Origin of the sequence: Prevotella pallens ATCC 700821 (assembly GCF_000220255.1) — a bacterium.
GTDB classification, from domain to species: Bacteria; Bacteroidota; Bacteroidia; order Bacteroidales; family Bacteroidaceae; genus Prevotella; species Prevotella pallens.
The window spans coordinates 1,820,936-1,878,606 of the sequence record NZ_GL982513.1 but is presented as its reverse complement, the minus strand read 5'-3'; the positions used below and the strand labels follow the sequence as shown (position 1 = coordinate 1,878,606).

At 39.3% G+C, this 57,671-nt stretch carries 44 protein-coding genes and 1 riboswitch (1 of these 45 cut by a window edge); of the genes, 29 read left to right on the top strand and 15 right to left on the bottom strand.

The genetic code is table 11. The features are described from left to right. From HMPREF9144_RS07340 to topA, 4 genes are all read right to left on the bottom strand, one after another. Window positions 1-261, bottom strand: the 5' portion of a protein-coding gene (locus tag HMPREF9144_RS07340; protein WP_006045296.1) for a GFO_1088 family ECF-type sigma factor. It extends 249 nt beyond the left edge of the window; only the first 261 of its 510 coding nucleotides appear in the window; the start codon lies at window positions 259-261; its stop codon lies beyond the left edge, outside the window. A gap of 155 nt (window positions 262-416) precedes the next feature. Then, complete coding sequence (gene speA, locus HMPREF9144_RS07335; RefSeq protein ID WP_006045295.1) at window positions 417-2,309, bottom strand: biosynthetic arginine decarboxylase; 1,893 nt, start codon at window positions 2,307-2,309, stop codon at window positions 417-419. Between the two features lie 80 nt (window positions 2,310-2,389). Further along, window positions 2,390-2,980: a shikimate kinase gene (locus tag HMPREF9144_RS07330; protein WP_006045294.1), complete on the bottom strand. Its 591-nt coding sequence runs from the start codon at window positions 2,978-2,980 to the stop codon at window positions 2,390-2,392. 48 nt (window positions 2,981-3,028) lie between these two features. Then, entirely contained in the window at window positions 3,029-5,374 is a 2,346-nt protein-coding gene (topA, locus tag HMPREF9144_RS07325) for a type I DNA topoisomerase (protein WP_050795211.1), read from the bottom strand. Window positions 5,375-5,843: 469 nt separating this feature from the next. Here topA and HMPREF9144_RS07320 point away from each other — a divergent pair, with 469 nt between their 5' ends. Next, entirely contained in the window at window positions 5,844-7,496 is a 1,653-nt protein-coding gene (locus HMPREF9144_RS07320) for a hypothetical protein (protein ID WP_006045292.1), read from the top strand. A gap of 18 nt (window positions 7,497-7,514) precedes the next feature. Here HMPREF9144_RS07320 and HMPREF9144_RS07315 read toward each other — a convergent pair whose 3' ends face one another. Then, the gene (locus HMPREF9144_RS07315) at window positions 7,515-8,177 is read right to left on the bottom strand and encodes a SprT-like domain-containing protein (protein ID WP_006045291.1); all 663 of its coding nucleotides are present in this window, start codon (window positions 8,175-8,177) and stop codon (window positions 7,515-7,517) included. Beyond that, window positions 8,177-9,598 (bottom strand): ATP-dependent DNA helicase, encoded by a 1,422-nt coding sequence (locus tag HMPREF9144_RS07310; RefSeq protein ID WP_006045290.1) that lies wholly within the window; start codon window positions 9,596-9,598, stop codon window positions 8,177-8,179. Before HMPREF9144_RS07310 ends, HMPREF9144_RS07315 begins: the two co-directional genes overlap by 1 nt. Window positions 9,599-9,904: 306 nt before the next feature. On the opposite strand from HMPREF9144_RS07310, the gene HMPREF9144_RS07305 reads away from it, so the two are divergent. Together HMPREF9144_RS07305 and rsmD are read left to right on the top strand one after the other, a co-directional pair. Next, window positions 9,905-10,717, top strand: coding sequence for a DUF3822 family protein (locus tag HMPREF9144_RS07305; protein WP_006045289.1), 813 nt, complete (start codon window positions 9,905-9,907; stop codon window positions 10,715-10,717). Window positions 10,718-10,762: 45 nt separating this feature from the next. Beyond that, window positions 10,763-11,293, top strand: coding sequence for a 16S rRNA (guanine(966)-N(2))-methyltransferase RsmD (rsmD, locus tag HMPREF9144_RS07300; protein ID WP_006045288.1), 531 nt, complete (start codon window positions 10,763-10,765; stop codon window positions 11,291-11,293). Window positions 11,294-11,781: 488 nt separating this feature from the next. Here rsmD and HMPREF9144_RS07295 read toward each other — a convergent pair whose 3' ends face one another. Together HMPREF9144_RS07295 and HMPREF9144_RS07290 are read right to left on the bottom strand one after the other, a co-directional pair. Continuing rightward, the gene (locus tag HMPREF9144_RS07295) at window positions 11,782-12,339 is read right to left on the bottom strand and encodes a hypothetical protein (protein WP_006045286.1); all 558 of its coding nucleotides are present in this window, start codon (window positions 12,337-12,339) and stop codon (window positions 11,782-11,784) included. A 192-nt stretch (window positions 12,340-12,531) separates the two neighbouring features. After that, complete coding sequence (locus tag HMPREF9144_RS07290) at window positions 12,532-12,924, bottom strand: hypothetical protein (protein ID WP_006045285.1); 393 nt, start codon at window positions 12,922-12,924, stop codon at window positions 12,532-12,534. 259 nt (window positions 12,925-13,183) lie between these two features. On the opposite strand from HMPREF9144_RS07290, the gene HMPREF9144_RS07285 reads away from it, so the two are divergent. From HMPREF9144_RS07285 to HMPREF9144_RS07260, 6 genes are all read left to right on the top strand, one after another. Beyond that, entirely contained in the window at window positions 13,184-14,668 is a 1,485-nt protein-coding gene (locus HMPREF9144_RS07285) for a phosphohexomutase domain-containing protein (protein ID WP_006045284.1), read from the top strand. A gap of 8 nt (window positions 14,669-14,676) precedes the next feature. Beyond that, window positions 14,677-15,249 (top strand): GNAT family N-acetyltransferase, encoded by a 573-nt coding sequence (locus HMPREF9144_RS07280; protein ID WP_006045283.1) that lies wholly within the window; start codon window positions 14,677-14,679, stop codon window positions 15,247-15,249. A gap of 36 nt (window positions 15,250-15,285) precedes the next feature. Next, window positions 15,286-17,319 carry a TonB-dependent receptor gene (locus tag HMPREF9144_RS07275; protein ID WP_006045282.1) on the top strand — a complete coding sequence of 678 codons (2,034 nt, stop codon included), beginning with the start codon at window positions 15,286-15,288 and terminating at the stop codon, window positions 17,317-17,319. 15 nt (window positions 17,320-17,334) lie between these two features. After that, entirely contained in the window at window positions 17,335-18,453 is a 1,119-nt protein-coding gene (locus HMPREF9144_RS07270; RefSeq protein ID WP_006045281.1) for a YncE family protein, read from the top strand. A 13-nt stretch (window positions 18,454-18,466) separates the two neighbouring features. Continuing rightward, window positions 18,467-19,459, top strand: a complete 993-nt coding sequence (locus HMPREF9144_RS07265) for a hypothetical protein (protein WP_006045280.1) — start codon at window positions 18,467-18,469, stop codon at window positions 19,457-19,459. Window positions 19,460-20,110: 651 nt separating this feature from the next. After that, window positions 20,111-20,800 carry a DUF4890 domain-containing protein gene (locus HMPREF9144_RS07260; RefSeq protein ID WP_006045279.1) on the top strand — a complete coding sequence of 230 codons (690 nt, stop codon included), beginning with the start codon at window positions 20,111-20,113 and terminating at the stop codon, window positions 20,798-20,800. Window positions 20,801-21,122: 322 nt separating this feature from the next. Here the strand turns inward: HMPREF9144_RS07260 and HMPREF9144_RS07255 are convergent, their stop codons facing one another. Both HMPREF9144_RS07255 and rpsO read right to left on the bottom strand, forming a co-directional pair. Next, complete coding sequence (locus tag HMPREF9144_RS07255) at window positions 21,123-21,632, bottom strand: Dps family protein (RefSeq protein ID WP_006045278.1); 510 nt, start codon at window positions 21,630-21,632, stop codon at window positions 21,123-21,125. Between the two features lie 351 nt (window positions 21,633-21,983). After that, window positions 21,984-22,259 carry a 30S ribosomal protein S15 gene (gene rpsO, locus HMPREF9144_RS07250; RefSeq protein WP_006045277.1) on the bottom strand — a complete coding sequence of 92 codons (276 nt, stop codon included), beginning with the start codon at window positions 22,257-22,259 and terminating at the stop codon, window positions 21,984-21,986. A gap of 206 nt (window positions 22,260-22,465) precedes the next feature. Here rpsO and typA point away from each other — a divergent pair, with 206 nt between their 5' ends. Next, window positions 22,466-24,268 (top strand): translational GTPase TypA, encoded by a 1,803-nt coding sequence (gene typA / locus HMPREF9144_RS07245; protein ID WP_006045276.1) that lies wholly within the window; start codon window positions 22,466-22,468, stop codon window positions 24,266-24,268. A 111-nt stretch (window positions 24,269-24,379) separates the two neighbouring features. Further along, the gene (locus tag HMPREF9144_RS07240; protein WP_006045275.1) at window positions 24,380-25,069 is read left to right on the top strand and encodes a porin family protein; all 690 of its coding nucleotides are present in this window, start codon (window positions 24,380-24,382) and stop codon (window positions 25,067-25,069) included. A gap of 719 nt (window positions 25,070-25,788) precedes the next feature. Here HMPREF9144_RS07240 and HMPREF9144_RS07235 read toward each other — a convergent pair. Beyond that, the gene (locus tag HMPREF9144_RS07235) at window positions 25,789-27,450 is read right to left on the bottom strand and encodes an AMP-binding protein (RefSeq protein WP_006045274.1); all 1,662 of its coding nucleotides are present in this window, start codon (window positions 27,448-27,450) and stop codon (window positions 25,789-25,791) included. A gap of 125 nt (window positions 27,451-27,575) precedes the next feature. After that, complete coding sequence (locus HMPREF9144_RS07230) at window positions 27,576-28,823, bottom strand: ABC transporter permease (protein ID WP_040595642.1); 1,248 nt, start codon at window positions 28,821-28,823, stop codon at window positions 27,576-27,578. Between the two features lie 183 nt (window positions 28,824-29,006). Here HMPREF9144_RS07230 and HMPREF9144_RS07225 point away from each other — a divergent pair, with 183 nt between their 5' ends. The 12 genes from HMPREF9144_RS07225 to HMPREF9144_RS07165 all read left to right on the top strand — a co-directional run bounded on the left by HMPREF9144_RS07225 (window position 29,007) and on the right by HMPREF9144_RS07165 (window position 43,916). Then, the gene (locus HMPREF9144_RS07225) at window positions 29,007-29,489 is read left to right on the top strand and encodes a DUF4494 domain-containing protein (RefSeq protein WP_006045272.1); all 483 of its coding nucleotides are present in this window, start codon (window positions 29,007-29,009) and stop codon (window positions 29,487-29,489) included. Between the two features lie 35 nt (window positions 29,490-29,524). After that, window positions 29,525-30,196 (top strand): YggS family pyridoxal phosphate-dependent enzyme, encoded by a 672-nt coding sequence (locus HMPREF9144_RS07220; RefSeq protein WP_006045271.1) that lies wholly within the window; start codon window positions 29,525-29,527, stop codon window positions 30,194-30,196. Window positions 30,197-30,250: 54 nt separating this feature from the next. Further along, window positions 30,251-31,831 (top strand): NAD(P)/FAD-dependent oxidoreductase, encoded by a 1,581-nt coding sequence (locus tag HMPREF9144_RS07215; RefSeq protein ID WP_006045270.1) that lies wholly within the window; start codon window positions 30,251-30,253, stop codon window positions 31,829-31,831. 15 nt (window positions 31,832-31,846) lie between these two features. Continuing rightward, on the top strand, window positions 31,847-32,401 hold the full coding sequence (locus tag HMPREF9144_RS07210) for a DNA-3-methyladenine glycosylase I (RefSeq protein WP_006045269.1): 555 nt from the start codon (window positions 31,847-31,849) through the stop codon (window positions 32,399-32,401). A 623-nt stretch (window positions 32,402-33,024) separates the two neighbouring features. Continuing rightward, a complete protein-coding gene (locus tag HMPREF9144_RS07205) occupies window positions 33,025-34,557 on the top strand; it encodes a glycosyltransferase family 2 protein (protein WP_006045267.1) in 1,533 nt (510 codons plus the stop codon). Between the two features lie 41 nt (window positions 34,558-34,598). Continuing rightward, window positions 34,599-35,453, top strand: a complete 855-nt coding sequence (locus tag HMPREF9144_RS07200; protein WP_040595417.1) for a DUF4922 domain-containing protein — start codon at window positions 34,599-34,601, stop codon at window positions 35,451-35,453. Window positions 35,454-35,465: 12 nt separating this feature from the next. Beyond that, window positions 35,466-36,797: a SpoIID/LytB domain-containing protein gene (locus HMPREF9144_RS07195; protein ID WP_006045265.1), complete on the top strand. Its 1,332-nt coding sequence runs from the start codon at window positions 35,466-35,468 to the stop codon at window positions 36,795-36,797. An 88-nt stretch (window positions 36,798-36,885) separates the two neighbouring features. Further along, a complete protein-coding gene (locus tag HMPREF9144_RS07190) occupies window positions 36,886-38,163 on the top strand; it encodes an MFS transporter (protein ID WP_006045264.1) in 1,278 nt (425 codons plus the stop codon). Between the two features lie 106 nt (window positions 38,164-38,269). Further along, window positions 38,270-39,520, top strand: coding sequence for a nucleotide sugar dehydrogenase (locus tag HMPREF9144_RS07185; protein ID WP_006045263.1), 1,251 nt, complete (start codon window positions 38,270-38,272; stop codon window positions 39,518-39,520). 556 nt (window positions 39,521-40,076) lie between these two features. Beyond that, window positions 40,077-40,175: riboswitch (TPP riboswitch) on the top strand. Between the two features lie 19 nt (window positions 40,176-40,194). Beyond that, the gene (locus tag HMPREF9144_RS07175; RefSeq protein ID WP_006045262.1) at window positions 40,195-42,552 is read left to right on the top strand and encodes a TonB-dependent receptor; all 2,358 of its coding nucleotides are present in this window, start codon (window positions 40,195-40,197) and stop codon (window positions 42,550-42,552) included. Window positions 42,553-42,620: 68 nt separating this feature from the next. Then, a complete protein-coding gene (pnuC, locus tag HMPREF9144_RS07170; protein WP_006045261.1) occupies window positions 42,621-43,241 on the top strand; it encodes a nicotinamide riboside transporter PnuC in 621 nt (206 codons plus the stop codon). Between the two features lie 12 nt (window positions 43,242-43,253). Continuing rightward, window positions 43,254-43,916: a thiamine diphosphokinase gene (locus HMPREF9144_RS07165; protein WP_006045260.1), complete on the top strand. Its 663-nt coding sequence runs from the start codon at window positions 43,254-43,256 to the stop codon at window positions 43,914-43,916. A 12-nt stretch (window positions 43,917-43,928) separates the two neighbouring features. Here the strand turns inward: HMPREF9144_RS07165 and dnaA are convergent, their stop codons facing one another. Continuing rightward, entirely contained in the window at window positions 43,929-45,335 is a 1,407-nt protein-coding gene (gene dnaA, locus HMPREF9144_RS07160; protein WP_006045259.1) for a chromosomal replication initiator protein DnaA, read from the bottom strand. 956 nt (window positions 45,336-46,291) lie between these two features. Next, the gene (locus HMPREF9144_RS07155) at window positions 46,292-48,805 is read right to left on the bottom strand and encodes a YfhO family protein (RefSeq protein ID WP_006045258.1); all 2,514 of its coding nucleotides are present in this window, start codon (window positions 48,803-48,805) and stop codon (window positions 46,292-46,294) included. Between the two features lie 96 nt (window positions 48,806-48,901). On the opposite strand from HMPREF9144_RS07155, the gene HMPREF9144_RS07150 reads away from it, so the two are divergent. From HMPREF9144_RS07150 to HMPREF9144_RS07140, 3 genes are all read left to right on the top strand, one after another. Then, entirely contained in the window at window positions 48,902-49,600 is a 699-nt protein-coding gene (locus HMPREF9144_RS07150) for a 5'-methylthioadenosine/adenosylhomocysteine nucleosidase (protein ID WP_006045257.1), read from the top strand. A gap of 14 nt (window positions 49,601-49,614) precedes the next feature. Further along, window positions 49,615-50,103 carry an S-ribosylhomocysteine lyase gene (locus tag HMPREF9144_RS07145; RefSeq protein ID WP_006045256.1) on the top strand — a complete coding sequence of 163 codons (489 nt, stop codon included), beginning with the start codon at window positions 49,615-49,617 and terminating at the stop codon, window positions 50,101-50,103. A 183-nt stretch (window positions 50,104-50,286) separates the two neighbouring features. Continuing rightward, complete coding sequence (locus HMPREF9144_RS07140) at window positions 50,287-51,771, top strand: BspA family leucine-rich repeat surface protein (RefSeq protein ID WP_006045255.1); 1,485 nt, start codon at window positions 50,287-50,289, stop codon at window positions 51,769-51,771. 735 nt (window positions 51,772-52,506) lie between these two features. Here HMPREF9144_RS07140 and HMPREF9144_RS07135 read toward each other — a convergent pair. Beyond that, the gene (locus HMPREF9144_RS07135; protein ID WP_006045254.1) at window positions 52,507-54,411 is read right to left on the bottom strand and encodes a DEAD/DEAH box helicase; all 1,905 of its coding nucleotides are present in this window, start codon (window positions 54,409-54,411) and stop codon (window positions 52,507-52,509) included. Between the two features lie 315 nt (window positions 54,412-54,726). On the opposite strand from HMPREF9144_RS07135, the gene HMPREF9144_RS07130 reads away from it, so the two are divergent. The 3 genes from HMPREF9144_RS07130 to HMPREF9144_RS07120 are packed head-to-tail and all read left to right on the top strand — an operon-like array spanning window position 54,727 to window position 57,500. Further along, window positions 54,727-55,686 carry a type I phosphomannose isomerase catalytic subunit gene (locus HMPREF9144_RS07130; protein WP_040595415.1) on the top strand — a complete coding sequence of 320 codons (960 nt, stop codon included), beginning with the start codon at window positions 54,727-54,729 and terminating at the stop codon, window positions 55,684-55,686. A 60-nt stretch (window positions 55,687-55,746) separates the two neighbouring features. Further along, a complete protein-coding gene (locus HMPREF9144_RS07125) occupies window positions 55,747-56,346 on the top strand; it encodes a thymidine kinase (RefSeq protein WP_006045252.1) in 600 nt (199 codons plus the stop codon). A gap of 44 nt (window positions 56,347-56,390) precedes the next feature. Next, window positions 56,391-57,500, top strand: a complete 1,110-nt coding sequence (locus tag HMPREF9144_RS07120; RefSeq protein ID WP_006045251.1) for an AI-2E family transporter — start codon at window positions 56,391-56,393, stop codon at window positions 57,498-57,500. The last annotated feature ends 171 nt before the right edge of the window (window positions 57,501-57,671 follow it).

The window sequence follows — 57,671 nt, the reverse complement described above, 5'->3', positions numbered from 1 at the left end:
GTTGGGTTGTTCTTCTTCCAAAGAGCCATTTTGGTTGTCTCGCTTCTTCATTCTGTCAAGCGAAAGGTTTCTGCATATTCGTAAGCTATAGGCCTCTATGGAATCAATGGTGCCCCATTCGTATCGTTTGTTCCAAACTTTTATCAGTGTGTCTTGTACTATATCCTCGGCTTCTTCCTTATTGAGGGTTATGCGGAGGGCCAATCTGAAGAGTTGATTCTTCAATGGCAAGACATCGTTTCGGAAGCTAACTTTTTCCATACTCTCTATTACAACGACGAATAAGTGTGGGGTGAAGTTACAGAATACTATGCAAAAGTACTATATTTTAACCTTTGTTAGTTATCTGAATAAATAAACATACAAGAAAGAACAATAATTAACATATAAAAATAAAATACCTATTTGGAGCAATTTTACTCCAAATAGGTATAACCATACAGTCCACTTCGATAATTGTTGAGGAATTCTTTTCCTTCTTCGAGTGATATTTTTCCTTGCTTAACGCTTTTTGTAACCCATATTTCGAGCTGTCTAACAAGCTTCTTTGGATTGTATTGCACATATTCGAGCACCTCTTCCACTGTTTCTCCATCTATAATTTGGTCGATGTGATAACTTCCATCTTTCACGGAAAGGTGCACCGCATTGGTATCTCCAAACAAATTATGAAGGTCGCCGAGTATTTCTTGATATGCACCAACGAGGAAAACGCCTAAATAATAAGGCTCGCCACGTCGCAAAGTGTGTACAGGTAGCACGTGGCTGGTGCGTCCCTCGCTCACGAAATTGGCTATTTTACCATCACTATCGCATGTAATGTCTTGCAAAGTGGCTTTTCGTGTGGGACGTTCGTTTAGTCGTTGTATCGGTATAACGGGAAAAAGTTGGTCAATAGCCCAACTGTCGGGAAGTGATTGGAAGAGAGAGAAATTGCAGAAATATTTATCTGCCAGTAGTTTATCTAAGTTTCTCAGTTCGTCTGGCACGTGTTTCATTCCCTTTGATAGTGTATTTATTTCGTGGCAGACACTCCAATACATTGCTTCAATTTCTGCGCGAGTTTTCAAATCGACCATTCCATGAGAGAATAGTTCTAACGATTCTTCTCGAATCTGTTCTGCATCGTGCCAATCTTCAAGCATATTGCGCGAGTTTAGATTATCCCAAATCTTGTAGAGTTCTCGTACTAACTGATGATCTGTTTCCTTTGCCTCGAACTCTTCCGACATTTCTGGTAGCGAAGCTGTCTCCAATACATTTATAATAAGCATAGAGTGGTGTGCAGCAACATTACGTCCGCTTTCGGTAATAATGTTTGGGTGTGGTATTCCGTGCTTATTTGCTGCATCTACAAAGGTAGAAACACAGTCGTTTACGTACTCTTGAATGCTATAATTCACAGAACTCTCACTGTTAGAAGAGCGTGTTCCATCGTAATCTACGCCCAATCCACCTCCACAGTCAACAAAATCTACATTGTATCCCATCTTTCTTAGATTGGCATAATACTGTGCTGCTTCGGTGAGAGCAGTCTGGATACGTCGTATCTTCGTAATTTGCGAACCAATATGGAAGTGTATCAATCGTAAGCAATCGTGCAATCCTTTTTCATCGAGCTTCTCCAATGCTTGTAGAAGTTCTGATGCTGTTAAACCAAATTTAGATGCATCGCCTCCACTTTCTGCCCATTTGCCAGAGCCTGTAGATGCTAATTTGATACGAATACCAATATTAGGCATAACGTTAAGTTTCTTAGCAGCTTTTGCTATGATATCTATTTCGTTAAGTTTCTCTACTACAATAAAGATGCGTTTACCCATCTTTTGTGCTAAGAGTGCAAGTTCTATATAGCTTTGATCTTTGTATCCGTTGCAGATGATGAGCGAATCACTTTGACATTGGACAGCTATTACAGCATGTAGTTCAGGCTTTGAGCCAGCTTCTAAGCCCAAATTGAATTTACGTCCGTGCGAAATAATCTCTTCAACTACTGGTTGCATCTGATTAACTTTAATAGGATAGATTATGAAATTCTCTCCTTCGTAGTTATATTCCTGCTTTGCAATTTCGAAACACGACGATATTTTCTCTATACGATTATCTAGAATGTCTGGGAAACGCAACAGAACGGGCGGCGTTACATCACGTAGTACAAGCTCGTCCATAATCTCGCACAAATCTAACTGGTTATTATCCTTGCACGGAGTAACGTAAACATGTCCAGCCTCATTGATTCCAAAGTAAGAAGCACCCCAACCTTTAATGTTATAGAGTTCCTTTGAATCTTCAATCGTCCATTTTTTCATACCTATTTGTTGTGTTTTTAGAGAACTTTTTTACCGATACTATTCGGCTAGATACAGCTCTCAATAATGAAATAGTATTCTTATTTATTATTCTTTTCTATTGTGGGTAAAGCCTTTCGGCTCATTTCTATTATTGAAATAAGTTGTTTTGCCATTGCATTTATTTTCTTACGATTGTCCATTAAATGCACTTTTATAATGTGTTTAGCCTGTTTGTAGTAGATGTCTCGTTCTTCTATTTGTTTCTTTACAAAGACTTTTACTTCGTATTCCGTCTTATCTTTCAACAATGGCCGAACGTTTCTGCTAATATTAAGATGCTGGCATATAATGTCGGCAGTTGCATTCATATATATCGTTTCGCCTTGTTTGTTAAGGTATTCCATATTATCGAAGAAGCAAGGGGTTCCTCCTCCGCAAGCAATAATAACGTTTTCAAACTCGGCAACCTCATGTAACATATTTCGTTCAATAATTCTAAATCCCTCTTCACCCCGTTCTTCAAATATCTGGGATATAGTTTTGTGCATTCGTGTCTCTATATACCAGTCTAAATCGTAGAATTTGAAATTGAGAATTTTAGACAAAGCCCAACCAAGCGTGGTTTTTCCAGCGCCCATATAACCTATTATTATAATTCGGTTTGGAGTATTTTGTAGGCTCTCGGTCATTCTTTTTGTGTCTCTGCCTACCCTAATAAGGGAGGCAGATGATTTTATTTATTTGCGTTTACGCTTTGTTTTGGGTTCGGGTGCATTCTTTATAATGTCTTGACATTCCTCATACGTAAGTTCAGAGGCTTTGTCGTGCATTGTTTTCGGAATACGATAGTTCTTTCCATCGTATGCTATGTATGGACCATAGCGACCGTTCATTATTTCTAATTTAGGGTCTTCGTCAAACTGTTTAAGGTGTCTTTGTGCATCTTGGAGACGTTTTGTTTCTATTAAACGTATGGCAGTGTCTAATGAAACCGTCAAAGGGTCTTCCTCTTTGGGCAGTGATACATACTTTTTATTGTGCATTATGTATGGACCAAAACGCCCTGCACCAATCACAACATTAGTTCCTTCAAACTGTCCTACAGTGCGTGGCAACTTAAACAGTTCCAATGCATCGGCGAGCGTAAGTGTTTCCATACTCTTATCCGCTGGAATCTGCGCGAAACGTGGCTTGTCCGTATCATCGGCAGTACCAATTTGTACAACAGGGCCGAAGCGTCCAATCTTTACAAATACGGGCTTATTGGTCTTAGGGTCTACTCCCAATTCGCGTTCACCAGCCTTATGTTCTGACCGTGCATTCATTACAGATTCCACTTCGGGCTCGAAATGCTTATAGAAATCTTTCATTGCAGTGTTCCATTTCGCCTTCCCTTCAGAAATTTTATCGAACTCTTGCTCTACTTTAGCTGTGAAATTATAATCCATAATGTCAGGGAAGTTCTCCATGAGAAAGTCGTTTACTACAATGCCAATATCGGTTGGAATAAGTTTACCCTTATCTGCACCAGCCATTTCCTTCTTGTTCTTTGAGGTAATCTTTAGTGCCTGCAATGTGTCTACGATGTATGTGCGTTCTTCCCCTTTCTTTTCTCCCTTCTGAACGTACTCGCGTTGCTGAATGGTAGATATGGTTGGAGCGTATGTTGATGGACGACCAATGCCCAACTCTTCGAGTTTATGTACCAAACTTGCTTCTGTATAGCGACTTGGTCCCATTGAGTAACGTTCGGTAGAAACAATGCTACGTCGTTCCAAAATCTGGCCGTTGTTCATTGCTGGCAATGCATGCGTTGTGTCTTCCCCTTCATTCTCATCATCGGTAGACTCTCGATAAACTTTTAAAAAGCCATCGAATGTAATAACTTCTCCCATCGCAACAAACTGTAAATCGGCTGTCTCGTGTCCTTCTGCGTTGAGAATACTAATAGCAACAGTAGTTTTGTCTATTTTTGCATCTGCCATTTGCGATGCTGCTGTGCGCTTCCAAATAAGGTCGTAAAGACGTTTTTCCTGACTTGTTCCGTCTATACTGTGTGCACTCATATCGGTTGGACGGATAGCTTCGTGTGCTTCTTGTGCACCTTTGCTGCTGGTATGATACTTCCGCACCTGGCTATATTCTGAACCATAGTGTTTCTCTATCTCTGTTTTAGCTGTATTGATGGCAAGTGATGAGAGATTTACACTGTCGGTACGCATATATGTAATACGTCCTGCTTCGTACAACCGTTGTGCCACCATCATAGTTTGACTTACAGTAAAACCAAGTTTACGTGCGGCTTCTTGTTGTAATGTAGATGTTGTGAATGGGGGGGCAGGAGTGCGTTTCAGCGGTTTCTTAGCTATAGAAGATATCCGGAATGATGCAGTTTTGCATTGTTCTAGAAACTCCAATGCTTCTTCGTGTGTAGAAAAACGTTTGTTTAGCTCTGCCTTTACTTCGTTTTTGGTACCATCTTCGCTTGTAGCAGCGAAAATAGCATTTATTCTGTAATAAGGTTCAGACTTGAAATCTTGTATCTCACGCTCACGTTCTACTATCAATCGTACGGCGACACTTTGCACGCGTCCTGCGCTTAGAGCTGGTTTTACTTTGCGCCACAACACCGGAGACAGGCGGAAACCTACCAAACGGTCCAAGACACGGCGTGCTTGCTGTGCGTTTACAAGGTTCATATCCAAATGACGGGGATTCTGAATGGCGGCAAGAATGGCTGGTTTCGTAATTTCGTGGAACACAATGCGACTTGTTTTTGCTTCGTCGAGACCTAAAACTTCGCAAAGGTGCCAACTTATGGCTTCTCCTTCGCGGTCTTCATCGGATGCCAACCAAACCTTTTTGGCGGCTTTTGCGTTCTTTTTAAGTTCTGAAACAACCTTCTTCTTCTCTTCCGGAATTTCGTAATTAGCTTCTAAAGTGTCCAAATCCACACTCAGCTCTTTCTTTTTCAAATCACGAATATGTCCGTACGACGACATAACTTTAAAGTCTTCACCTAAGAACTTCTCTATTGTCTTCGCCTTTGCAGGGCTTTCCACTATAACTAAGTTTTCTTGCATATCAGCATAAGTAACATTATTCAAGGGCGCAAAAGTAAGCAAACTTTTTCCATACACCTTATATAATAGGCTATTTTTAGTTTTTTTAATATTAGTGCTTGTAGGAATATTATGTATTCTATGTTTCTAACTTTTTAAAAGAGCTTGTTTCACACAATCAAACAGGCTCTTTTGCATTGCCAAATAGGCTCTTTTGCAAGGCAAAACGATAGCTTTTTGTAGTATGTTGAGTATTAAATAGTTATCCGAACAATATTTTTGCTGTTTTTAAAACGCTATGATGCCTTAAGTGTGCGTTAGATAATCGCAAATATTAAAGTCGTGCTTGTTCTGTAGTTTTAACGCTTTAGCTAAACTCCTCCCCCTGTTCCGTCTATCAATATATAAATTCGTACCATCATAAAGTTTCTTAAAATGCAGGCCTTTATTCTTCAAATTTCTTATCTTTGTCTCAAAAATAAATGTACTTATGAAGAAAAATATTTTCCTTTTTCTATTTTTTTACTGTATGGCAACCAGTCTTTATGCGCAGCAACGACTGTCTTTGCCCGATGTAGATGCCATAGGTTACGACGCAAATGGCAGTTGGATAGACCTTTATAAAAAAGTTGGCACCGACCGTTATGCTCAAAGACGTCTGCAAATAGATCGAAAAGAAATAAGTATAAGTAAAGCTTCCGTAGCTTATCAGATGGTCTGGGATTTATATTCTTGCAATGATACACTAAGTAGAAACGATATTGAAAAGGCGAGAGAGCGTTTCGTTGATGTAGATAATCTGCGTCCCATAGCTCTCGAAAGCTATGTTTGCAAGACGTTCGATATCAAAGAAGACGGCAACTGGAAGCGCAATGAAGAAAAATCGAATTATGTTTTAAAGTTCTTACGATCCGACCTTGCGTTTATTCAACAGCTGCGTTATACCAAAGCTGATAGGTATGCATACCGCGTAATAACTACTTCTTCGTGTGTTCCAGACTCGGTTACAACCTGGCGTGGGGAATCTCAACCATTGAGTCCGCTTGTTTTAGAACTAAAAGGTGGGAAGACGGTTTTGCTATTCGCTTATAGATCATTCAATTATTTGTTGCTTCCAACGATTAAAGGCGACCAGTTCGTGAAATTATCTCGTGACTGTCAACCTGCAGAACTAACAGAAGCAGGAAATAAATACGATGCTGCTGCACCCTACGACTTCATGAATATTGTTCTTAAATACTTCCTGAACGTTAAGAAAACGGACGAAGGTAGGTGCCAATTGGTGAACGCTTTCGGCGAAAATATGCTGAAACAAGATTACGACAGCATTATTTGTGGAGAGCGTTTTATTATTGCGCATACAAAGAAAGGGGTTGATGTGTACAATCTTTACCTTCAAAAGCTCGACTTGGGAAACGTTTTGGTTGCGTATGAAATACCTAATTGTATGATTGGTTGCATAAATGTGCTGAACGAAAAGGGTGCTTTTTACTACGATGAAATGGGGAAAAAAATGAAAAATCCTTGGAAAATACAGTTGAGAGTTTGTGGCACTGTACCTCATTGGACATATAGTTTGCTAAAGAAACGTGGGCAATACCAGCTGAAATACTACACTGCCGGACCTGGTGTAACGTGCGAAGAAGACAAGCGTTACGTGCTTTCAGACTGCCAACCTACCGATTCCATTTCCTTTCTTGATGGTAAAAAAGAGTACAGATGCAATGGAAACAGTTGGTTTCTGGGAGCTCTCGATGTACGTCCAGAATGGATAAGAGTAGGGAGAAATGGCAAATTTGGTATTCTTGCTTACGATTATAAACAGCCAAACGATGTGGAACCTAAGGAAGGTATAGTAAAATATGGTGATTGGGAAAGACCATTGGAGACTTATCCTGTGCGGACTCTAAAGGGCGAAACAATTCTTCCGATGGTCTACGACTCTATTATGATGCACAACGATGGATATATTTATTTCTACAAAGATGGCAAAGTGGGCATCTATTCGTACAACGACACACCTGTTTACGATGAGTTGGAACAGAGCACTCGATACTTTTACCACATAGTGAAGGACGGCGTTAGTGGCTGGCTCGACCTTAAAACCAACAAAGAGCATTATTATTCAAAGTCTAAGGAGTAGGCTATAACATGCGGGTGGCTATGGTTCTGTCCACCCACTTTTGTCTCTTATTAATGTCATTTGTGCAGTAAGGCGAGCAAATTCTTCTGCCGATACTGCGTGGGCACGCAAGCTTCGTACTCTCGAAAAGTTACGAAAGTAAGGGTCTTGCGTAACATACCAGCCGTAGTTGCTTATCTTCGACACTCTTTTCATCTGACTTTCCAAGTTTGCTATCGCTGTTCGTGCAACGGAGCTAAGCAGATGCGAACCGTCGTTCAGTTCTATTGCTAGCACAAGAAAGGTTTCTGTCGGGTCGTCTAGGCGTGGCGCATAGTCCATCATACGCTTGCTTATGGTAATGTTTCGATGGTGTTTGCGGTTTATTTCCTCCATTCTTTGGCGAAACAAAGTGCCGTGTGCCGATGTATCTTTCAGGTTTTTATAGGCTATTTCGTAGTGAATCATTTCGTGTATAAGCGTGTCTTCTATGAGCGATTGTGGAGTATCGTAATAGTTAGATATCGAAATAGTGAAGCTACGATGTGTTTTTCCCCATACTCTTTGTATGCGATAGCTCATAGAGCCTAATCTTTGTTTAGCGTTGGACACACGCAGGTTTGGTATTGGAAGTGTGTTTCCAAATATTTCTTCATTGTATTTGTTGAAGGCTGCTTTAAGATAAGCTATTGTTATATCCATTATTCTGCAATTTGTTTTTTGTTCCAATTCACTAAATAAAGGTGTTCAGTGGCACGTGTGAAAGCTGTGTATAACCAGTGAATATAGTCGGTTGTAAGCATTTCGTCGGTCATATAGCCTTGGTCGAGATAGATATGTGCCCACTGTCCGCCCTGCGCTTTGTGGCATGTAACGGCATATCCGAACTTTATTTGCATAGCATTAAAATATTGGTCTTCACGCAATTGCTTCATACGGTCTGCTTTTCGTGGTATATCGGTATAATCTTCCATAACACTTTGAAATAGTTTTGTGTTCTGCTCCTGTGTTAGTGCTGGTGCTTCTGCAACGAGCGTGTCGAGCACGACCACCGTGTCTAATTCTGTTTTATTATAATCTGGGAACTCTAAAGAGACGTCGGCAAAACGAAAACCATACAGCTCGCGAATGTTGCGCACACGCCGCACCACGGCATGGTCGCCGTTTGCAATGAACGAAAGATCGGTGCTGCGGTCTTTTTCCAGGTATTTGTTCTTTACCACCATAACCAAATCGCCAGTGGTAAGTTCGTCTTCACAACCAAGAATGGTATTGCGAATGCCTTGATTAAAAATGTTTGCTCGTTTGTTAGAGCGTGTTATCACCATTGTTTCGTCGGTTCCAACAGTAGCATAGCTTGATGCGATACTCTCAATAAGTTCATCGCCAGAGACAATGGAGATGTCGGCAAATCCCTCTAAACGTATTTTGGGTAATTGGGTAGCTGTGTTCCGAGAAATCATTTGGCGAATGGTGGTGGCATTCCACAATATTCCTGAATGCTGACTTTGGCGTAACACTTCGTTCAGATCGCATTCGTAGACATGTAAGCCATATCCTTGCAGTACATCGAAACGTAGTGCTGGACTTTCTTGTTCGCCTACTGGAGGTAGCTGTGCCTTATCGCCAATGAGCAACAGGCGACAATTGCCACCACTATTATAGATGTATTGTACTAAATCGTCGAGCAAACAACCACTGCCAAACATAGTGTTGTTTTGCGAAGTACTAATCATAGAGGCCTCGTCTACCATAAACAGCATATTGCGAAACATATTGTTGTTAAGTTGAAACTGACCATCGGTGCCATTAAAAGCTTTTTCGCGATAGATTTTACGATGTATGGTAGAGGCGGTTAGTCCAGCATTGAGCGAGAAAACCTTTGCAGCTCGTCCCGTAGGTGCTAACAACGACACTTTGATGCGTAGCCGAGTAACAGCTCGAACAATGGCTCCAGCAAGCGAAGTTTTACCAGTTCCAGCACTTCCACGTAGTATCATAACTGCATTATCTCTTCTATCGGTCATAAATTGAGCGAAGGTTTGCAAAGCATTTCGTTGATCGTGTGTAGGCTCAAAGCCAAAGTCTTGCAATATTTGGTAAATCAATTCGTCTTGTATCATCTATTAGCACATTTTATTATGGCGGTACAAAGTTAGTTATTTTTATCTTATTGCAATTTCTTTCCATAGTATTTTACAATTTATATTATGGTGTTACTATTATTAAATCAGCCATTTGTTATATTATTTGTATACTGGTGATACTATTATTTTTAGATGAAATAAATGTGAATCATTGTTGAAATGTTGAACAACCATAGTGAAAAGGAACGAAAGGAAGCAAGCGTACCAGCAATAATCTACATTTATTGAGCGAAAAGCTACGTAATTGGAAAAAAATGCGTAAGTTTGCAGCACTTATAAACTATGGCTCAGATAGATAATAACATTCCCGATAGATGCATACGCCTAACTCTCCGTATAGGTGAGGGGAATATGTTGTTTGCCGTTGGCGACCCACAAACCGATGGCAATATAGTGTTCGAACCCTATAATGTGAACAATAATATTGCTGTAGCTGCTAATTTGCGAGAAGCCTTTAAGAAGTCGGAACTTTTACAGAGTGGCTATAAACGTGCTTTGGTTGTGATAGATGCTCCCACGATGCTTGTTCCGTTAGACGAATATAGGGAACAAGATGCAGAAACACTCTACAAACACACCTTTAAATGGCAACGTAGCGAAGATATCCTAACGAGCGCAATGCCAAAACTAAATGCTGTGGCTGTGTTTGCAGTGAACAAAGACTTGATGATGGTGATTGAAAATCATTTCGACGATATACAAATTCAGCCACAAATGCAAGCAGTATGGACACATTTATATAAGTACGCATTTGCAGGTATACGCCAAAAGCTTTTTGCATACTTTCATAATAAGCGTATGGAGGTAATTAGATTTCAGCGTAACAGATTTGAATTTTGCAATTCTTATGAGGCAAATAATACACAAAACATACTTTACTATTTGCTTTACGTATGGAAGTTAATGGGAATGGATAGAGGAGATAGCGAACTTTATATGGCAGGCGATATTCCCAATATCGACAAGTTGTGTGCCGAATTGAAACAATTTGTTAGTAAATACCACGTTTTGGAACTTGCAAGCGACTTTAATAATGCTGCAATTGCAACACATAAAGATATACCATACGACCTAAAGGCATTGTATTTAGACTGAAACAAATATAAAGTTTAAGCTAAAAGAAAATAAGAACGAAACGCTATGCGCATAATAACAGGACAGTTCAAAGGCAGACACTTCGATATTCCACGTACCTTTAAGGCACGCCCTACTACCGATTTTGCCAAAGAAAACATATTTAATGTATTGAATGGGTATATCGATTTTGATGATATTACGGCACTTGACCTATTTTCTGGCACGGGAAGCATAAGCTTAGAACTTATATCGCGAGGCTGTAAAGAAGTGATAAGTGTAGAGAAAGACCGCGACCACGCACGCTTCATAGCGGAATGTATGAAGAAGATAAAAGTAGAAAACCACATACTTATACGTGGAGATGTATTTCGCTTTCTTAAAACATGTAATCAAAAGTTTAACCTTATCTTTGCCGATCCTCCATACGCATTACCAGAACTAGAAACCATTCCCAATCTTATATTCGAGCATAACTTGCTTTCGCCAGACGGAATATTTGTGTTTGAGCATGGTAAAAGTAACGATTTCTCAAATAACCCACACTTCATAGAGCATCGAAACTATGGTAGTGTAAACTTCTCTATATTTAAGTAAGTGCCTGTAATTCCTCGAATAGGCATATAGCAATATAAAGCTATTTTGTTGAGCATACTATTCTGCCAGTGCAAACTCAATGGCTTCTTTAATAGCATAGAAATCTCTGTTCTTCTTAGGTAAGAAATTAATCAGTTTTTTTAATTCCGATTCTCCACAAGACTCGTATAGGGCACACTAATGTTTATACAGGGGCATAAGAAGTTTTTTCGTTTAAAAGTACCTTTAAGTCCATAGATATTTCCTGCGTAGTATGAGATATAATCCTACATAGGAAATGTTCTTTTTCTATAGTATTCCAACTTCTTTTCTTATTGTTTTATCCCGCAAAAACCATTCTTTTGCCCCATAATATCTTATCTTTTATCTCTTGTAATAAGTTGGTTAATAGCCAATTATTCATTCGGTTGATTATCTGTACACCTATAAAGGGTCTCTAAAAACATGTACGCATAAGGATTTTACAAGTATGAAGTAATGTCGTTAGCCTATGAATATTGCCAAAATCCAACTATTATTTCGTTTGTTTTGCGATGCTTATACAAGTACATTGCACCATATCCGAGAACGTAATCGCCCGAAATCACTCCATCAGGATAGTAGTCTTCGTCTATTTGAAGGAAGAAATCGAATCCATCTTCTTTTAATTTTTCAAAGTAATAGTCCTCATCTTGTATAAGTTGTGGGTGCTTACCGCTTGTAATAAAGCCATACTCGTTGTCCTGAACCTCCTCAAATTTCGTAAGAGAACATTTACGAACTCCTTCTAAAGTGTAGTCGTCATTGTCGCTTTCCTCTGAAAACGAGTGTACAAATACCTTTAGCGAGCAGTTTGGATAGATATTATTATCCACCATTGTGTCGTAACTTTCAGGCACAAAGATAGATAAGTATTCGTTTGAAGCACTTGGATTCTGAACCATCAGAAAGAATTTATAGTGTTTAAAACTATCTATATTTTTCAGAAGACAAGCAGGAATATTTCCTCCAATCCTACCTATTTCGTTACACGATGCATCCGAAGAGATATTCGCGATCTTATTCATAGCTTGTTATATTTAGAATTTTAATATTTGTTCGTAACCATTTTTCAACAAAAATACTTGTTGGTTAGGCCGTAAAACAACAAAAATAAATCAGCCAAATAGGGGCGGTGCATCTGTCTATCGTTTGTTAAGAAATTCCCTTATAGCCTGTTTCGTACCATATTTTTGGCAATAGAGAAATGCTTAACCACTTTATTCAGACTGCGCAAACTCAATAGCCTCTTTGATAGCATAGAACTCTTTGTTCTCTTTAGGTAAGGAATCAATCAGCTTCTTGAATTCCATTTCACCTAAAATGCACCTGTAATCGTCTAACATAATGTCCAATTCACCTTTAAATCTCGTTTTTTGCTGAGGACTTCCTTGTAGGTAAAACAAGTTGATATGCCTTTTAGCTTCATCAGCATTTGTATGCAACAGCAGTTCAAAAGCCTTTGCCTCAAACGAAGAATCGTTGATGATCAACAGCAAAGATTCAGACAGTGCAGCCTTATCAGTCTTGTTTGTCTCAATGTTCAATAAGCAATTTTGCAGCTTCTTCCTACTCTCAAAATACTGTCTTATAGCCAATCTTAGTTCTTCCATTGCTTCTATATATTACCATTATTTATTATTCTATTTTTAAGAAACCTGCTGCAAAGATACCATTTCTTTCGTAATATCAAATAAGGCAAGTTTACTAATTTAGCAAACTTATTCTAATAGTCTTAAAAGATAAGTTGCTAAGAATTAAATAATCAGGAAAAAATCAGTACCTTTGCCATCGAAATGCGCAAACAAAATAGAACTGCGTGCACTTCTCAACACTTTTATTTATAAATAAGAACTATTTAAGATAAGACAAATGGACTGGAAGAAACTGCAGAACGGCTCGGATATTAGAGGCGTAGCACTCGAAGGGATAGAAGGCGAAAGCGTAAATCTTACCAACGAAGTAACAACTGCTTTGGCACAAGCATTCGTTGCTTGGTTGGGCGAAAAGAATGGAAAGACGGCTCAAGCAATAGCTGTCGGTAGCGATTCACGTCTTTCTAGTCCAACACTCAGACAAGCCTTTGCCGATGGCGCAGCCGCTGCTGGTGCAACAGTGCTTAATTTTGGTATGGCTTCTACGCCAGCAATGTTCATGGCAATAGTAGATGAGCAGCTTCATGCAGATGGTGCCGTTATGGTAACAGCAAGCCATTTGCCTTGGAACAGAAACGGATTGAAGTTCTTTACAGCCAAAGGTGGATTGGAAAAAGCAGACATTGCACGCATCTTAGAGCTTGCACCACAGTTCATGGGTGCCGAAAAGAAAGGCAATGGAGAGGTAAAAGCCGTTGATTTTATGGCTACTTACTGCGATATACTTGCCAATTATATCCGTCGTGGCGTGAATAATGGCGACCAACCATTGCAAGGTATGCACATCATAGTAGATGCAGGCAATGGCGCTGGTGGCTTTTTTGCTAACAAAGTGTTGAAGTCTTTGGGAGCCGATACCACAGGAAGTCAGTTCCTTGAACCTGATGGCAATTTCCCAAACCATATCCCTAACCCAGAAAACAAAGAGGCAATGGCTTCTATTTGCAAAGCCGTTGTAGAACATAAAGCCGATTTAGGAATTATTTTCGATACTGATGTAGACCGCTCTGCAATTGTAGATAGAACAGGAAAATCAATCAACCGCAATGCACTTATCGCATTGATATCAGCCGTAATATTACGCGAACACCCTGGAAGCACTATCGTTACCGACTCAGTAACGTCAGACGGCTTGGCAAAGTTTATTGCCGACCGCAACGGTAAGCATCATCGCTTCCGTCGTGGATACAAGAATGTCATTAATGAATCGCTCCGTTTGAATGCGAACGGTGAAGAATCGTGGCTCGCAATAGAGACTTCTGGACACGCCGCACTACGCGAAAACTACTTCTTAGACGATGGAGCGTATCTTGTAGCAAAGCTAATTGTTGAGGCAGCGTGCCTGCGCAAGGAAGGAAAAGAGCTTCAAGACCTTATTGCAGACCTACAACAACCTGTTGAAAGTAAGGAAATACGCTTTAAAATTGATACCAACGACTTCAAAGCATACGGCGAACAGGTGTTGGAACATATCAAGACAGCAGTTGAAAAAGATTCTGATTGGCAGTTGGTATCGCCCAACTATGAAGGTGTACGCATCGCTTGTACAGGCGAAGAAGAACAAGGTTGGTTCTTGCTTCGCCAGTCTTTACACGACCCAGTGTTGCCTTTGAATATCGAATCGAACGTTGAAGGTGGTGTCAATCGCATCACCGAGCGAGTTCTTAGCTTGCTTTCCGACTTTAAAGCATTAAAGCAATAACATAAAAAATGAAGGTAAGAGTAGTTTCGGCACGCCTTGAGCAGTCAGCAATCATAGCAGAAATGATAATGGAAGCTATGAATTATGAGTGCTGTCAATGGTTTGCAGGACCACAACATACTTTAGACGACTTCTTCAATCTGATGAAAAAGCTCGTCGAACGTACCGATTCTCAATATTCTTACCTTAATACTCTTGTTGCCATCACGCCCGACAATAAAGTTGTAGGCGTATGTGTTAGCTACGATGGAAGTTTGTTACGCATACTTCGTAAGGCATTTATAGAAGGTGCAAAGGCAGCTTTCGGACGTGATTTCTCCGATATGCCTGACGAAACAGAGGCAGGCGAACTTTATATCGACTCGCTTTGTGTGAGTAAAGAGCATCGTGGTAAAGGCATAGCCAAGCTGTTGCTACGTGCAACTATAGAAAAAGGTAAACGCATGAACCTACCTACAGGACTGTTGGTAGATACAAATAACCCTAAAGCAGAAGCTCTTTACAACGCAGTAGGCTTTGTTTATAAAGACGATAACCAATGGGGTGGCCACTCTATGCGCCACATGGTATATACATTATAATGAGTATGAAGTAACAGAAGAATTAAAATTGTAGTTATGAGATTATTGTCATTAACTTTACTTCTAGCCCTTGGAGTGGGCGCAAAAGCAGAAACAACACCATCAGATTCTATTCAAACAATCAAAGGAGTAGAAATAACAGCACGCTTAACACAGCGTGAAATCGTTCCAGCACAAAGCTTAAAGAATGCAGACCTGCAACGACTCAATAGTCAGTCTATAGCCGATGCTTTGCGATTCTTCTCAGGTATTCAGCTAAAAGATTATGGTGGAGTAGGTGGTATAAAGACAGTGGATATCCGTAGTATGGGTACGCACCACTTAGGAATATTCTATGACGGTATAGAACTTGGCAATGCGCAGAATGGACAGATAGATCTTGGACAGTTTTCGCTTGACAATATCGATGAAATATCTCTTTACAACGGACAGAAAAGTGCTATCTTTCAACCTGCGTCCGACTTCGGTAATGCTGGTAGTGTGTATATTCGAACACGCAAACCTCGCTTCACTGATGGCAAGAGTTATAATGTAAAGTTGAAAGCAAAGTATGGTTCGAGCGATTTGGTGCGCCTTTCTGCTTTGTGGGAACAACGTCTTTCGTCTGCTGTCTCTACTTCGCTGAATGCCGAACATCTTACTTCCAGTGGTAAATACAAGTTCAATTATCGCCGTGTAACGCCAAGTGGTGTTGTTGCCTACGACACAACAGCTGTCCGACAGAATGGTGATATACGAGCAGACCGTATAGATTTCAACGTAAATGGTATCTTACAGCGTGGTTATTGGAATACAAAAGTTTATTTCTACAATAGCCAACGTGGCATTCCTGGCGCTATTGTGAATAACGTTTGGCGTAGAGGTGAGCGACAAAGCGACCTCAACTTCTTTGTGCAGAATCGTTTTCAAAAGGATATTACCGACCGTTTCTCAACACAATGGTTGGCTAAATACGCCTTTTACCGCACGCATTACGTAAACAAAGACACTACACAGCTGCCTGCCGATAATCGTTTTTGGCAACAAGAGTTCTATCTTTCAACTTCTAATGCTTACGAAATTCTACCCAATTGGAGTATTTCTGCAAGCTACGACTTTCGTTGGAACAAGCTAAATGCAGACACTTATCGTTTTGTTTTCCCTACACGTTTTTCTAATATGATAAGTCTTGCTACTGCTTTCGAAGCTCGTTTTATACGCATACAAGGGTCTGTGCTTGCTTCGTTTATACACGATAAACTCCACCCAACTACTCGTTTAATGCCAGGAATGAAAGCTACCGACAATATAACAAAGTTTACTCCAGCTCTCTTTATCGACTTTCCAATAATTGATAAAGCAACTAACGGAGCTTCTACAAAGCTTTCTGTACGAACATTTGCTAAGCGTAGCTTCCGTATGCCTACATTCAACGATCTTTATTACACTGATTTGGGAAACTCGAACCTAAAGCCAGAGAGCGCAACGCAGTACGATTTAGGAGTTGTTTTCAACAAGCAATATAATGGGCACTTGCTTAAGAACGTGCAGTTTCAGGCTGATGGCTACTATAATACTATTCACGATAAGATAATAGCATATCCAAAGGGACAACAATTCCGCTGGACAATGCTCAATTTAGGACGTGTTCATATTACGGGGATTGATGTAATGGGAGCAATAGCATTGCAACCTATTAACGATTTAGTAGTTACGGCACGCCTACAATACACTTATCAGGACGCACGCGATGTTACTAATGCATCTGATGTGTTCTATAAAGACCAAATTCCTTATATTCCGTACAACAGTGGCTCTGCTATTGTGAACCTTGCTTACCACAATTGGACTCTCAACTACAGTTTTATATATTCGGGCAAACGCTATAACCAGCAAGAAAATATACCCAACAATTATATGCAACCGTGGTATACAAGCGATGTAAGTTTGCAATACGACTTTAAAGCTTTTGGTACAAAGTGCAGAGCAATGCTGGAAGTAAACAATATACTTAACCAAAAGTACGATGTTATTCTCAATTATCCAATGCCAGGCATTAACGGTCTTGTTGGTTTACAAGTAGAATTATAATATAACAAACATACAATGATGAAGTTAAGATACGTTTTTTATAGCCTATTAATAGTTGTTTTGGCTGTTTCTTGTCGTGAAGACGATACCATTATCTATCCTTCTGAACATAGCATTGGTGAAGTAACGCACACCAAATACGCAGGACTTTACGTTTTGAACGAAGGTAATATGGGTTCAAATAAGGCTACATTAGACTTCTTGGACTTAGAATTAGGAAAGTATTATCGCAATATTTATCCTTCGCGGAATCCAAATCAGATAAAAGAATTAGGCGATGTGGGCAACGATGTCAAGATTTATGGCAACAGTTTGTGGCTTGTAATAAACCAATCTAATAAAGTTGAGGTTGCCAATGCACGTACAGCTGTAAGTAGAGGACACGTAGATATTCCAAACTGTCGCTATGTTGCATTTCAAGGGCGGTATGCTTACGTTAGTTCTTACGTAGGAAAGATAAGCGAAAAAAGTGTTTTGGGCGCTGTTTATAAGGTAGACACTGCCTCGTTGCAGATTGTTGATAAATGCACGGTGGGCTATCAGCCCGAAGAACTTGTAGTGCAAGATGGCAAAATATATGTTGCCAATAGTGGAGGCTACAATGGAATGTCGTCGTTAGGATACGACCGTACTGTGAGCATTATTGATTTAAACACCTTTACCGTAACTAAGACCATTGATGTTGGTATAAATCTGTTCCGTCTTCGTAGCGATAAATATGGCAAATTATGGGTTTCATCGCGTGGCGACTACAATCAGATTTCATCAAACCTTTATGTTGTAGACAACGATAGGGTAGAAGATGCATTAAATATGCCTGTAGATGGCTTCGATATCATAGGCGATTCGCTTGTAACTTACACTACTCAGAATATGAAACCAGTGTTTAAAGTTGTAGATATACGAACTCGCAAAGTGGTGAATAGTAACTTCCTGAAAATTCCAGAACAGTTCCCAATAAAGACTGCATACGGAATAATAATACACCCAATTACTGGCGATATATATGTTATGGACGCAACCAACTATGTTTCGAGTGGTAAACTTTATTGTTTCGATAAAAATGGAAATTACAAATGGCATACCTTAACAGGCGATATTCCTGGACACGCATGCTTTTTAATAAACAATTAAATATAGAAATTGTATGAAGAAAATCTACTTATTTTTGGCTTTTATGTCAATGTCGGCACTTGCTTGTGCTCAAAAATCCCCTTACATTAAGGCGGTAGACGAGTATGTTCCTGCACCAGGACAATTTATAAACACTTTGCCTGAACTTTCAGAGAAAGATACTCCCGAAACTGCTGCCGAAGCATGTACAAAGAATCTTGCTAATCAAAAGCAAAGTGGACTAATTACATTAGGCGCTTATGGTGGTTACATTACTTTCCACTTCGACCACCCAATTATAAACGTAGAAAATGCACCCGACTTTGTTGTTTATGGAAATTCTTTCCCAGGTTGGTCGGAACCCGGAATTGTTATGGTTATGAAAGATGAAAACGGCAACGGAAAACCAGACGACACATGGTATGAACTATCTGGAAGTGCCGATGTAGACAGCGTAGGTAAGGTTAAGTATAACTACGAAATTACGTATACGCCAAATTCAATGAAGGATATTCACTGGACCGACAATCAAGGCGGTGCTGGCGACGTTAAACGAAATAGCTACCATCAACAGGAATATTATCCGCTCTGGATAAAAGAACCACTTACGTTTAAGGGAACACTGTTGCCAAAGACTAGCTATAAAGAAGGAAACTTGCTGAAAGTGAACGTATGGCGCTATGGATATGTAGACAATTTGCCTAACAACGGAACCGATGGACTTTACATAGAAAATGCAGTAGACGCCGATAGAAAGCCAGTGAAGTTAGATAAAATAGACTTTGTGCGTGTTTATACAGCCGTTAACGATTGGGGAGAATTTGTAGGAGAGTTTTCAACCGAAGTATCTGGCGCAGAAGATTTACACCCCGATGCAACAGCTATAGAGGCACCGCTTAACTCGAACGAAGAAACAACAGTTGTAGCTATTTACACCATCGAGGGTAAGAAAGTAACAGAAATGCAACACGGGCTAAACATTGTGAAGTTAGCAAACGGAAAAGTTCGAAAAGTATTAGTAAAGTAAGCAAGGCATAAACATTTCATAACGTAAACAGAAGACGGCAAGTGCTAATGCAGAATAGCAACTTGCCGTTTTTTATAATCTTATTTTTACGCACACAAATGTGTTTCCTCTTATCTATAGTCGCAAAGGAAACCATAAAATCAATGCATTTAGTATAGCAAAACCATAGCAGTGTAGCCATACAAACCTTAGTGTTAGAAATGGCGAAGCACACATTCGTAACACCCTCTTCAGAGTCTCGTTCTATTCTCTCTATAGTCTCACATCAATTTAATCGTAGTCAAATGGTTTTACTTACACGTAAGTAAAACTTTATTTACACGTAAGTAGAACTTTATTTACGTGTAAGTAAAACTTTACTTACACGTAAATACTACTATCTGAGACTGATGAGAAAATAACGCAACCATAGTTATAATGCCATTCGAACATAGTGTCAATCTCGTTTATCACATATCTTTAGAACCTATAATGCCTTATTCGGGATAAATTGTGAATAAAAAATAAAAGCAATGTTCCTTTTAAATAAGTTTAAATTCAAAGCTGTATCTTTGCAATCAAATAAAAAAATCTGTTCAAAATGTACAGATTAAATATACGAACGAGTTAAAGAAACATTATTAACAAAAAACAAAAAACATTTAAAACAATATGAAGAAACTATTTTTAAGCTTATTAGCAGTGGGCTTCTTAGCCATTGCTCCAGCAACTTCATTAGCTTCTAACAGCAACATAGTAGCAACAAACTGCCCTAACGGTGGTAAAAAGGTAGACGCAAAAGCATTTACCAATAAACTTGTTAAGGAATTAAAACTCAACAAAAAGCAAGCAGCCGAGCTATTGAAACTTAACAACGAATATGCAGACATATTGGTTTGCCCAAAACAGAATACCGATTGCAAGAAAGCAGAAAGTTGTTGCAAGAAAAACGAAGCAAGTCATTGCGACAAGCAAACTAAGTCTGAATGCAAAAGCGAAGCAGGAAGTTGCTGCAAACAAGCTAAACCAGAATGCAAAAGCGAAGCAGCACAGTGCAACAAACAAGCACAGAACGAATGTAAAGGCGAAGCAGAAAGTTGCTGCAAACAAGCTAAACCAGAATGCAAAAGCGAAGCAGGAAGTTGCTGCAAACAAGCACAGAACGAATGCAAAGGCGAAGCAGGAAATTGCTGCAAACAAGCTAAACCAGAATGCAAAGGCGAAGCAAACCATTGCGATAAGCAAGCAAAGGCTGAATGTCCAAAACGTATGTGCGAAATGAAGACTAAGTGTAATGCTTACCTTGAAGGCTTGAAGAAAATATTAACAGATAAGCAATATCAACAGTTTATGAATATGTAAGACATCAATAACGTTAATGAAACAAAACAAGCGGGTGCACCATAGTTTAACTCTTGTGGTGCACCCGCCTTGTTTATAATGCCTTCTTAATCTCTTTCAGTATTACAGCCCGTCTCGCTATATTTGGCATTTAAGTTTGTAGGCTAACGCTTTCCGCTGCCTTTCTAACTATTCATACTACGGCAGAACATTATTCGTTTAATAGTTTCAAAATACACCATCAACGCTTAAAGGCCGCTGTATCGCAAGCACTAGAAAACAAAAAAGAGAACATATCCCAATAGATACATTCTCTTTATAATTAAATCTTAATGATTATTGCTTACTTAACTTCGCAACCGCATTCACTCTTATGGTGATTTTGAACAAAAGCGAGCAACATCCAAACAGTCTTCTCTTGTGCTGCAATGTAACCAGTCATAAGGTCAGCAGTAACATCATCGTGAGCATCGTTAGCTAAGTCAATAAGCTTACGCTCTTGTGCAATAAGATTCTTGAAGTAGCCTAATATGTCTTTCATACCTTCTTGACCACACTCAACTTCGTTAAGTTCTTTGATTGTTGCAATTTTTAAATACTCGCTGAACTTACTTTCAGGTATGCTACCAAGCTGAAGAAGGCGTTCAGCTATCTCGTCAACTTTCCCTGCAGCATCGTTGTATAGCTCTTCATACTTAGCGTGCAAAATAAAGAAACCATGTCCTTTCACGTTCCAATGAAGATTGCGGAGATTTGTATAGTAAATCTGGAAATCAGCCAATAACTGTGCAAGTCCTTTTCTAACTGCGTTAACCTTACTCTCTTCCAATCCTAAAATCTCTAAATTATTCATACTTTTTCCTTTCTAATTTAATTATTAGTTTCTAATTTAATTATTAGTTATCCGTCTAATTGTGATGCAAAGATAGATAAGATAAACTTGTTCACCAAATGTTTTTATCTATATAATTATAGAATTAATCTATATTAACTTGTAAGATACGTATAATGAGAGCCTTATAATGCATAGAGAAAAAGATTTGTATTGTACTTTTTAGATGAGAAATATTATTTACTACATTGTATGATACTATTGATTAGATAGTATTACACTATTGATTACATTGTGTATATGAGCAGAGGCGATATAAAAAATCCCCACAAACAATAGTTGTTTATGGGGATTTGTATGTGTTTTGAAGCCTTACTTACGAAGACCAAGCTTCTTAATGATTGCACGATAACGCTCGATATCGCGTTTGTACAGATAATCGAGGAGTGAGCGACGCTTACCAACAAGGCGAGTAAGAGAACGAGTTGTAACGAAGTCTTTACGATTCTTCTTTACGTGTTCTGTTAAATGCTTAATGCGATAGGTAAACAATGCAATCTGGCTTTCTGCTGAACCAGTGTCTTCTGCCTTCTGTGCTTTGCCGTATTGACCGAAGATTTCTACTTTCTTTTCTTTACTTAAATACATTTTAATTAATTGATTAATGTTGTTTGCAATTACATCATTCCATTGCGAAAGTCGCCTTAATCGTAACGAGTAGCAATGTCAAATGCATCGGTATTTCCGAAACTGCGCTGCAAAGTTACAACATTTTATTTGTTCCACAAGGCTTTTACGATTATTATTTGTAATTTTGCACCCACATTTCACTTAGGAATATTAAGATATAATAAATGCAAGATATAAGGAATATCGCAGTAATTGCGCACGTAGACCACGGTAAAACTACGTTGGTAGATAAGATGATGCTCGCTGGTAAACTCTTCCGTGATGGACAAAATAACAGCGACGAAGTGTTAGACTCCAATGACTTGGAGCGCGAACGAGGGATAACAATTCTTAGCAAAAATGTAAGTATCAATTGGAAGGGTACTAAGATTAATATACTTGATACGCCAGGACACTCCGATTTTGGTGGTGAAGTGGAGCGTGTATTGAATATGGCTGACGGCTGTTTGCTATTGGTAGATGCTTTTGAGGGACCAATGCCACAAACACGCTTTGTGCTTCAGAAGGCTTTACAACTTGGTTTGAAGCCTGTAGTGGTTGTAAATAAGGTAGACAAACCTAACTGTCGGCCAGAAGAAGTATACGAGATGGTGTTCGACCTTATGTGCGATTTGAATGCAACAGAAGACCAATTAGACTTTCCTGTTGTGTATGGCTCGGCTAAGAATGGTTGGATGGGAGCTGATTGGAAGACTCCAACCGATAATATTGATTATCTTTTAGACCTTATTATTAAGGCTATTCCTGCACCTGAGCAGTTAGAAGGTACACCGCAGATGCTTATTACATCGTTAGATTTCTCTAGTTACACAGGTAGAATTGCTGTGGGGCGTGTGCATCGTGGTACATTGAAAGATGGTCAGAATATTACTGTATGCCACAGAGATGGTAGCAAGGAACGTACAAAGATTAAAGAACTGCACACTTTTGAGGGTATGACACACCGCAAGACCGATGCTGTTGAGTCTGGCGATATATGTGCAATTATTGGGTTGGAGCATTTTGAGATTGGCGATACCATTGCCGACTACGATAATCCAGAGGCTTTGCCACCAATTGCTGTGGACGAACCAACTATGAGTATGCTCTTCACTATTAACGATTCGCCTTTCTTCGGAAAGGAAGGCAAGTTCTGTACGTCGCGCCATATTAACGAGCGTCTTGAGAAAGAGCTTGAAAAGAACCTCGCTTTGCGTGTTGCACCTGTAGAGGGATATACAGACAGATGGCTGGTAAGTGGTCGTGGTGTGTTGCATCTTTCGGTTCTAATAGAGACAATGCGTCGTGAGGGATACGAATTGCAGGTGGGACAGCCACAAGTAATATATAAGGAGATAGACGGACAGCGTTGCGAGCCTATCGAGGAGCTTACAATAAACGTTCCCGATGAATTTTCGAGCAAGATGATTGATATGGTAACGCGTCGTAAGGGCGAACTTTTAAGTATGAATACTGAGGGGAATCGTGTGAACATTATGTTTGAAATACCTTCGCGTGGTATAATGGGACTACGTACGAACGTGCTTACTGCAAGCCAGGGCGAGGCTATTATGGCACATCGTTTTAAGGAATATCAGCCTTTTAAGGGCGAGATTACTCGTCGTATCAATGGTTCTATGATTGCGATGGAGAATGGTACGGCATACGCTTACTCTATCGATAAATTGCAAGACCGTGGTAAGTTCTTTATCGACCCGGGAGAAGAAGTATATGGTGGGCAGGTTGTTGGAGAACACGTACACGACAACGACTTGGTTATAAACGTAACGAAGGCAAAGCAGCTTACCAATGTGCGTGCGTCGGGCTCTGATGATAAGGCACGTGTGATACCGAAAGTAGAGATGAGTCTTGAAGAGTGTATAGAATATATAAAGGTAGATGAGTATATTGAAGTAACGCCTAAGAACATTCGTATGCGTAAGATACTGCTCGACCACCTTGAGCGTAAGCGTGAGAATAAAGAATAAACATTTTTTCCTTCTTATACCTGATTGTTAAGTTGTAGAGCCGAAAAAAGTAAGCCTATAATATAATAATAAGGAGAAAAGGTCGTTTCATAAGTAAAATATAACAAACTTATGAGACGACTTTTTTTATTATTTTTATTTGTGCTCACCCTTTTTGGTGCACAGGCACAACCTAAGTGGGGAACGTGGTCGGTGGTACCACACGTTGGCATTAGCTTTGCTAATCTAACCAATGATGTTATCGGTGTTGCAGATAACAGAATTTCGCATTCGCAGACAAGGATAGGTTTCTCGGGCGGTGCAGATGTGTATTACCAGCTGTCAGATAAGTTGGCGTTGTCTGGTGGTGTTGCTTATACACAGGCTGGTTGCAACTTTAAAGATGTTCCTGCCGATCTTAACGCAAAGAACGGCACAGTGTTTCATAATGCATATTTCAATTTGGGATATGTTGATGTTCCATTGCTTGCTCATGTTTATGTATCGAAAGGCTTGTCGTTCTCGGTTGGTTGTCAGCCTTCTTTCCTTACAAAGGCTACAGCGCACGCTGAAATGCAAGGCTATGAAACGGACGGAAAAGGTGGAATAAAGTACGATAAGAATGAAGTTAGTGAAGGTGATATGAAGACTTCGTTCAAGAAAACCGCCTTTGCCATACCTGTTGGTATAAGCTACGAATATGAAAACGTGATGCTGACGGCTCGCTACAACATCGGACTTTCAAAGGTTTACAACCACGATTTAGCCGATAGCAAAAACAAAATCATTACCGTTTCGCTAGGATATAAGTTCAATTTATAAAAGAATATAATTGCAGGCAAAGCTTGTATTTATAATTAAGGCAAACTAGAACAATTCAAAAGCTGAACAGTATTATAAACGTTAATTTATTGATCCCTGTATAATGAGTTCGATGTTATATCGAGCTCATTTTTTTTGTTTATAGTTGATAGGGCATAGTGTTATTAAGGGGGGGGAAGATTATATTGCAATACAGCAACGCTATGATTTAAATATCTGTAATGAGTTTGGCTACCTTCTAACAAACGTTATGCTGATATATGTGTGCGAAACATTTCTCTTTGGTGCTGTAATAGTTTCTCTTTGGTGCTGTAATAGTTTTATAGGCAACAAACAGTTTTATTTACGTGTAAGTAAAGTTTTACTTACGTGTAAATAAATAGCTACTTACGTGTAAGTAAAGTTTTACTTACGTGTAAATAAAACCATTTGATGCGTATGCAAATGGTGCGCATACATAGAGTAAATGAGAGAATGTTGTGAGAGAATTATTGCGTATTCGTGTTTCCGAGTTTTCTTTTCTCTGTATATAGCTTTGTGTTTTGCGTTTTGTTGTGTTTTTCTTCTTGTGTTGTTTTGTTGAAAAAGTAGCCGATTAGTTTTGGTAAACAGGTTTCTTTCCAATGTATATACTAAAATATTAAGGAATGAATGGCATAAAAAAATCCTCTTCTAACCGTGTGGTCGAAGAGGATTTTTAATATCGTAGCTACCAAATATTATTTGTATAAGTAGCGTTTAATAGAGCGTTTTGGCGTTTTTATAAACTCCTCGTTCAACAGTTCTATATCTGTAAGTTTGCAATAAGCAGGCATCTGTTCGTTCAGTTGCTTTCTATTCTCCTCCATTAAGTTTTTAATATCCGCCTCGTTTAGCCCAAGTTCTTTCGCTTCTTCAAGGTCAGGATAAACCAACCCAACGAGTTTATCGCCACGTTGCACCACAAGACATTCGCTAACAAGTGGCAGAGAGCTAAGTTTGTCTTCAATTTCTTCGGGGTAGATGTTCTGCCCGTTGCTACCCAAAAGCATATTTTTAGAACGCCCCTTAATGTAAACGTTATTGTCGGAGTCCATAGTACCAAGGTCGCCAGTATGGAACCAGCCATCAGCATCAAGCACTTGACGGGTGGCTTCATCGTTCTTGTAATATCCCAATAGCACATTTGGTCCTTTCGTAAGTATCTCGCCTGGTATATTCTCAGGGTCCGGACTATCTATGCGCACTTCTTGGTGTAATGCAGGTTGCCCACACGATGTTGGCACAAATGTTTTCCAATCTCGATAGCAAATAATAGGGGCACACTCTGTAGCGCCATAACCAACCGTAAATGGAAAGTTAATATCTTTCAAGAAGTTTTCTATTTCTCGGTTCAAAGCAGCTCCGCCTATAATAATTTCGTAGATATTGCCACCGAAAGCTTGTTTCACCTGTTCGCAAATTTTCTCTTTCACCTTCTTGTGTATTACAGGAGTGTTCAGCAAGAGCTTCATTCGGCTATTCTGAATTTTAGGGAACACACGTTTGCGTATAATCTTTTCTATTATGAGAGGTACGGCAATCATTAGCACTGGTTTAATTTCTGCAAGCGCTTGTGCAATGATAGCAGGCGAAGGCATACGTGTTAGGTAGAAAATATGGGCACCAGATATAAACTCAAATATGAGTTCGAAAGCCATACCATACATGTGAGCCATAGGCAAAATGCTAATAATGTGGCTGCCCGGCTTAATCATAGAACCTAATACACTTCGTGCGAAGTCGGCATTGCTCCACATTGCGCGATAAGGAATCATTACTCCTTTCGAATTTCCAGTAGTTCCACTAGTATAATTGATAAGCGCTAATTCATCGGGACTTTGTTCACGGTAGTAGCGAACATGCTCGGCACGGAAGTATTTTGGATATTTCTTGCCAAACATTTCGTTTAGATGTTCGCGTGCAAACGTTAATTTCTCCGTTCGGCTTAGAATCAAAGAGAGGTCGGGAAGATAGAATATACCTTCGAGTGCAGGCATTTTCGTATTGTCAATCTCTGTTGCAACTACATCGCCAACAAATAGAATTTTCGCTTCGGAGTGGTTTACAATGTTGTGTATTTGTTCTGGTGTAAACTCGTGCAGAATAGGAACCGCTACAGCTCCGTATGTAAGAGTAGCCAAAAAGGCAGCAGCCCACATAGAAGAATTGCGTCCACAAAGAGCAATCTTATCGCCCTTTTGTACACCACTAGCTTCAAACATAATGTGAATTTTCTCTATTTTACGAGCCACGTCATGATATTGAAGCGTCTTTCCTTTATAATCTGTTAAAGCATCACTATCCCAATGATTAATGATACTCTTCTCTATTAATTCGTTAAAACTTGGAAATTGTTGCATTGTAAGTGTTTTTAGACGCTGCAAAGATATTCATTTTCTTGCACACTCCAAAAATATTTGTGCAATAATTGTACTTTTATGCTTTATCTGTGCAATACTTTCACTACAATAGATACAAATTCTTACTATTCGTAATGCATCGTTTTAGCTGGGTGAATATGGCTAATTAAGTAGCTTGGCGCAATAAGAACGAATACACATATTAGCAGGGTGGCAATGTTTAAAGCTATTATAAGTAGTACATTCAATTCTATTGGAACAGTGCTAACATAGTATGTCTTAGGGTCGAGCGTAACCAGTCCGGTATATTTTTGCAAGAATACTAGTCCTAAACCAATAATATTGCCCCACAGCAATCCTTTTCCAATAATGAAAGTAGCAAACCATAGGAAGATGTGGCGTATCTGAGCGTTCTTTGTTCCCATTGCTTTCAAAATACCAATCATTTGTGTTCGCTCTAAAATAATAATGAGCAATCCAGATATCATAGTTACTCCTGCAACCGAAACCATAAGCGCAAGAATTATCCAAACATTTAAATCCATAAGGTCGAGCCACGAGAATATTTGTGGATTTTGTTCTACTACCGTAGCAACAGAATAGCTATTGCCATATCGGTCGGTTTTTCCCTTAACCTTATTCAATATGTTTAAGGCAATAGCATCAAGCATTTCAAAATTGTTTACTTGCACTTCTGCTCCGCTACATTGGTCAGATTGCCAGCCATTCAGCTTATTTGTGGTATACAAGTCGGTGAAACAAATCTGCGAATCGAACTGTTTTAAATTGGTTTCGTAGATACCCGATATTGTAAAACGGCGAGTACGCACTCCCTGTTCGTTTACAAAATAGGCATAAATCTTATTGCCTACATTTAAATTAAGCTTCTCAGCAATGGTTTTAGATATTAGTATTTTCTGTCCACTTTGTGTATCAGAGAACACAGGAATACTACCGGCAACCATATTCTGATGTATAAAAGTAGAATCGAAGTCGCTCCCAATTCCTTTTAAGACTATGCCTAAGAAATCGTCATCGGTTTTTAAAATCCCTTGCGTATATGTATAACGTTGAACGTGCTGCACATTTGGAGTAGCCAATAGCATTCGCTTTAAACTGTCGTTTACTACTATTGGATAATTTTCTGAGCGTTGCAGAGAGTTAAAATTAGCTACTGTGATGTGGCTACCAAAACCAATAACCTTATTGCGAATAGTATGTTTGAAGCCAAGAACAACGCAAACCGACACAATCATAACAGCGAGACCAATTGCAATGCCAAGTGTGGCGATACGAATGGCAGGTTTAGACACTTTTCTGCCTCGATCTTCGTTGCCATTTATCTTTCGTGCTATAAATAAAGGGAAGTTCATTTGCTTATATTCTATTGTTTTTTGTTTACTAAACGATTGCAAAGATAGAACTTTTTTTCCTTTTAATGGCATTTATAATATATCAAACCAGACTTTTTTACTACTTTTGCATTCAAGTATAAACGATATGGTTCACTCTTTGCGGTTACGCTTTAGGGTGCCAAATAAATAACAAATAAGACAATGAGAAGCAAAACTACTTCTTGGTTTGAGACCAAGGTGCGTTACGATAAGACTATGGAAGATGGTCAAAACAAAAAGGTTACAGAGGCATATACAGTGGAAGCGCTAAGCTTTTCTGAAGCAGAAAGCGCTATAACAAAGGAGATGTCGCACTATATCAGCGGTGAATTTGATGTAAAAGCTATTACTCCTGCAGCTTATGGAGAGATTTTCTTTAGCGATGCCGATAACGACGATAAATGGTTCAAGGCTCGTTTGGCATTCATTACCATTGATGAAAAGACTGAAAAAGAGAAGCGTTCTACTATAACATACCTTGTTCAAGCTCACTCTGTCAATGGAGCTGTAAAACATGTAGACGAGGTTATGGGCAAAACAATGATTGATTACGACATTGTTTCCATTGCCGATACAAAGATTATGGACGTGTTTGAGCACCAAGCTACATCGAAAGCAATCGATGCAAAGCCTGAATACGAATAATAAAGAAGCACAGAATACCATAAAACAACTGAACTATGTACGATGTAGCAACAAACTTACACAAAGTAAAGGACGGCTTACCCGATGGCGTTCGCTTAATTGCCATCAGTAAATATCATCCTAACGAATACATTGAAGCAGCCTATAATGAAGGGCAGCGTATGTTTGGTGAAAGCCACGAACAGGAGCTTTCCGCTAAAGCAAAGACACTACCCAACGACATTGAATGGCACTTCATAGGGCATTTGCAATCCAATAAGGTGAAATATATTGCGCCTTACATCTCTATGATTGAGGCTGTGGACACCCTTAAATTGCTGAAAGAAATCAACAAACAGGCTGCAAAGCATAACCGCATCATCAATGTCTTATTGGAATTGCATATCGCTGAAGAGGATTCTAAGTATGGGTTTAGCATCAATGATTGCCAAAAGCTATTGAAAGAAGGCGAATGGCGTGAACTAAAAAATGTGCATATATCAGGCTTAATGATGATGGCGTCGAACACAGACGATACCGAACAAATTAGAAAAGAAATGACCCAAGCTGCCGATTTCTTCGACGAAGTGAAAGCAAAGTACTTTGCCGACGACCCCGAATTTAAAGAACGGTCGTGGGGAATGAGCAGCGATTACGAGATAGCAATAGACTGTCGTAGCACAATGATTAGAGTTGGAACAGCCATTTTTGGTCCTCGTGTGTACTAATTGCTTATCTTGCGAACAACAACACCCCTTTTAAAACCAACCCCCAACTGAATTATGATACAAGAATATCAAGTACGTGTGATGCCTCAAGTGGCATATAACGAGGAGAATATAAAAGCGTTTATTGCGAAAGATAAAGGTATTGACGCACGCACTATCAACCATGTGCGCACTCTAAAACGCTCTATTGATGCTCGACACCGTGATATTTTTGTAAACTTAAAGGTAAGAGTCTATATCAACGAGGTGCCTCACGACGATGAATACATAAAGACCGAATATCCCGATGTAAGTCATTCGCCTCGTGTTATCGTTGTAGGAGCAGGTCCAGGTGGACTATTTGCTGCATTGAAATTGGTGGAATTAGGGTTGCGCCCCATTGTTTTAGAACGTGGAAAAGACGTGCGCGAACGCAAAAAAGACCTTGCCCAAATATCTCGAACACATATCGTAGACCCTGAATCGAACTATTGTTTCGGCGAAGGAGGTGCAGGAGCATATTCCGATGGTAAGCTTTATACACGCAGTAAGAAGCGTGGTTCGGTAGAGAAAATACTCAATGTGTTCTGCCAACATGGTGCTTCTACAAGCATTCTTGCCGACGCTCACCCACATATTGGTACCGACAAGTTACCAAAAGTGATTGAAAATATGCGCAATACTATTATTGCTTGTGGCGGAGAAGTGCACTTTCAAACCAAAATGGTAGCATTAGAAACCGACGGCAACGAAGTTGTTGGGGTAAAAGCAGTATCTTCTTACGAGGGAGGACAACAAGAAAAGACATTCAAAGGTCCTGTTATTCTTGCCACAGGACACTCGGCACGCGATGTTTATCAGCACTTTCAAGAAACTAATATCGAAATGGAAGCGAAGGGAATTGCCGTTGGTGTGCGTTTGGAGCACCCTTCAGAACTCATCGACCAAATACAATACCACAACAAAAATGGTCGTGGGAAATATCTTCCAGCCGCCGAATACGCTTTTGTAACGCAGGTAGAAGGGCGTGGCGTCTATTCATTCTGCATGTGTCCAGGTGGTTTTGTCATTCCTTCGGCTACTGGTCCCCAACAGATTGTAACCAATGGTATGAGCCCAGCTAACCGCGGAACGAAGTGGTCGAATGCAGGAATGGTGGTTCAAATCAACCCTGAAGACATCGAAGGCGACGACTTATTGCGCATGATGCACTTTCAAGAGCAATTAGAAAAAGATACTTGGCAACAGGGAAACATGCGCCAAACAGCTCCTGCACAACGTATGTCAGACTTTGTAAACAAGCGTTTGTCGTACGATTTACCTAAATCGAGCTATGCACCAGGACTCATTTCTAGTCCGTTACACTTCTGGTTACCCAACAATATCACCACTCGCTTGCAGCAAGCATTTAAGAATTTCGGTAAGCAAGCGCATGGTTTCCTTACCAACGAGGCTGTGATGATTGCTACAGAAACCCGCACCAGTTCGCCCGTACGTATTCTTCGCGATCACGAAACTTTTATGCACGTGCGCCTTCAAGGCTTATTTCCTTGTGGCGAAGGTGCTGGATATGCAGGCGGCATAGTTAGTGCTGGCATCGATGGAGAACGTTGTGCCGAAATGGCAAATGCTTATTTATCTCGCCTTCAGCAATAAAATACTCCGTAAAATATGGCACGATGCGCTTGGGCTGATACACATCCGCTACTTCAAAAATACCATGACGAACATTGGGGCGTACCTGTTGACGACGATAAAGTACTCTTTATGTACCTTATAATGGAGTGTATGTCATGTGGATTATCGTGGTTACTAATGCTGAAAAAGCAAGAAACATTTCGCATTTGCTTTGCTAACTTCGACTTTAAACAAGTAGCTCGCTTCACAGCCGCCGATGTTCAGCACATTCTTAATACTGAAAGTATGCTGAAAAGCCAACGCAAAATAGAAGCAATGATTGCCAATGCACAAGCTTTTCTTCGCATTATCGAAGAGTTTGGCTCCTTCAACGAGTATATATGGCAATTCTCTAAGGGTAAGACTTTGGTTTATCCCTCTCACCAAAAACGCCTTTGCACACGCAACGCATTGAGCGATAAGGTGGCTAAAGATATGAAAAAGCGTGGCTTTAAATATGTTGGTTCGGTTATTATATATAGCTACTTGCAGGGCATAGGACTTATAAACGATCACCTATCTTATTGCGATTGTTACAATAGGAAATAGCTTTACTTTGTAAAGATACTTCTCTTAAAAAGAGATAACCATACTTTGACTTTGCAAAAACGGTTCTTTTGCAAGGTAAAAGCCATACTTTTGCAACACAAAAACCACACTTTTAAGCGGCAAAAAACACACTTTTGCAATACGTTGATAAATAGATGGTTACATAAGGAATATGTTTATAAAAAAATATTTACACTTTTATGATTTCTCTCCCCTTACATTATATATAGTAGAACCTCCATATTAGAAAGTTCATACCTGAGTTTATGCAGGGTAAAGAGAATTTCAGCGAACAGCCATAATCCTCCTACTACATTTTATTTGTGCCGATATCCAACAGAATTTTAACCGTTTCTTTCGTCTATCTCACTCCTTTTCGTTATCTTTGCATAAGATAGGCAGCACTCGATAAACTAAGAGTGAACTCTCTTTTATACTCGTTTGCACTATCTTTGCATAAGATAGGCAGCACTCGATAAACTAAGAGTGAACTCTCTTTTATACTCGTTTGCACTATCTTTGCATAAGATAGGCGGCACTCGATAAACTAAGAGTGAACTCTCTTTTATACTCGTTTGCACTATCTTTGCATAAGATTATCTTACTCGAAAACAACCAACCTAATGGATATAAAGAATAAAATAGATTGCTTTGTTCCTTGCGATAACGCTCAGCAAGCACAACAATATGCAATGCAATTCATAAACGAAAACGAAGTGGCAAAGGTTTTTATGCTCACTTCTGATGATATTAATGGTAGCGAAAAAATAGCAGAAGACATTGGCTATATACACGTTGATAACATTCTTTCTACGGAAACAATGTTGAAAATGGCACAAAATGCTACTGCCGACTACGTGCTTTTCTACATGAAAACATCGCCCATTACATTGGGTTACCACGCTTTAACACGCCTTGTGCATGTCGCTACCGACACAAAGGCAACCTTAACCTATGCCAACCGCTATTCTGTTGAAGCAGGAAAAGTGGTTCGCCACCCTGTTATCGACTATCAGGCAGGTAGCCTTCGCGACGATTTCGATTTTGGTTCGTTGGTTCTCATTAATGCAAAGATGCTTCGTGAATATGCTGAACAAACAGAAAAGGCTGGCTATAAGTTTGCTGGTTGGTACGATTTGCGCTTGTATTTAAGTAGAAAAGGTAAGATTTTCCACTTAGACGAATACCTTTATACAGAAGAGGAAGACGACTTACGCAGAAGCGGAGAAAAGCAATTCGACTATGTAAATCCTCGCAATCGTGAGGTACAAATAGAGATGGAACGCGCTGCAACAGCTCATTTGTATGCTGTTGGTGGACTGGTTGATACTAAGAAGTATAGACAACCCGACTTTACAAGTGGTAATTTTGCTGTTGAGGCTACTGTTGTTATCCCCGTTTTCAATCGTGAAAAGACCATTCGCGACGCTGTTTCGTCGGCTTTAGCACAGAAAACCAACTTTAAATACAATGTTATTGTTGTAGACAATCATTCATCTGATAGGACAACAGAGATACTTTCGGAGATTGCTAAGACCGATAATCGATTGGTACACCTTGTTCCTAATCGCACCGACCTCGGCATTGGAGGCTGTTGGAACTATGCTGTGAACAGTGAACATTGCGGTAGATTTGCCGTACAACTGGACAGTGATGACCTCTATTCATCTGAACAGACGTTGCAAAAGATTGTTGATGCCTTCCACGAACAGCAAGCAGCAATGATAATAGGCTCGTATCGTATGTGCGATTTCGACCTTAACACACTCCCTCCAGGATTGATTGACCACGCAGAATGGACAGAAGACAACGGTTGCAACAATGCGCTTCGCATCAACGGCTTAGGTGCGCCGCGTGCATTCTATACTCCTTTGGCGCGTGAAGTACAGTTTCCAAACACCAGTTACGGCGAAGACTACGCCATGGGCTTGGCTTTTAGCCGTCAATTCCGTATCGGGCGCATTTACGAAGAACTATATTTGTGCCGTCGTTGGGGTGGAAACAGCGATGCTGCGTTAAGTATTGACCGTGTAAACGCAAACAATTTGTACAAAGATCGCCTACGAACAATAGAACTAATAGCACGTCAGCAACTCAACAAACAAGGCGAAGAGGAGGGCGCAAAAGGTTTAGAGCCTTTTTTTACAGCCAACTGAACCAATGGAAAGATGTCCAAAAGCGGTTCAGTGACTTACGTTTGGTAAAGACAAAGCGGCTCAATAATGGCTTAAAGCTACAATTTAACCCTGCAAGAATGGTGAGTACAGGGGCAAAGATAGACAAGGCTACCATTGCAAAGCGTCCTTGCTTCCTTTGCAAAGATAATCGTCCGCAGGTACAAATAAGTCTTCCGTTTGGTAAAGAGTTCGATATATTGGTGAATCCTTTCCCCATTTTGCCTGTCCATTTCACCATTGCGGCACGTCAACATCAGCTTCAGCTTATACAAAAGCATTATGCTGACTTGCAAAAACTTAGCGATGATTATCCAAAACTTATGTTCTTCTACAACGGTCCTAAGTGTGGCGCAAGTGCACCAGACCATCTTCACTTCCAAGGAGGCACAAGTGGCATGCTGCCAATACAGGAAATGTGGAGCAAACTCGATGCTACTGCACAACCGTTATTAAGAATGAACGAGGTAGAAGGCATCTTTGAGATTGTTAATTTTGCTTATCCTGCTATTGCTATTAAGAGTAGAAGCGTTGAAAACGGCGTAAAATTGTTCAGTATAGTGTACAATTCGCTGCCTCAACAGGCTGACGAGGTGGAACCAATGATGAACATTGTTGTATGGAAAGAGGGTTTAGACACAGTGTCTGTTATATTTCCACGACGCAAACACCGCCCAGATTGCTATTCAAAGGAGGGCAACGAACAATATTTAATAAGTCCAGGCGCATTGGATATGGGCGGTTTGCTTATTCTTCCACGCCAAACCGACTTTGAAAGAATAAACGAAAAGCTTTTATTAAAGGTTATGCAAGAAATCGTTTTGCCCGCTGAAACGATGCAGGAAGTAACTGAAAAGATAAGAAATAAAGGAGAATAACAATAAAGAAGAATGGAAACGAGTAATATAAAAAAGGAACCAATCGTTTCAGTAGGTATTGTTAGCGCAAGCAAATTGTGCTTTTCACTGAATGCTCCCTATGCCGTTTGCAGCTTAGAACAATGTGGTAAGCAGGTTGTAGAACTATCAGAAGGTCGTATTCTATGGGAAAACAACTTCTACGATGAACTCCTTTTCGAACCAAATGATACTCAATCGTCGTTTACACTCGAAGATGTTACCATCGGAGTAAACTTCCATTGGGAGCGAAAAGAAGCACAAACATTCTTAGGGAAGTTGCGTTTTATAGTAGAAAACAACAATATCTGCGCCATCAACGAACTTCCAGTTGAGACTTATCTTATCAGTGTTATCTCTTCGGAAATGCGTGCTACATCGTCGTTGGAACTATTAAAAGCGCACGCTGTTATATCGCGTAGTTGGCTTTTGGCACAAATGGAACAACGAAAAGCAGAAAACAACAACGCAGTAAAGCAACCTTCGCTATTCAAAACAGACGAAGAGATAGTGCGTTGGTACGATCGCGAAGACCACAAACACTTTGATGTGTGTGCCGATGACCATTGTCAGCGTTATCAAGGTATAACAAAAGCTGCCAATAAACATGTTGTAGAGGCTATTAAACAGACAGCAGGAGAGATACTAACAAGCCGTGGCGAGATTTGCGATGCACGGTATAGCAAGTGTTGTGGCGGTGCAGTTGAAGAGTTTCAATATTGCTGGGAGAACATTAAAAAGCCTTATCTGCAGGCTCTTCCCGATACGATGCCCGACACAACGTCTCTACCCAATCTTACCAACGAGGCAGTTGCACGTCAGTGGATACTATCATCGCCCAATGCTTTCTGCAATACAACCGACCAAAAGGTACTATCTCAGGTACTAAATGATTTCGATCAAGAAACAACAGACTTCTATCGGTGGACTCAAATCTACTCGCAAGCAGAAGTAAAGCAGCTCTTAGAAGAAAAACTGGCAATGCAGTTTGGCGATATTATTGACCTGATTCCTATGGAAAGAGGTAAGAGCGGGCGCATTTACAGACTTAAAATAATAGGTACACAACGTACACTCATCATTGGAAAAGAGCTTGAAATAAGGCGTGCACTTAGCAAAAGCCACCTATACAGTTCGGCATTCGTTATCGAAAAGGTAGATATAAAAGATGGAGTGCCACAGCAATTCATTATAAAAGGAGCTGGTTGGGGACACGGAGTAGGACTTTGTCAGATTGGAGCTGCTATGATGGGAGTGCAAGGATATCGCTACGATGAGATTTTACTACACTATTATAAAAGTGCTGAAATAACAAAAGCATACTAATACAGAGACGTCAGCAATGCGATACGTATAAGTTAGCAAGTCAGCATTATTACATTAGATACTTGAAATAAAGAACTGAAACAAGCGAATGGATACGAACAAACAAACAAATATTAAAGTTTGGCTATGGCTACCCACAATATATTTTACACGAGGATTACCTTATGTTATTGTGTTTCTTGTTTCGCTGGTCTTCTTTAATCGTATGGGGCAATCGAATAGCACCATTACATTGAATACTTCGTGGACTTTTATTCCTTTTATTCTGCGTCCACTATTAGGCAGAATTGTTACAGGCTATGCCACAAAACGCTTTTGGGTGTTGGCAATGCAACTGCTTATGACAGTGTCAATGTTTGGTATAGCATTATCCATAACTACTTCTTATTGGGAAGTAACTTCTATGTCGTTCTTATTTATAACTGCATGCGCTGCCGTTGTACACGATGTGGCTGTAGCGAGATACTACAAACTTTGTATGCTACGCAAACTACCAAGTCTTAGTAGTGTACATTCTGTATTCTTGTTAATGGCTGTTGTAGTAGGAATGGGACTTCCACTGATATTAGCAGGTAATTTAGAAGTGATAAATAGAGTGGTTACAAAGTCGTGGGTAACCACCTTTTACTTTCTTGCAATTATTTTTTTAGTATTCTTTGTTTACCACGCAATAGTGTTACCACGTCCACAAGATAGACCCTCTATTCCTATTCGAAGTGGACTAACAAGGCGATGGTGGTTGGAAACTAAGACAACCTTTATGCAATTGCCTAACTATGCTATATTGCTATCATTTCTTTTATTGTTCTTGATACCCGAAGGAATGTTCTTTCGCATAGCTCCACTGTTCTTAATCGACCCAGGTAGTAACGGTGGATTGAGTCTTTCACCACAAGAATTAGGATTGGTTCAAGGTTCAGTGGGGGCTTTCTCTGCTATTGCAGGCTGCTTTGTTGGTCGTTATGCCATACAAAAGCGAGGCTTGTGGAATAATTTCTGGATTATGGTGTGTGCTATTACATTGCCTAAGATGCTGTATATCTATCTTAGTTATAGCTTTGTTTCTTCACTCTCAATAATCAATTTATGTGTTGCAATAGAGCAGTTTGGCTTTGGTTTTGGTATCACGCCATATATACTTGTGTTGCTTTTTTGCTCACAAGGCAAGTATTCCATTTTTCGTTTTTCTTTAGCAAGTGCTGTAGCAGCCTTCTCGCTTATGTCATCGGGTTGGTTTACAGGTATTCTGCAAGAATATTTGGGCTATCAACGCTTCTTCGTTATTGTGGCTATTGTGAACATACTACCATTCGTTGTGGCTGGTTTATTGAAACGAACGATACACTTAAACGATAAGAAAATATAAATGAAATGCCTTATATAATTCCATTTATAGGCTTCCTATAAACATTAAAGACACACATTTGTGAGAAAATAGTTACCTTTGCAAGGTATTTGAAAAAACGCTTCGTATGGAAAAGAAATATAAAATAGCAGTTGCTGGAACAGGATATGTGGGTTTAAGCATTGCAACACTATTGAGCCAACATCATGATGTGATAGCTGTTGATGTTGTGAAAGAAAAGGTAGACCTTATCAATAATAAACAATCGCCTATTCAAGACGATTACATTGAAAAATATTTATCAGAAAAAGAGTTGCACCTAAAGGCTACATTAGACGCAGAGAAAGCTTACTGCGATGCTGATTTCGTTGTAATTGCCACGCCAACTAACTATGATCCTGTGCGCAACTACTTCGACACAACACATGTAGAAGAGGTGATTGAACAGGTAATACGCGTGAATGCTAACGCTATTATGGTTATAAAATCGACTATTCCTGTGGGCTATACCGAGAGCGTACGACAAAAGTTTAACTGTGAAAACATTCTTTTTGCACCCGAGTTTCTACGCGAAAGCAAAGCATTGTACGATAATTTATACCCTAGTCGAATTATTGTTGCACGACCAGAAGGCGACGAACGATTAGATAAAGCAGCTCACAAGTTTGCCGAACTCTTAAAGGAGGGGGCTATAAAAGAGGATATCCCAACACTTTTCATGGGATTGACTGAGGCTGAAGCAGTGAAACTATTTGCTAATACATACCTTGCATTACGTGTAAGCTATTTCAACGAACTCGATACATACGCAGAAGTAAAAGGTTTAAATACATCTCACATTATACAAGGTGTATGTCTTGACCCTCGCATTGGTTCGTTCTACAACAATCCATCGTTTGGCTATGGTGGTTATTGCTTGCCAAAAGACACGAAGCAGCTCCTGGCTAACTACTCTGATGTCCCCGAAAACCTAATTCAAGCCATAGTAGAAAGCAACCGAACACGTAAAGATTTCATTGCAGACCAAGTGCTAAACAAGGCGGGATATTACGATTATAACGAACAAGGGAACTATAACCCTACAGTAGAAAAAGAATGTGTGATAGGAGTTTACCGATTAACGATGAAATCGAATAGCGATAACTTCCGTCAAAGTTCTATTCAAGGAGTTATGAAGCGCATAAAGGCGAAAGGTGCTAAGGTGTTGATTTACGAACCAACACTCGAGAACGGCACAACTTTCTTTGGTAGTTTGGTTGTAAACGACTTACAGAAATTTAAGACAGACTGTGATGAAATTATTGCTAACCGCTACGATAGTGCATTGGACGACGTAAGAGAAAAGGTTTATACACGAGATATTTTCCAATGCGATTAATGCAATAAATGAATTTATAATTCTCATCTAAATAAATCTCTCTCAAGTATTATAATATAGCTACATAACGGTTGTTGTTTTTTGTGATATCTAATTTGCAACTGATAGATATCTGAGACGAGCGTTATAGATATCTGAAACGAACATAACAGATATCTGAGAAAAAAGTAGCTATATATAGTTGGTTTTTCTATACATCTGAGATGTTCTATTTAGTTTGTACGTAAATTGTAGACACTGTTTATAATTTCTCCATCTATTCTTTACTGAACTCAAAATAAGCTATATACAAGGCAAATGCTCTTGCCTTGTATAGTTTGTTTATTGCTTATTTTCAGTAACAAAAATACTACTAGGTGTTCGTTGTAAAGTAAATCACTATTCTTACCCTTCTTGCAATAAAATAAAGGTTACTTAGGTTCTAATGATCGATAGTAGTTAAACAAAAACACAATGGCCAATGTAAAAGAAACAATAAATCTGCAAGAAAAGCGATAGTTCTACCTTTCTTTGTCTATTCCATGTAAATGTAGTAACTTTGCAACCGGTTATCAGAATGATAGCTAAGGGGTGCTTGTTCGTTTGAACTTGCTGAGAATAAACCCATGAACCTGATACGGGTAATGCCGTCGTAGGGAAACTCCCCTTATATTCTATTATATCAAATACATAATATGAAAAAGCAATTGATGATTGTTGCATTAGCTTGTGCAGTGAGTGTGCAAGCTCAAAGAACTGACACATTGAAAAGTCAGGAACTTCAAGAGGTTATAGTGGCTGGAGTTAGAGCACGAAAGAATGCTCCATTTGCTGTGGCTAATATTAAAAAGGCAGAGTTGTCGAACTTCTCTGTAACAGGACGTGAGCTTCCTTTTTTGTTTGCCCATACTCCTGGTGTGTTTGCTTGGGGCGAGAACGGTCTTGGAACGGGTACGGCTGCAATGCGCATTCGTGGTGCTGGTGGCAGTCGTATCAACATAACTCTTGATGGGATTTCGCTTAATTCACCTGAAGACCAAACAGTTTTCTGGGCAAATATGAACTCTTATGGTGCACTAATGAACAGCGTACAAATTCAACGTGGTATCGGAACATCTACTAATGGTGATGGGGCGTTCGGTGGCTCTATCTCTTTGGCAACAGCTACACCAAACCATCAACCTACTGTAGAAGTGAGTGGGTCGTTTGGAACATACAATACATATAATGCAGGTGTAAACTTCTCAACTGGTTTATTGGGCAATCATTTTATCTTCGATGGTGCTTACCACGAAACAGCCACAGATGGATATCTCCATGGTACGGCAGGAAGGTCGGGCTCTTACTATGGTGGGCTGACATACGTAAGCGATAACTTTCAGATAAGGTATAAAAACATCGGTAATTTTGAGAAGACAGGACAAGCGTGGAGTGGGGTAGTAGCTGGAAACGACGATGCTACGCTAATGAGTAAAGATATTAAAACCTACAAAGACCTGTACAAACGTGGATTAGGCCGTTTTAATCCACTCTACGAGAAGTTGGTATTTGACGGCAATAGTTGGACTTTCTCTACCGACGCAAATGGAAACTACCAAACGCAACGTTACAAAATGGACGATGGAAGCTATTGGAAGAAGACCACTGATAACTTCTATCAGAACCACAATATACTCTCGGCAGTATGGAAAAGCAATGTTGCTTGGTCGCATAATATAGCTTTACATTATACTTATGGATACGGATATTACAGTGAGTTTCGTCCAAACAATAAGTTTAGTAAGTTCGGGCTTATAGCAACCGATGTAAATGGGAAAAATATTAAGCGTAGCGACTTTGTGAGAAAGAAGGGATTAACACAGCATACTTACGGCATTCTTTACAATGTAAATTACAAAAACGATTGCTGGGATATACTCGGTGGTATTAACTTACAGCAATTCCGTGGTAACCACTTCGGCTATCTTACATACATATCTAATAAAGGTCAGGTTCAGAACTTTAACGGATTGAAGTATTACGACTCTGATGGAGACAAGAACGACTATAGTGTTTTTGCGAAAGCAACTTACTATTTGCACACCTACTGGAGTTTGTTTGCCGACATACAGTATCGTTATGTGAACTACAAAGCCAATGGCAAGAATGATAAGTTCTACGAATTGGCAAATGGTAGTTATACTAATCAGATTTTAAATATTAACGAAAACTATAACTTTGTGAACCCTAAGGCTGGTATCAGTTATAATAATGGAGGGCACAAGGCTTATTTCTCTATAGCGTATGCAAGCCGTGAACCAGAACGCAACAACTTTACAGACAACGGGAAGTATCCTGCACCTAATGCAGAACACCTATTCGATGTAGAAATAGGTTATCAATACGCAGTAAATAAATGGAATGTGGGAACGAACTTATACTATATGGGCTATAAAGATCAGTTTGTTCAGACAGGCGAACAAAGCGATATTGGCGAGAATCTTACAACAAACGTAAAAGATTCCTATCGTATGGGAGCCGAATTATCAGCAGGCTGGAACGCTACTTCGTGGCTTACATTAGAGGGAAATGCTGCTCTGAGCATTAATAAAATTAAGAACTTCGATGAGTTTGTAAATAATTGGGACAATAAAAAGATGCCATTGAAAGTGCATTACGACAACTCTACTCTCGCTTTTTCACCTTCGACTATTCTCAATGGCTTTATGAACTTCCATTATAAAGGTGCACAATTTGTTTGGCATACAAACTATGTGAGCCGCCAGTACTTGGATAACTCCGAAAACATAGACCGTTCACTCCCTGCTTTTTCACAAACGGATATAAATCTCAATTATGTTCTGAAAACCAGTAAACAGCATTGTGGGCTAAGGGAGATTGTTTTCGGACTTAATTTCAACAATATTTTCAATAACCATTATGCTGCAAGTGGTTGGGTTTACAGTGCTGTGAGTGAAAAGAATAAATACACAAACGACAACCGCTATTATCAGATAGGTTTTATGCCAATGGCTGGATTCACAATGATGGGTAACATTACACTGAAGTTCTAAAAACTAAACTACCTCTCTTTGTTATCGTGAGAGCGAAGAGAGGTAGAATATATATAAAAAAGAGCTAAATGCTAAACAATATTATTCAATACTTTCAAGATGCTAGTACCTATCAAGTATTAGACTTAGTTGGTACTATTATCGGATTAATTTATATCTACCAAGAGTACAAGGCTAGCATTTGGCTTTGGCTTACGAGTGTACTCATGCCTATTGTTTATAGTTTTGTTTATTACGAAGCAAAATTATATGCAGACTTCGGTATGCAGCTTTATTACATTGTTGTTTCTATATATGGCTACCTTTATTGGCGGTTTGGTAAGAAGAAGAAAGACAACGAAGCAATTCCTATAACACGCTTTCCAAAACGGAGAATTATACCTGTAATAGTGGCTTTTATAGCTTTGTGGAGTTCTGTTTATTATATTTTAATTACTTTTACAAACTCTACTGTCCCTGTATTAGATAGCTTTGGTAATGCATTAAGTATAATCGGACTATGGGCATTAGCTAAAAAATACATAGAGCAATGGTGGGTCTGGTTTGTAGCAGATATAGAATTGTCGGCTCTCTATTTTTATAAAGGCATACCATTTACTGGTGGACTCTATGCATTTTATGCGCTTATAGCTATTGCTGGGTATTTTAAATGGAAACGAATGATGCGAGAAGAGAAATATACGAATTAGAGAATAAAAGCAATGAGAGAACTGAAGAATGAATACGATGTAGTGATACTTGCGGCAGGCGATTTCCCTACAAACGAAACTGCAATACATATTCTGCGCACTGCAAAACATCTGATTGCATGCGATGGAGCTGTAGAAGAACTTTTGAGAATGGGAATTGAACCAGAAGTTATTGTAGGTGATGGCGATTCTGTTTCGACAGCTACAAAGGTGAAATATCAATCCATATTTCATACAATAGTAGAACAGGAAGACAACGATTTAACAAAGGCTACAAAGTATGCCTTGCAATATTTCGCTTTAAAAGGGCAGCCAACATTTTGTTTTTTGGGTACAACAGGCAAACGAGAAGACCACACATTAGGAAACATAGCATTACTTCTACATTATTATAAATGCCTAAACATTGTGCCAACAATGGTTACCAACTATGGTTGGTTTACTGTTTCGCAGGGTAAAACAACATTTGCTTCTTTTCCACACCAACAGGTAAGTGTTTTTCAGATAGGTGGCAAATGCTTAGAAAGCGAAGGATTGAAGTGGGAATTATATCCCTTTAGCGAGTTATGGCAAGGAACATTAAACGAAGCTATTGAATATTCGTTCACCATTAATAGCGATTCGACTTATTTGGTTTATCAAACGCATAAACCAAAAGAATATGGATTAGAATAAGTAAGAGGTGGCTTAAAGTTTCAGTTTAAATGAGTTCTCAATGGTTGAGAGTTCAGCTGTGAAGCCTTTATCTACTTGTAGACGCTTCTCTATTTGAGAACAACTGTGAAGTACTGTGCTGTGGTCGCGACCTCCAACAAGTTTTCCTATACGACTTGCTGGCATTTTTGTATGTTTTTGTGCTAAGTACATACTTACCTGACGAGCCAATACTATATCTTGTTTACGTGAGCGAGAGTTTACAGCAGTGGTAGTTACGTTGAAGTGTGAGCAAACCTTATCTATTATTTCATCTATGGTTAAAGGTTCGTCGTCTATTTTTACCGAACGTTTAATTACTCTTTCTGCTAAGCGCATATCTATATTGCTGTTGTAAACAACACTATAAGCCAATAGAGAATTGATGACTCCTTCTAAATCGCGTACACTTCCATTGGCTGTTTGGGCTATAAACTGCACAACATCGTCTGGTATATTCAATCCATCGCGCTTAATCTTACTATTCAATATATCTATACAGAGTTGTACGTTAGGCTTCTCAAGCTCTGCAATAAGTCCACAAGCAAAACGTGTTAATAAACGTTCGTTCATACCTTTAAGCTCTACTGGTGGTCGGTCAGAAGCTAAAATAATACGCTTTCCATTCTTAAACAAGTGGTTAAAGATATGGAAGAAGGTATCTTGTGTCTTGGTTGCAGTTATCCATTCTTGAATATCATCAACAATTAAAACGTCTATTGTTTGATAGAAGTTAATGAAATCGTTGGTAGTATTATTCAAAACAGAGTTTGTATATTGCACCTGAAATAAGCGGGCAGATATATACAAAACACGTTTTTGTGGATAAAGCTGTTTTATTTTTAATCCTATTGCATTAATAAGGTGAGTCTTTCCACAACCAGAAGGACCAAAAATAAACATCGGATTGAACTGTGTGGTGTTTGGGTGTTCTGCAATTGACAAGCCTATAGAGCGTGGCAACTTATTGCTATCGCCTTCAATATAATTTGAGAACGACTTGTGCAAATCTAATTGTGGATCTATGTCTTGTAGAACTGCATCTAATGGCGTTGGACTTTGATTTGCACGATTAGTTGGTAGCTGTGTTTCAACATTATCAACAGTGTCCGATTGAATATCTTGCGTTAAGTTGTGAGTCTTATCGGTAACTATTCTATATTTTAGATGAATGCCTTTACCAAAGACACGGGTAAGCACTTTGCTCAACAAGTTCACATAGTTCTCTTCCAAATACTCGTATACGAATGGACTTGGGACTTGTACCAAAAGAATACTTGTGGTAGCGTCGAATGTCTCGAAAGTAATTGGTTTGAACCATGTTGTATACTGCTGCTCTGTTACATTCTCTTTAATAAGCTGCAGACACTGCTCCCAGAGTGCTTTGGGTTGAACTTTCATGCTTTAATATATATCTAAAGGGTTTCCTTATTAGTAAATAAATCAAATCATTCTCCTTAATACAAAGGCAATGCAAAGTTAGCAAAAAAAAGATGAATAGGAAATTAATACGTAGACTAAAATATAATACAGAAATGCTATAAAGTGTTGTTCGTTTGGTGCTTATAAGATTATTGCAATATAAGGTTTAAATATTAGTTTTGCATATATCTAATGTTGTATGTTCCAGATAGTTATATTGCCTTATAAGCAATATGTGTATAAAACATGAAACATAACCCTTTTGTGGTAAAAAAGTCTGATTGTCAATTAACTTACAACAGATGTTTAAAGTGTGGAACTTTAATATTTGTATTTAGACTTATTTTAAATAACAAGTATATTAACATATAAATAATATCTTACATCGTTGCGTACCATTGTTGCGCAGCACATCTATCCGCTTTTTGTTAACTACATCTAATAATTTCTACACTTATATAATGAGTTTCAGAACATTATATTGTTACATTATATAGAGATATAAAGGCTGTAGTTTTTTGTGATATCTAATTTGATATTGATAGATATCTGAGACGAACGCGACAGATATCTGTGACGAGCGTGATAGATATCTGAAACAAGAACCTCAAAAAACTGTCTGTCCTATTTTGTTTGTGTGTAGCTAGTAAGCATAGCTTATAGGCTCACACTTATTTCCTGCTGAACTTCCATCCATAAAACGTAATGGTGGTTTAACTTAAAGTACACGAGGACTTTAACTTAAAGTACACGAAGACTTTAACCTAAAGTATAAGAATACTTTAACTTAAAGTATAGTGGGGTGATAACAAAGAATACGGTAGCCTTATTTATAGTGAATAAAAAAAAGAACTTCAACCTTGCGATGCAGTTAATTTATAAATGGTATATTGCAATCGCAGTGCTGAAGTTCTTACGGTTTATTTATAGGAGAACTATTCTTTCGTTGTTTTTTGTTTTTTCTTTTCCGAATAAATAGCTACACAAATGGCAAGCAGAAGAACTATAAGAGCAGCATAAGCTATAGTTTCGGTTGTGCTAATGCTTGTTGGGTGGAAGTCGAGCACTACTTCGTGCTTACCAGCTTTTACGTTTAAGGCACGCAGAATGTAATTCACCCGACCGAGTTCGGCAGGTTGCCCGTCTATGGTAGCTGTCCAACCAGGGTAATAAACCTCTGAGAATACAACCACTCCGCCCTTTGTTGAGTTCACGGTGTAGGTCATATTGTTAGGTTCGTATTTTGTTAGAACGACACTTGCTGTAGAATCGTTAGTTTGTGTTTGTCCGAGTATAGGCTCAAACTTCTTGTCGGCTACAGCTTCGTGGCTTACATCTATCTTGCCTACTTCTGCATATTCAGCATTAGCATCAGCCACGTATGTAAGTTTGTCTACGAACCAACCATTACCTTGTGCATACGGATTTTGTATCGAAGTAGTAGCATTGCCTTGTAATGGAACTATAAAATATTTGGCATTGAGCATATTCAGTACGGGGAATAGCTTTCTGCCGTCTACTTCCGACATAACTCCACCCTTATTAGCTATGGCTTGCATAGCAGTTTGCATCTCAGGAGCAATGTATTTATCAATCATTTCTTGATAGCGACGAAGCTTGGCTGGGTGATATCCGCCAATGCTTTTATGGAAGTAAGATGTGTTGTTTTCGTTGAAGGCACCCGATGCGAAGTTTAGCACCCGGTACGATAAAGATTTATCTTTCAGTATTTGCAAATCAGTAGCAGTAGCCTGTTGTGGTGTATCGCGTTCGCTCTTAGGCACAAACATCTCGTCGTTTAAATAGCGTTTATCCACTTGCCAAAGGTCTATTAAGCAGAGAGCAGATATTCCAACAATAAGATAGATAGCTTTAATTTTCTGTGCCTTAAATAGTAAAAGCATAGCAACACCAATTATTATAATAACGATTGAACGCCAAGCATCGGCACTTACCATAGCACCACGCATAGTGGCAATGCTCGAAAGCATCATATTCTGAACATCAGGAGTCATTCCTTGAATGCTGGAAAGCATCTGACGCTCTTGATCTGATACGAAAGGTCCCATCATACTTGGCATTAACGCTATTGCGAGAGCTACACCTGCTGTAAGTGCAAAACTAGCATAAACATACTTCATATTCTTTGTTAGCACTGTAGGTTCGTCTACAATGCGCTTTAAAGCAAGTGCCGCAAGCAACGGAATGGTAAACTCTGCTATAACTAATATGCTGGCAACAGTACGGAATTTAGCGTACATTGGTACATAATCGAGGAAGAAATTGGTAAAGCCCATAAAGTTGTGTCCCCACGAAAGCAATATAGACAGTGCAGTAGCTGCCAGCAATGCCCACTTTATTGGTGTCTTAACAATGAACAAACCCAACACAAAGAGAAAAAGAACAAAGGCTCCCACATAAACAGGACCGCTCGTACCGGGCTGCGTTCCAAAGTATTGTGGTATAGCCTCGTATAGTTGTGGCAACATATTTTCAACCTCTGGGTTAGCCTTTGCCATAGCCGTTGCATTCTGACTTAATGGAACGCTTGCACCGCCTTTAGCATCGGGCACAAGCAAAGTTAGTGTTTCGTCTATTCCATAGCTCCATTGCGTAATGTAGTCGCGGTCGAGACCTGAACTTGTTTGATTAGCACTATTCGCTTTTGTCAGTTCGCTCTTGCCACGCATACTTTCCTTCTGATATTCCCAAGTGTGGTAAAGGTTCGAAATATTGATGGCTATACCTATCAATGCTGCTGCTATGAGAATGGCCGAAGCTTTAAAGAAATGTTGTAAACGCTTTTCGCGAATAGCTTGTACAAGGTAGGCTATTACCATAAACAGAACAATGAAAAGGTAGTAGTAGGTCATTTGCACATGATTAGCCTTAATTTCAAAGGCAGTAAACACTGCAGTAACAATGAACCCCCAAAGATATTTACCTCTATAAGCCAACACAACACCACCTATCATAGGTGGTAAGTACGCCAATGCCATTACCTTCCAAAGGTGTCCTGCAGCAATAATGATAAGGAAATAGGAAGAGAATGCCCAGATGATACTTCCTAATGCAGCCAACGACTGACGGAAGTTGAACGCACGAAGCAGAATGTAGAAACCTAAAAGATAGGCAAAAATGAACCAAACATAGTCTGGCAACCATAGATGATATGCCGACATTACTGCAGAAAGTCCATCGGTAGAATTATACGATGGAGAGATTTGATAGGTTGGCATACCACTAAAAACAGAGTTAGTCCAACGTGTAACCTCACCAGTGCGTTGTTCATACTGTGTAAGTTCCTGTCCTAAGCCTACACTTGCTTGTGAATCGTGGCGGAAAAGAATCTTGCCTTGCGATACAGGCACAAAGAAGTAAGCAAAAGAGATTACTGCAAAGATGACGATAACTATCGCATCGGGCAGACATTTCTTTAAAGTATTCATATCTTATTTGTATTTAAATTCGTTACAATGCGTGCAAAGATACAAAAAACTCATTACTTACGATTGGCTGTATTAACTTTTTCGTACCTTTGCAGTATGAAAATAGGAATTATAGTGGCTATGGACAAAGAGTTTATGCAGCTCAAGTCTATTCTCGAACATACAGAAACCGAATATCGTAACCACAAAGAATTTGTGATTGGTGTGGTTGGCAACAAAGATATAGTGTTGCAAAAGTGTGGCATAGGCAAGGTAAACTCTGCCGTTGGTGCTGTAGAAATGATAAACAACTATAAGCCCGACCTTATAGTTTCGAGTGGTTGTGCAGGCGGAGCTGACACTACACTGAATGTTATGGACGTGGTTGTGGCTACAGAATGTGTTTATCACGATGTTTCGTGTGGTAGCGAAGCGGCTAAAGGTCAGATTATGGGAATGCCTGCACGCTACACATCGCCCACAGAGTTGGTAGAGAAAGCTCTTTCGCTGAACTGTGTTACAGGCGAGAATAGTTTTACAGTGAGGGCTGGATTAACTGTTAGTGGCGACTATTTTGTTACTACCAAAGATAAGATGCTATCTATAATGAACGATTTCCCAGAAGCAACAGCAGTAGATATGGAGAGTTGCTCTATTGCGCAAGTGTGCTATATATATAATGTGCCTTTTGTTTCGTTCCGTGTTATCAGCGACATTCCACTGAAAGATACCGATGCTAGTATGTATTATGACTTCTGGAGCCAGATTGCCGAAGGTAGTTTCGAGGTTACAAAGCATTTTATCAATACTCTTTAAATACAGAATTTATTATGGATAAGATACCTTCTTTCACCATAGATCACAACCGTTTGTTGCGTGGTATATATGTTAGCCGACAAGACAAGGTTGGCAACGAGGTTGTAACTACTTTTGATATTCGAATGAAAGAACCTAACCGCGAACCTGCACTGCACATTGGTGCACTTCACACCATAGAACATTTGGCAGCTACCTACTTAAGAAACGATGCTGAATGGAAAGACCGTGTGGTGTATTGGGGACCAATGGGCTGTCTTACGGGCAACTATTTGATTCTAAAAGGCAACCTAAATTCGGCCGAGATAGTAGACCTTATGCACCGCACCTTCGAGTTTGTAGCTTCGTTCGAGGGCGAAATACCAGGCGCAGCCCCCAAAGATTGCGGCAACTATCTGCTTCACGACCTGCCGATGGCGCGCTGGGAAAGTCGCAAATTCGTAGACGAGGTATTGAATAAGATTACCGAAGACAACCTAATCTATCCGTTCCGCGAAGAATAATAATAAAAAAACTTTTACTTTCCAAATTGTTGTAATTCTTAAAAAAAAGAATTATATTTGCAACTAAACGGAAAGGTATCGTTTACCACTGACAAAAGCGTTCATAAACATTGCCCCCGTTCCGTCCCATTGTATGAGGCAAACGGGGGTAATTTGTCTAACTAATTATAAAAAAATACGACTATGAAACCAAAACTACTTTTCTCATTGTTTGCCATAGCAATAATGCTGATGGCAGCACTACCGACGCAGGCACAAAAGAACGAAGCGTATGTCGTAGTAAGCGACGACGGCGCAACGCTCACGTTCTATTACGACGCACAGAAATCGAGCCGAACAGGTACGGTGTATGGTATCAAGGAAACCCGATACCAAGGCAGATGCCCGGCTTGGGCAGGAGTTCCCGAAGCTAATAATACATGGACTACTACGGTCGTGTTCGATACATCGTTCAAGAACTACCGCCCGACAACCACACGTTGTTGGTTTGGCGATTGCAGAGCCTTGAAGAATATCACGGGTTGGGAAAATCTCAACACGTCTGAAGTAACCGATATGACGGAAATGTTCTTTGCTTGCACTTCCTTAACCTCGCTCGACCTATTGAACTTCAACACGGCAAACGTTACCAACATGAGTATGATGTTCATGCACTGCATTGCTCTGACCTCGCTCGACCTATCGAGTTTCAACACAAAGAACGTAACCAACATGAGGTACATGTTCTTCAACTGCAAAGCACTGTCTTCGCTCAATCTTTCAAGTTTTAACACGAAGAACGTAAGAAATATGAGCAGTATGTTCTCTGTCTGCGCCAATATGACCTCGATTAATGTCTCGAACTTCAACACCGAGAACGTAACCGATATGGAAGAGATGTTCATGAGTTGCACCAAACTGACATCGCTCAATCTTTCAAACTTCAATACAGCAAAAGTTACCCGTATGGGCTATATGTTCGGGGCTTGCTCAAACCTAACCGCACTTGACCTTTCGAGTTTCAATACGGCAAATACAATAAACATGGGAGAGATGTTCACTGAATGTCAAAACCTGACTTCGCTCAACCTATCAAGCTTTAACACAACTAACGTAACCAGTATGGCAAATATGTTTCGTGGTTGCAGCAGTCTGAAATCGCTTGACTTATCAAACTTCAACACGGCTAAAGTTGGTTTTATGGATAATATGTTCGACGGATGCATCAGTCTGACCACCCTCAACATTTCGAGTTTCAATACAAAGGAAGTAATCCATATGAGGAGTATGTTTCGGAACTGCAAGAAACTGACTTCGCTCGACCTGACAAATTTCAACACGAAAGGTACAGTATCGTTCAGCGAAATGTTCAGTCATTGCGAGTCTCTGACCACCATTTACTGTAATGATGCATGGAATTGCAGCACTGCAAAGGATATGTTCAGCTTCTGCGAGAAACTCAAAGGTGCAGTGGCATACGACAAGAACAAAACCGATGGGTCGATGGCAAACCCCGATACGGGATATTTCACAAGAAAAACACCATCGGGAATTTCGGCAGGCATGTCATCGAACAACGCTACCGTAAGAACTATTTACTCTGTCAATGGCAAGAAACAGAAGGAATTGCAGCATGGAGTAAATATCGTTCGTATGAGCGACGGAACGACGCGTAAAGTGTTGAAATAAACACTACTGTTTATTTACTTCACGCAACAATAGAAAATAAAAATTAAATGCGACATTAAACTGTAACATCATTGTATAAACCAAATATAATGATGTTGTGGTTTAATGGCTGATTGGTGTTTATTCGATAACATAGTGTAGCATAGCCACATTGCTTTATTCAGACAAGAAGATATAAGCTCTGTGTAAAGGGAGACAATCGTAGAAAAATGTATTCTTATATAATAGAATACCGAAAAACATATTGTTTATTAGATACTTATAATAATATTTGAGTCGAAATATAGCAGAATAAAAACACTCATAATCCTCATCTATGTAAATGTCTTTTAGGTACTATAGCGTAGACGTATAAAGGATACAGTTTTTTATGATGTCTAATTCGCAACTGACAGATATCTGAGACGAACGCGACAGATATCTGTGGCGAACGCAATAGATATCTAAAACAAGAGTGGCTAACATCTGAATGTTTTTTCTAAGTGTTTGATATACTCTATTTGATAGGTGAGTAGCCACTTGGCACTGCTTATAAATTTCTATCTATATATCACAAAATCAATACATTCTGTTTGAATTGGCAATTCAGTTATTTACAAATAATATCTTTGAATGCAATGTAATGATAAGCGAATACTCGTGCCCATAAACAAAAAGAGTCCATATCTAACCCTGATTGAGGGTTCCGATATTGGACTCTTAAAGTTCTATTGTTGGCAGAATAGTCTAATTCTGCTATTTGTTCTTCTTTGGTTTTCTTCTTGCCCAGCCTTCTTCAGAGAAGTCGGGAACTTCACCTTTCAGTTTAACATCATGCTGAAAAAACTTTCGCCAATCGCCAGTTTCGTTAGTCTCTATCTGTGTTTGTGCCTTGCTTTTCGGTTTGTTTTTATTTCCTTGACGACTGCCATTAGAATGATGCTTATTAGTATCTTCGTTGTTTCGCCTACCTTTTTGTGCTCCATTGCCACGACCATTACGACCGTGCCCACTTTCTTCAGCATCGTTGCAACGCACTTCGCGCTTTTTATAGGTAGTTCCGTTGAGTGCCTTCATCACTTTGTTGGCATCTTTTTCAGGCACTTCTATGTACGAAAATTTGCTCAATAAGTCAATGTGCCCCACAGCCTGTCTTCCGTGTACGTTTTTATTTATAAACTGCATTACTTCGCCCGGATAGAATCCATCGTCTTTTCCAAGATTTATAAATAAACGTTTGTAGCCCGCTTCTGGTGTGCGCAAACCTTTTCGGTTTCGTTCGCCACGACCGTTACGGCTACCACGTTCGCCATCTCGTTCACTACGTTTACCCGATGGTTTTTCTATTTCGGGCGCATTAGCATAGTATTCCAAGAAGCGATTAAAAGTCATACTAATGATTTTCTTAATAATATCTTCTTTGTCTATATATTCAAAGTGTCGATTAATTTCCTTCAAGAAAGGTTCAATCTCTTCTTCGTTAACATCAACTTTAATTATTTCGTCCATTGTTTTGTAAAGCTGCTTGCTGCAAATATCTTTTGCTGAAGGAAGCGTACCGTCTACAAACTGTTTCTGAATAATTTTCTCTATCGCCTTAACTTTAGAGCGTTCGCGCGAATGTATAATAGATATAGATGTACCTTTCTTTCCAGCGCGTCCAGTGCGACCGCTTCTGTGTGTATAGCTTTCAATGTCGTCAGGTAATCCATAATTTATTACGTGGGTCAAATCGTCTACATCTAGTCCGCGAGCAGCCACATCGGTAGCTACTAGAAATTGTACATTGTGCTGACGGAACTTCTGCATGGTTAAGTCGCGTTGTTGCTGACTAAGATCACCGTGTAAAGCCTCAGCGTTGTATCCATCGCGAATAAGCTTGTCGGCAATTTCTTGTGTTTCCACCTTCGTGCGACAAAATATAATAGCAAAAATGCTTGGATAATAATCAACAATACGCTTCAGAGCCAGATACTTATCTTTTGCGTGAACCATATAGTAAATATGGTTCACCTTTTCAGCCCCCTCGTTGCGGCTGCCCACAACAATTTCCTTGTAATCGTGTAGATAGCTTTTGGCAATATTCTCAATTTCTCGACTCATTGTGGCAGAAAACAACAGTGTGTTGCGGTCTGATGGTACTCCCTCGAATATAGCATTAATACTTTCTGAGAAACCCATATTCAGCATTTCGTCGGCTTCATCGAGCACAACATTGCATACAGCATCTAACTTTGCAACACCACGTTTCATCAAATCTATAAGTCGTCCAGGAGTTGCCACAATAATTTGTGCACCTTTACGCAGCTGTCTGCTTTGCATTTCAATAGATGCACCACCGTAAACAGCAGCAACATGAAGTCCATCAATATATTTAGAGAAATCGGAAATATCATCGGCTATCTGTAAACAGAGTTCACGTGTTGGACTTAGAATAAGAGCTTGTGTTTCTTTCTTTGTAGGGTCTATTTTTTGTAAAACAGGTATGCCGTATGCTGCTGTTTTACCAGTTCCAGTTTGTGCGAGTGCAATAACATCGTTGCCATTGCCTAATAAATATGGAATAACAGCCTCTTGAACAGGCATTGGTTGTTCAAATCCAAGTTCTTCTATTGCGTGGCGTATTTCTTCGCTTACGCCTAATTCTTCAAATGTTTTCAAAATGTTCTTTCTTTAAAGAAGTCTGAATGAGAAATATGTATTGATTAATCAATATTATTTAAGCACATTACAACGGTGTGCTTATCCTAATTTGCTATAAAAAATTAGCTACGAAATCCCTCAAACTTCTGTCTATTATTACTTGTTCACACAATTTAGTTGTCAGCCAGCCATAATAGACAACATTATGTTTGAACGCTGCAAAGGTACTGAAATAATTTGATATATAATGTTTTCGATTGTTTATTATGCTTCTTTTATGTAAAAGTTGTATCTTTGCACCTTACAGATGAACATAGAAGAACATATAAAAGAATGGAGATAATAAAGTTTCGCCCTATATTGAAACAGGTGCTATGGGGCGGCGATAAGATAATACCTTTTAAGCAACTCAACATCGAAATGGATCAAGTGGGTGAGAGTTGGGAAATATCTGGCGTGAAAAACAACGAAAGCATTGTAGCCAACGGGCAATACGAAGGTATGAAGCTAAACGATTTAGTAGCTTTGTTGAAAGGTAATCTCGTAGGGAAAGAGAATTATGAGCGTTTTGGTAACGAATTTCCATTACTCGTAAAGTTTATTGATGCTAAGAAACAACTATCTATACAAGTACACCCTGACGATGAACACGCTATAAGGAATGGACTGAAACGTGGTAAAACAGAAATGTGGTATATTATGGAAAGCGCACCTTATGCAACTTTGTTGAGTGGATTAAAACACAATATAACTCCGCAGGAATATAAAACAATGGTGGAAAACGATACCATAACCGATGCTTTGTGCGAATATAAAGTGCACGAAGGTGAAGTGTTTTATCTGCCTGCAGGACGTATTCATTCTATAGGTGCAGGCACATTCTTGGCTGAAATACAAGAAACAAGCGATATTACTTATCGTATTTACGACTTTAAACGTAAAGATAACGATGGAAATTATAGACAGTTGCACACAGAAAAAGCTGCAGAATGCATTGATTATAATGTAGAAGACGATTATCGCGCAAAGTATAAACCTTGTAAGAACAAAGGAATAGAACTGGTGCGATGTAAGCATTTTACAACATCGGTTTATGATTTGAACGAACCTATGCAGCTTGATTATAGCGAATTAGACTCGTTTGTGGTGCTAATGGCATTATCAGGAAAATGTATGCTTAGTACTAATGAACAAAATATAGAGCTAAGGGCTGGCGAAACTGTATTATTACCAGCAACAATACAAACTGTAAATGTATCTGGAGACGTGAAGTTCTTGGAAACTTTTGTTTAAGATTTCCCACAGGAACACGAATGGTTGAATATAGGATAAATTACTTATAACGCAATAACTATGGACATAATAGACAATGTGAACGGAGAAAGGCGACGTCAAGGACGAATAGAAGTTATTTGTGGAAGTATGTTCTCGGGTAAAACAGAAGAATTAATTCGCCGACTTAGACGTGCTAAATTTGCAAAGCAGAAGGTTGAAATTTTTAAACCTGCTATTGATGTACGTTATTCGGAAGAAGAAGTTGTGAGCCACGATAAGAATGCTATTCACTCTACACCCATTAATTCGTCGGGAAACATATTACTATTGGCGTCCGATATAGATGTTGTAGGTATAGATGAAGCCCAATTTTTAGACGAAGGACTTGTAGATATTTGTAACCAACTAGCCAATAATGGCGTAAGAGTTATTGTTGCTGGACTCGATATGGACTATAAAGGAATCCCGTTTGGTCCTATTCCTGCACTCTGTGCTATTGCCGACCAAGTAACAAAGGTACATGCTATTTGTGTAAAATGTGGTGCTCTTGCTTACGTTAGTCATAGATTAGTACCCAACGAACATAGAGTAATGCTGGGCGAACAAACCGAATACGAACCTTTATGTAGGGAATGCTATCAAAAAGTTTCGAAAGAAGAAGCACGAAAGAAAAATTAATAGCCTAAAAAGCTATAAAGAAATAACTCAATAAAAGAAGTATTATGTTTGAAGAGAAAATTACATTCGATAAATTTATACGCTGGTTTTTAGTTGCGGCTTTAATATTTGCCGTGTTCTATGTAGTAAATTATCTTAGCCACGCACTATTACCTTTCTTTATAGCGTGGTTTATTGCTTACTTGTTAAATCCAGTTGTAAAGTTTGTGCAATACAAATTGCGAGTTAAAGTGCGTCCAATAGCGGTTATTATAACAATGTTGTTGGTTGTAACTGTTATCTCGTGTGTTGTTTTTGCGATTGTTCCACCAATGATAGATCAAGTAGAGAAATTAGGCGATGCTGCTAATAAATATGTATTACATACTGCCAACGGAAACCGCATAATGGTAATGGTACGTGAATGGATACAGGAGTATTTACCACAAATACGCCACTATATTAACAGTGCAGACTTTACTGCTACAATAAAAAGTTCTATACCAAAACTATTTTCATTCTTAGGACAAACAGCAAGTATTGTTTTTAGTGTAATAGCATCGTTTATAACATTGCTCTATCTCTTCTTTATTTTACTCGATTACGAACGCTTAGCCAAAAACTTTATACGTATATTTCCAAAGAAACAACGCCCCTTCTGGACCGACTTAATGCAAGATGTAGAGTCTGAATTGAACAATTATATTCGTGGACAGGGTTTGGTTGGACTTACAATGGGCATTTTATTTTGTATTGGCTTTACCATTATCGACTTTCCAATAGCCATCGGAATGGGAATATTAATAGGTGTACTCACTCTAATACCATATATGCATGCATTAGCATTTATTCCAATGGTATTTCTATCGTTAATTAAAGCCGTAGATACCGGACAAAATTTCTGGGTAGTATTTGGAACAGCTACATTAGTGTTTGCTATTATCCAGATTATTAGCGACCTAATAGTAACACCAAAGATTATGGGGAAGGCTATGAATTTGAACCCGGCTATTCTGTTACTCTCACTTTCTGTATGGGGATCGTTGTTAGGTTTTATTGGTTTGATAGTAGCTCTGCCACTAACCACCCTTATTATTGCCTATTGGAAACGATATGTAACAAAAGAAGATAAAGAAGATACTGTTACTATAGAAGATTGTGAAAAGCAAGAGTAGGGGAGAAAGCACTCCTTATCTCTATTGATAGATATTTAGAAAATAGAACATAAAAGCCTCGTCCTCATTCCAAAATAAGAATGGAGTGAGGATTGTGCTATTAAATAAATAGATAAACTGTATAATAAGCCAAACATATAAAACACAATGCTTCGTTATTATATAGAACAC

What these genes read in the sequence shown, in the direction of transcription:
- HMPREF9144_RS07290 (WP_006045285.1), bottom strand. Translation starts at nt 12,924, where the DNA reads ATGGAAGAACTAAGATTGGCTATAAGACAGTATTTTGAGAGTAGGAAG.
- HMPREF9144_RS07130 (WP_040595415.1), top strand. Translation starts at nt 54,727, where the DNA reads ATGGAGATAATAAAGTTTCGCCCTATATTGAAACAGGTGCTATGGGGC.
- HMPREF9144_RS07255 (WP_006045278.1), bottom strand. Translation starts at nt 21,632, where the DNA reads ATGAATAATTTAGAGATTTTAGGATTGGAAGAGAGTAAGGTTAACGCA.
- HMPREF9144_RS07260 (WP_006045279.1), top strand. Translation starts at nt 20,111, where the DNA reads ATGAAGAAACTATTTTTAAGCTTATTAGCAGTGGGCTTCTTAGCCATT.
- rpsO (WP_006045277.1), bottom strand. Translation starts at nt 22,259, where the DNA reads ATGTATTTAAGTAAAGAAAAGAAAGTAGAAATCTTCGGTCAATACGGC.
- HMPREF9144_RS07230 (WP_040595642.1), bottom strand. Translation starts at nt 28,823, where the DNA reads ATGAACTTCCCTTTATTTATAGCACGAAAGATAAATGGCAACGAAGAT.
- HMPREF9144_RS07220 (WP_006045271.1), top strand. Translation starts at nt 29,525, where the DNA reads ATGTACGATGTAGCAACAAACTTACACAAAGTAAAGGACGGCTTACCC.
- HMPREF9144_RS07165 (WP_006045260.1), top strand. Translation starts at nt 43,254, where the DNA reads ATGAGAGAACTGAAGAATGAATACGATGTAGTGATACTTGCGGCAGGC.
- HMPREF9144_RS07195 (WP_006045265.1), top strand. Translation starts at nt 35,466, where the DNA reads ATGGAAACGAGTAATATAAAAAAGGAACCAATCGTTTCAGTAGGTATT.
- HMPREF9144_RS07265 (WP_006045280.1), top strand. Translation starts at nt 18,467, where the DNA reads ATGAAGAAAATCTACTTATTTTTGGCTTTTATGTCAATGTCGGCACTT.
- HMPREF9144_RS07125 (WP_006045252.1), top strand. Translation starts at nt 55,747, where the DNA reads ATGGACATAATAGACAATGTGAACGGAGAAAGGCGACGTCAAGGACGA.
- topA (WP_050795211.1), bottom strand. Translation starts at nt 5,374, where the DNA reads ATGCAAGAAAACTTAGTTATAGTGGAAAGCCCTGCAAAGGCGAAGACA.
- HMPREF9144_RS07315 (WP_006045291.1), bottom strand. Translation starts at nt 8,177, where the DNA reads ATGGATATAACAATAGCTTATCTTAAAGCAGCCTTCAACAAATACAAT.
- HMPREF9144_RS07155 (WP_006045258.1), bottom strand. Translation starts at nt 48,805, where the DNA reads ATGAATACTTTAAAGAAATGTCTGCCCGATGCGATAGTTATCGTCATC.
- speA (WP_006045295.1), bottom strand. Translation starts at nt 2,309, where the DNA reads ATGAAAAAATGGACGATTGAAGATTCAAAGGAACTCTATAACATTAAA.
- HMPREF9144_RS07215 (WP_006045270.1), top strand. Translation starts at nt 30,251, where the DNA reads ATGATACAAGAATATCAAGTACGTGTGATGCCTCAAGTGGCATATAAC.
- HMPREF9144_RS07225 (WP_006045272.1), top strand. Translation starts at nt 29,007, where the DNA reads ATGAGAAGCAAAACTACTTCTTGGTTTGAGACCAAGGTGCGTTACGAT.
- HMPREF9144_RS07240 (WP_006045275.1), top strand. Translation starts at nt 24,380, where the DNA reads ATGAGACGACTTTTTTTATTATTTTTATTTGTGCTCACCCTTTTTGGT.
- HMPREF9144_RS07305 (WP_006045289.1), top strand. Translation starts at nt 9,905, where the DNA reads ATGGCTCAGATAGATAATAACATTCCCGATAGATGCATACGCCTAACT.
- dnaA (WP_006045259.1), bottom strand. Translation starts at nt 45,335, where the DNA reads ATGAAAGTTCAACCCAAAGCACTCTGGGAGCAGTGTCTGCAGCTTATT.
- HMPREF9144_RS07145 (WP_006045256.1), top strand. Translation starts at nt 49,615, where the DNA reads ATGGATAAGATACCTTCTTTCACCATAGATCACAACCGTTTGTTGCGT.
- HMPREF9144_RS07330 (WP_006045294.1), bottom strand. Translation starts at nt 2,980, where the DNA reads ATGACCGAGAGCCTACAAAATACTCCAAACCGAATTATAATAATAGGT.
- pnuC (WP_006045261.1), top strand. Translation starts at nt 42,621, where the DNA reads ATGCTAAACAATATTATTCAATACTTTCAAGATGCTAGTACCTATCAA.
- HMPREF9144_RS07140 (WP_006045255.1), top strand. Translation starts at nt 50,287, where the DNA reads ATGAAACCAAAACTACTTTTCTCATTGTTTGCCATAGCAATAATGCTG.
- HMPREF9144_RS07185 (WP_006045263.1), top strand. Translation starts at nt 38,270, where the DNA reads ATGGAAAAGAAATATAAAATAGCAGTTGCTGGAACAGGATATGTGGGT.
- HMPREF9144_RS07210 (WP_006045269.1), top strand. Translation starts at nt 31,847, where the DNA reads ATGGCACGATGCGCTTGGGCTGATACACATCCGCTACTTCAAAAATAC.
- HMPREF9144_RS07280 (WP_006045283.1), top strand. Translation starts at nt 14,677, where the DNA reads ATGAAGGTAAGAGTAGTTTCGGCACGCCTTGAGCAGTCAGCAATCATA.
- HMPREF9144_RS07175 (WP_006045262.1), top strand. Translation starts at nt 40,195, where the DNA reads ATGAAAAAGCAATTGATGATTGTTGCATTAGCTTGTGCAGTGAGTGTG.
- HMPREF9144_RS07275 (WP_006045282.1), top strand. Translation starts at nt 15,286, where the DNA reads ATGAGATTATTGTCATTAACTTTACTTCTAGCCCTTGGAGTGGGCGCA.
- HMPREF9144_RS07270 (WP_006045281.1), top strand. Translation starts at nt 17,335, where the DNA reads ATGATGAAGTTAAGATACGTTTTTTATAGCCTATTAATAGTTGTTTTG.
- typA (WP_006045276.1), top strand. Translation starts at nt 22,466, where the DNA reads ATGCAAGATATAAGGAATATCGCAGTAATTGCGCACGTAGACCACGGT.
- HMPREF9144_RS07205 (WP_006045267.1), top strand. Translation starts at nt 33,025, where the DNA reads ATGGATATAAAGAATAAAATAGATTGCTTTGTTCCTTGCGATAACGCT.
- HMPREF9144_RS07120 (WP_006045251.1), top strand. Translation starts at nt 56,391, where the DNA reads ATGTTTGAAGAGAAAATTACATTCGATAAATTTATACGCTGGTTTTTA.
- HMPREF9144_RS07295 (WP_006045286.1), bottom strand. Translation starts at nt 12,339, where the DNA reads ATGAATAAGATCGCGAATATCTCTTCGGATGCATCGTGTAACGAAATA.
- HMPREF9144_RS07285 (WP_006045284.1), top strand. Translation starts at nt 13,184, where the DNA reads ATGGACTGGAAGAAACTGCAGAACGGCTCGGATATTAGAGGCGTAGCA.
- HMPREF9144_RS07320 (WP_006045292.1), top strand. Translation starts at nt 5,844, where the DNA reads ATGAAGAAAAATATTTTCCTTTTTCTATTTTTTTACTGTATGGCAACC.
- HMPREF9144_RS07190 (WP_006045264.1), top strand. Translation starts at nt 36,886, where the DNA reads ATGGATACGAACAAACAAACAAATATTAAAGTTTGGCTATGGCTACCC.
- rsmD (WP_006045288.1), top strand. Translation starts at nt 10,763, where the DNA reads ATGCGCATAATAACAGGACAGTTCAAAGGCAGACACTTCGATATTCCA.
- HMPREF9144_RS07235 (WP_006045274.1), bottom strand. Translation starts at nt 27,450, where the DNA reads ATGCAACAATTTCCAAGTTTTAACGAATTAATAGAGAAGAGTATCATT.
- HMPREF9144_RS07150 (WP_006045257.1), top strand. Translation starts at nt 48,902, where the DNA reads ATGAAAATAGGAATTATAGTGGCTATGGACAAAGAGTTTATGCAGCTC.
- HMPREF9144_RS07310 (WP_006045290.1), bottom strand. Translation starts at nt 9,598, where the DNA reads ATGATACAAGACGAATTGATTTACCAAATATTGCAAGACTTTGGCTTT.